Consider the following 56,149-nt stretch of genomic DNA (forward strand, 5'->3'; position numbering starts at 1 on the left):
GATACGGCTAAGGAGAAGCCGCAGCAGGGCGAAGTAGTGGCGGTCGGCCCCGGCGCTAGGGATGAATCCGGTAAGCTGGTCGAACTCGACGTGAAGGTTGGGAACCGCGTCCTGTTCGGCAAATGGTCAGGCACCGAGATCAAGATCGACGGCGAGGACCTCCTCATCATGAAGGAAAGCGACGTGCTGGGTGTGATCGAAATAGCTGGCGCCGTGAAGAAGGCCGCCTGACGGCTTCTTCATCCTCATCACAATTCAAAATAGCTGCCTATTGCAGGAGAGATTCAATGGCTGCCAAGGAAGTCAAATTCTCCACCGATGCGCGCGACAAGATGCTGCGCGGCGTGGACATTCTCGCCAATGCCGTCAAGGTCACGCTCGGCCCCAAGGGCCGCAACGTCGTGATCGAGAAGTCGTTCGGCGCTCCCCGCATCACCAAGGACGGCGTCACCGTCGCCAAGGAGATCGAACTCTCGGACAAGTTCGAGAACATGGGCGCCCAGATGGTGCGCGAGGTCGCCTCGAAGACCAACGACACCGCCGGTGACGGCACCACCACCGCCACGGTTCTTGCCCAGGCCATCGTGAAGGAGGGCGCCAAGGCTGTGGCATCTGGCATCAATCCCATGGATCTCAAGCGTGGCATTGACAAGGCGGTTGAAGCTGTCGTCGCCGAACTCAAGGCCAACGCCCAGAAGATCACCAGAAACGACGAAATCGCCCAGGTCGGCACGATTTCTGCCAATGGCGATACCGAGATCGGGCGTTTCCTGGCTGAGGCTATGCAGAAAGTCGGCAATGAAGGTGTTATCACTGTCGAGGAGGCGAAAACGGCCGAGACGGAGCTCGAAGTTGTCGAGGGCATGCAATTCGACCGCGGCTATCTTTCGCCCTACTTCGTCACCAACCAGGAGAAGATGCGGGTCGAACTGGACGACCCCTACATCCTGATACACGAAAAGAAGCTCGGCAATCTGCAGGCCATTCTTCCAATCCTCGAAGCGGTTGTGCAGTCGGGCAAGCCGCTGACGATCATTGCGGAAGATGTTGAAGGCGAGGCGTTGGCGACGCTGGTGGTGAACAAGTTGCGCGGTGGCCTGAAGGTGGCGGCGGTCAAGGCACCAGGCTTTGGTGACCGGCGCAAGGCGATGCTGGAGGATATCGCCATCCTGACCGGCGGCACGGTGATCAGCGAGGATCTCGGCATCAAGCTGGAGAACGTCACCCTCGAGATGCTCGGCCGCGCCAAGAAGGTGGTGATCGAAAAGGAAAACACCACCATCGTCGACGGCGCGGGCAGCAAGAACGACATTGACGGGCGCATCGTGCAAATCCGGGCTCAGATCGATGAGACGACCTCCGACTACGATCGCGAGAAGCTCCAAGAGCGACTTGCAAAGCTTGCGGGTGGAGTTGCGGTGATCCGCGTCGGTGGCGCCACGGAGGTGGAGGTCAAGGAACGCAAGGATCGTGTGGACGATGCCATGCATGCCACCCGGGCCGCAGTCGAAGAAGGCGTTCTGCCGGGTGGCGGTGTGGCCCTGCTGCGGGCCGCAAAGGTCCTTGAGGCCCTGACGTCCGACAATGCCGACCAAAAATACGGGATCGACATCGTCCGCCGTGCGATCGAGGCGCCTATACGCCAGATTGCCGAGAACGCCGGCTGGGAGGGCTCGCTCGTCGTCGGCAAGCTGCGGGAAACCGCCGAATACGCCCATGGCTGGAACGCCCAGACCGGCGAGTATGGCAACCTCTTCGAGCAAGGGGTGATCGATCCTGCCAAGGTCGTGCGCACTGCTCTCCAGGACGCGGCGTCTGTTGCCGGCCTCTTGGTGACCACTGAAGCAATGGTGGCCGAGAAGCCAAAGAAGGAGCCGGCACCTACCATGCCCGCAGGCGCCGGAATGGACTTTTAACCGAGAACAATGCAGGCCACTCCCCGAACGGGGAGTGGCGCCTAGGATCCAAGCAGCATTTTGTGCTGTTCGGAGGCTGAGATGAGACGAAAGGATTTTAAATCAGCTGAGCCAAGCAAAAGAGCCTTGGCCGTGACCTGCAGTCCCTACTATCGGCGCCGCGCCGACACTCAGCGCGCCCTGAAGGGCCATCCATCCAAAACTGGAGAGGCAACCGGAGACCAAACGAAAGGCAACGATGCCGCCATGGCAACGCTCGCGGACTGGCGCGAATTGGAAGGCCTGAGCGTGGAAGAACTGGCAGAAAAAGCGGATGTCGCGGTATCGCAGATTGAAGCCATTGAAGCCGGCAGTCTGGATGCGCCGCTCTCCGCCTATCTGAAACTGGCAAAGGCCCTCAGAATTAGTGCCGAGAAGATCATTGGACATACCAAATAAGGCGATCTTTGCGATGTCGTGTAAGCGCACGAACTCTGTGACCAAATTCTCGTTCTTATCGCGGTTTAGCTAGAATCTCGATCACCCAGGGCCACTATTGGACTTTGCTGGCTTATCGGCCCGCCTTACTGGCTGCTTTGAATCTCGGCTGCCAGTTTTGAGAGTTACCATCACGGTTCGCGAGAGCGGAAGCCGAACGGTCGAGGCAAGGGGCGTCGGCTACACAAAAAACCAACATGGATCTAACCTCGGCAGGAAAGAGGTCACGTGATGGCACTGTCACGTTGACAGGATCACGACGGGGCAATGGTGTGACTGACCACCGCAATCAGACGAAGGTGTAGGTGCCGGCAAGCTCCTCCCACACGGTCATCGCCTCGGTGCGAAGGGTCCGATAGTCGATGGCGGACAGGCTATGGCGCGGAAAGTGAAAGAGGTTGGCGATGGGATCGTGAATTGAGACGAAGCGCTGGAGATGGCGGACGGATTTGAATCTCTTCATACTTCGTTCTCGTCGCCGGGTCGGCTGGTGCAAATTCTTGGCCCGGTTGTTCAGGCCCTTATGCTGGCGATGCTCGAAGGTCATACCCATGTCGCAGCGGGCAGCGTTGTAGGATCTGAGCTTGTCGGTGACCATCACCCTGGGAGCGCGGGCTTGTTTGCGGATGAGCCTGCGCAGAAGGCGTTCTGCCGCCCGCCAGGCACGGCGGCTCTGGGCCAAGGCGTCGAGCACGAAGCCATCTTGGTCAACCGCGCGCCAAAGCCAATGCTTCTTGCCATTAATGGCGACGACGACTTCATCGAGATGCCATTTGTTGCCGAACTACGGCGTGCGCCGCCGAATGGCGTTGGCATAATCCCGGCCAAACTTCTCGGCCCACCGCCGAACGGTTTCGTGGCTCACCACAATTCCACGTGCCGCCAGCAGGTCCTCGACCATTCTCAAGCTCAACGGAAAACAGCGCGTCCGGATCGCTCGCGACCTTGGTCGTCAGATGCACTTCGCCGCGGTCGTCGACGACGCACACCGCCGTCTCCTCGATCGCAACGTCCAGTCCGCAAAAATACTCCATCAGCCGCCTCCTGCGTGGTTTCGAGGCTGACACTTTAACGGCCACCACAGGCGCTGCGCCCGCAGACGGGGCGTCTGGCCGATTACGGGCAGCATTTGCAGATAGATGGTTCAGAGGCCGCCCGGCTTTCTCGCCGGGCGACCCATGCCCTCGGTAGGATCACCACCTGTAGCGCAGGCCTGCCGTGCCCCTGAGGCTGTAGTTGGAGCCGGAGCCGGAGAGCGCGGTGGCGTAGTCCGCCTCGCCATAGACGCTCCAGTTGTCGTTCCAGGCATAGGTACCGCCGGCGCCGATCTCGCCCCACAGCCGCTTGTCCTGCTGCTCCAGGGACGTGCCGGCCACCACCACGCTGGTGTCCTTGAGGAAGCCGTAGCTCAGGTTGGCAATGCCGTAGATCTGCAGGCGGTCTGTCTTGCCCTCGCCGTTTTTCCAGCTCGCGTTGTTCTCCACCCGCAGGCCCAGCCGGCCCCGCAGGCTGTCACCGTCGCCCAGCGTCACGCGGGAGCTGTTGATGTCCGTGAAACTGTCGAAGTCGACATGGGTATAGGCAAGCTGGGCCTGCGGCACCACCGACCAGCCCGAGCCCAGCTCGAAGCGCTTGCCGATCTCCAGGCTGGCCGTACCCGACCAGCCCTGGTTGTCGCCGCCGGCCTTGTTGGACAGGCTGGACTCGTAGAAGGTGAGCTGGCCGACCGCGTCGGCATAGAGGCCATCGGCGCCAAGCCAGGTCAGGTTGCCGCCGAGGCCGTAGCCGGTGGTCGTGATCTTGCCGCTGCGGGCCGCTCCCGTGGCCGGATCGCGCGAAACGTCGATATCGGCGTGCGAGGTGCCCACCATGGCATAGGCGCCGACGGTCAGGTCGCCCGCGCCTGTCTCGTAGGCCGTGCCCTCGTAGCCGGCCTGCAGGAAGCCGAGCGAAAGGGTATAGGGCGTGCCCGACTTGGGATCGATCGACGTATATTGCCCGCCGATGCGCCCCCAGGCACCCTGGCCATAGATCACGGGGCCGGTAGCGGCATACTTCATGACCTGGCTGGAGGGCAGGTCCGCCGCGACCTGCGGCGTGCCGTTCGGCCAAATGCGGTTGCCGGTCCTCTGCTGCAGGGTGCCGAGCGTCGCATCGGCGAAGTTGACCAGGATGTCGGCATAGGGCAGCGCCGTCTGAGCGGAGGCGTTCGCCTGCCCGGTCGAGCGCAGGTACCAGTTCTGGTCGTCCTTGGTGAGGTCCTGGTAGTAGAGGGCGTAGTCGTAGGCGCCAACGGCGACGGCGCTGGCGAGATGGAAGGCGTCGGCGGTGGAGGTGCCGCCGTTGATTTCCACGACCTCGATGCCGTTGGTCGTCTGCGCGCCGGCGCCGCCGGCATTGCGGATGGCCAGCGCCGTCGAACCGGAGGCATCGCCGTTGATGATGAGGCGATCGGTGGGTGAACCGTCGCCGCCCAGCTGGGTGTCGAGCGAGACGGTGCCCCCGGTGCCGACGAAATTGCCGGCGATGGTCGTCGTGTCGCCGACCACCCCGTTCTGCATCTGGAGAAGGCCGCCATTGGTGAAGGTGCCCAGGCCGCTGAAACTGGTGGCGGTCGGGCCGCTCGCGCCGCTGGCAGCTGCGACGATGGTGCCGCCGGCCTCGTTCGTGATGCTGTTGTTGGTGGTGTCCGTGCCGAAGTCGTTGGTGCCCCCTGCCGTGTTCCACACCCCGCCTGACTGGTTGTTGAACTGATTGGCGCCGCTGCCGGCGAGATTGACAGTGCCGAGTACCAGTCCCGTATTCGTGACGGACGTGGAAACCTGGCTCGGCGCTCCGCCGCCGGTGTCCTGGTTTGAATCGATGGCAACGGCGTTCGACGCGCCGGACAGGTTCTGGATGGTGCCAGCGTTGTCGATGGTCACCGCCTGGGCGGTGTCCGCGTAGAGTACCACGCCCGCAACGCCGCCCTCCACCTTGCTGCCGGACATCACGTTAAGTGTGGTTTGAGTCGTTCCCGTATTCTCAATGTTTTGCGACAGAATACCCGCATTGGTGCCCGCTACAGTCCCGTGGGTCGTGACGTCGACGCGGCTCACTGTCAGTTCGGCGCGGACCAGAATACCGCTTCCCGAGGGGCCGGTGGCACTGACGTTGCCCTCGGCGTTTACCGTGATTGTGGCGCTGGTGCCACCGAAAGGCTTCCCCGCGAGGCCGCTGGCCTCAATGCCATAAAGGCCGCCAGTTACCTCTCCCTTGGTGTCAACGCGCACATCACCCAGGCCAATGGCGCCGACCCCAATGGACTGCGATCCCGTTGCCAGAACTGTGCCATAGGTCGTTACGGACGTGATCCCTGTCGTGGCGCCTATTATACCGATCCCGCCGTTCACCCCACTGACGGCGTCATGGGTCGTCACGACAATGTTCCCGGCACCAGGCGTCACAAGAGCGCCAAGAACAGCGTTGATACCGACACCTTGAAGCGAGGTGACCGTGTCATTGCTAGTTATGTTCAAGTCGCCCGCCAGCGAGGCGCTCTGTGCTTGAATTGCATTCGCGGTCGAGACGACTGGGCCGTTCGTGGTGATCGTGAGGTCGCCGCCGTCGGATCGTTTGTTGACGGCTTGAACGCCAAAGGGAACAACACCTGTCACGGGGCCGGTAGCAGTCACGGCTTGAACCGCTATCGTGGTATTTCCGGTGCCTTGGTTATAGACACCGACCCCCATGCCGGCGCTGGCGCTGACTGGACCGTTCGCTGTGATTTCTACCGGTCCCGCACCGTAATTGAAGGCCAGGATGCCGCTGGTGCCACCGTCCACCTCACCTTGGGTCGTGACCGTCAAGCTTCCGACCGCGGCATTGGTATTCTTGACGTGAATTCCGTATTTGCTCGTACCAGTCACCGTTCCGGTCGTGGTGATGTTCGTTGCACCCGTACCCTGATTGCTGGCATAAATGCCAGAGGTGCCGCCGGTCACATCAGCGGTGTTAATCGTCATATCGGTCGCCGTGGTGCCGTTGGAGGCAAGGATACCGTATCCAGAAGTTCCTGCTACTGCACCGGTGGTGGTGATGCTCGTTGCGCCGGTGCCGTAGTTTCCAGCAATGATACCGGCTTCGCCGCCAGTCACGTTGCCGGACGTGTTGATGGTCAAGCCACTCGCTGTACTCGAGTTGTTGGCGAATATGCCCACATAGTTGCGGCCCGTGACGTCGCCGGTCGTGGTGACACTCGTCGCCCCTGCACCATTGTTATAGATCAGGAGGGCACTTTGGTCGCTCGTAATACTGGACGAATTTGCATCGGTGAAGGTCAGCGACGTGCCTGCGCCGTAAATCTTAAGGGCTGGGGCGCCTGTAAGGATTCCAAAGCCAGGGGACGTCGTCACGGTGCCACTGCCCGTCACCGTTATGATCTGTTCGCTGTCGGTCCCAGAGTCAGCAGCGCCAGAACATAAGACGGCCGCACCAGTCGTTGGGGTGCAGCTTCCCGCATAGGCCCTGCGTCCATAGCTGGCGAACATGGCGACGACGGCTGTGGTCAGCGCAAGCTTGCTTTTCAACCCCTTGGTGAGCTTCATGCCAGGCTCCTTCTTCCTCGTCTTGTGGTGTGCTGCCCCGCGAGTGCAGGGTCGGCCGCCGCAGGGGGCGTGCCTGCGTGCGGCAATGTGGAATGGTCGTGTTGGCTGTCGACGGCCGGGTCCGACACCGGCGTTCCAGGTGCGGCGCGCCAGGGCGCCGTGTTCGGATCGAGTTCCTCATGTGTGATGAGGGTCTGGATCTCGTTTGAGGCGAAGCCGAGCGACATCGGGCATGCGACGCCGGGCAGTGCGGCGACGTCGTAGATCTCTGCGACGGCGCCATCGATGCGGAACCAGTCGATGCAGGTGCCGGTGTCGAGGTCGATGACCTGGAGGCCGCACCACGGCTCGGAGTCGGCGTCCTTCAGCTTGCGGTCGAGCGGGAGGCCCTCGAAGCGCTCGTAGCGCGGCTTGGAGAGGCCGACGAGGGCGTAGCGCCCGGCGAAGGCCAGGCCGCGCAGGAAGCCGGGGCAGAAGGCGACGGGATGGAAGGTCCGGCTGTCGCGGTCGACCCAGCCAAGCTCGCCGGCGCCGGAGTTCAGGATCCACAGCCGCCCCTGGTGGAGGCGGGGCGAATGGGGCATGGACAGCCCCTCGCAGACGATATCGCCGGTGGCGACGTCGATGACGACCCCGCCGCCGGTGCGCCGGTCGCGCCAGCCGTCGATGGTGTTGGAGCGGCTCACGGCGGTGACATAGGCCGGCCGGCCCTCCTGCATCGCCATGCCGTTGAGATGGCAGCGGTCTTCATCGACGATGTGCGAGATGAAGGGGGGCTTCCATATCGGCGTGAAGCTCCTGGCGCGCGCGAGGCTCGCCAGGCAGTTGAAGCGGGTGTTGACGAAGACGACCTCGCCCTCGGCCGTCAGCCCGACATCATGGGCATCGAGGACGCCGGTGGTGAAGCTGATGCGCGGCACGTAGCAGGCATCGAAGGTGTGGTTGATGAACTGGCCTTCCTCGAGCACGTTCTCGAAGCGGTGTATCTGGAAGAGCGTGGCCAGGATGAGCGCGTTGCCTTCCACGGCGATGCCCATGGCCTTGTGGAACAGGCGCTCGTCCACCATCAGGCCGCCCGCGGGATTGCGGCCCAGCAGGTAGAACTTGCCCGACTGGTAGGAGGAGATGGCGACCGAGAGATTCAGCCGCGCCAGGGTCGCAACGAACCCGGGCGAGACCGAGTAGGCGGTTTCGGCAGCTTCGCTCATGATGCCGCCATCCATGCCACATGCCCCACGGCTTCGCTGCTTCGGCCGGGTTGACGGGAGTGGAGACGTGAGAACGACATTGGACCCTGCGCAGATTCAGACAAAAATCGCTGATTGAAGATTTCTGCTCGGGTTGTAATGCCTTATTTAACGGCGTGGATACCTTAAAGTGATCACGGATTTCATATAATGATCATTCTCTATACATATCTTATACATAAATTGCTGTTTGTTTTACATTGTTGTAGGAATACAACAGTAGCTCTAAGTTGTAGAGTTGCGGAATTGACAACTTGAGAGTGTCTTCGACGTCTGAAGGTCAGGCACAGAACGCCTTCTTCCAAGTCAGGACACTGCAGGACATACCGAGCGCCATCTAAAAAGCCCATCACGAACGGAGCGAAGCTGAAATACCCCTGCGATCCTTATAGGCGAGCGTGGTCCTCGCCCAAAAAAGAGCCCGGCGCATGGCCGGGCTCGTCATTCGTTCGATGCCGGTTTCGGGCTCAGAACTTGTAGCTCAGGCCAAGCGTGCCGGTGACCTGATGCCAGCCGGCCTTCACGGGGCCGTCATAGGTCTGGTAGGTCTTCTTCTGGAAGTCCGTATAGCGGACCTCGGCGCGGCCGATCCAGTTCTGCGTGAAGGCGTATTCGGCACCCAGGCCGGCCGTCCAGCCGATATGCGTCTTGCTGGAATCGGTGGTCGGGATCACGAAGAAGTCGCCGACCGAGCCGGAATTGGTGAGTTTGCCCTCGGCGAAAGCAATGCCGCCGGTGGCATAGATCAGGAGATTGTCGATGGCATAGCCGGCGCGCAGCCGGGCCGAGCCCTGCCACTCGCTCTTCATCTCCAGTGTGCGCGGCTGAATGCCATTGGTGTAGGAGGCATGCGCGCTGCCCTTGAGGTCGGCATAGTCGATGTCGCCTTCCACGCCGAGCACGAAGCTGCTGGGGAACTGGTAGTTATAGCCGGCATGCGCGCCGCCTACGAAGCCGTCCATGTCAAACTTGTCGGCGTTGCCGCCGCCACCGCCACCGTTGTTGCAGCAACCATCGCCATTGCCACCACCACCACCACCGTTGTTGCCACCACCTTCGCCATTGCCACCACCACCGCCACCGTTGTTGCCACCACCGCCACCACCGGTGTTATTGGCAGGCTGAAACAATCGGCTCTGGTTATCGCTCTCGCGACCCCAGCCATAGCCGGCATGCAGACCGATGTAGGGGCCCGTCCAATCGTACGCAGCTGCTGCGGGAGCGACAGGCTCGGACGGCTTGTAGGCGAGGTCGGCCGCCGTGGCCGTGTCGAGGGACGAAAACGCCAGGCCCGCGAGCATTGCCGCGACGGCCGAGGTAGTCAGAAGATACTTGCTCATCAACATTTCCTTGAGAACTTCGTGGCGCCGTCTTTGGTTGACGCGAAGTTACGTTATATGACGACCAAATACGTTTAGCTTCACCCTCCGATCAAGTATGGCACGATGCCTTTATGGTCTGTTTGTGCAAAAGGCGATCTTTTAATACAAGTGTTCTACGCTATTCTTTTACCAATGTGGCGGCGATGCCACACTCTGAAAGCTGTGTTTGCACTCTACGGCTCCTTTGATGTTCAGGAGTGATGCCAGGGCTATGTAGCCCGAACAACAGCACTAGGCTCTGATATAAAAATCGCTCGCCAAGCCCGAGCTCGTCAGCTTGTTCGTTGTAATCACAATCATAAGTAGTATCGACACGATACGGCAACGAGACGGTTATAACTTGTGATCGCCTCTAAAATACGCTTGGTAAAAGCGCGAATCTTTTCACAAACGGCGCTTTTGTTTCATATAGTGAGCATATTCTTCGCAGAACTATTTAAATCGCCCCGAATCTCCCCTAATATTCGACTCGATAAACATCGCTAAACAAGCTCTTGCGTCTGGTAAGTGAGGGTTCTGGCGAAGCGAAATGCCTTTCTAGAAGACGCTAATTGAAAGAAACAGATGTTTAACTGTGAATGCGTAGGACGAAAATGCCGAAATCTTCGAACTATGTGAATGATGATACTTTATATAACCCTAATTCGAAGGGAGAGTTCCCTCACGCCCTGCCGCGGTTCATCTTGGAATATGGCAAATCTCTAAATGAGAGGACCCGTAATAAGATTGCTATTATCTTTGTTAGCTCGCGAAGGACCGTTCAGAGCCTGCGCTTCGCAGAGAGTTCCCGAAATCGCGCGGAAATCCCTCCTCCCATCTCAGTTGGGCAGGATACACCTGCCCAATTAATCGAACAGTTGCTGCGCCTAACACCAGCATCGACGGATCCAGCGAATGATCTGTACCTCAGGAGCTTGGCGAATATCTACTGGGTGCACACCATGGCCAGAAACTCCACAAGTTCGCCGCCTGAGTGGCAGCATCGTTACCCGGGGCTGTCGGATTCTATCAGCGGAAAAGTGCAGAAATTCATGCGCCTCCATTTGGCGAGCCGCATCGAAGTGTCGGACATGGCCGATGTAGCTCAGCTGTCACCAAGTCATTTCCGACGGGCCTTTCAAATTAGTCTTGGAATGCCGCCACATCAGTTTCTTCTTAAATTGCGGATCGAGGCGGCCGAGCGCCTGCTGCGTGGAACCGACCTGACGCTTGCCGCGATCGCTCGGCAATGCGGCTTCGCGAATGAAGGCCATGTCACGAAAGTGATGCGTCAGCATCGAGGCGCCACACCGAGCGCCATCCGAGAAGCTTATCGCGAGCAGAGCAAGGCTGAAGCGCCTCCCCTTCCTTCCGTGTAATGGCCGAGCATCCCGTTACGGACAGAGGCAGAGGATGAGCTGTCAAGCGCTGAATGATCCCCCTTGAAAAGCCGTCGCTCTATATTTGTTCTTCAAATTGGCCAAAATCGTAGCTTCGACGCCGACAGTGTCACAGATTTCTGGGGGCCTGCCAGACGATCGTGATGAATACCGGCTTTGCCAGGGATCGGGACAATGGCGAAAGCTTCCCCGCAGCAGCCCATAGGAATGCAGTTGGCGGAGCCATGCCGCATCGCTGACGTCTGTCTTCCGGCCTGGGACATTCTTTGCGTAGCGAGCATTGACGAGGATCACCTCAAATCCATGCTCTTCGAGGATCTCGAAAGCCGGAATCCAATAGACGCCGGTCGACTCCATCGCAACGCTGGTCACCCCACAGGATTTGAACCAATCGGCGAGATCATGAAGGTTGTGGGTAAAAGTGCCGAAGGCCCGTATCGGCTTGTCATCGCTGTCCGGGTTGACGGCAGCCATATGCATTGTGGAGCCGATGTCGATCGCTGCGGCGCCGGGGTTCATACGCGTGAGGCTCTGAGGGCTCGTTGACACTGTCTTGGGCATTGCTTCTCCTCTTATGGACTGGGAGGGGCTGGACCGCGCAAGTTCGTCATTTTCCTAACCGGGATCGCCACCAAGACGGCGTCACCACTCTCAAGTACGCAACAGCCCATGTGCCACGTTTTTTAACGGGGTCGAACGCCTCCAACAAGCAGTCGGCAACTCCCCTCCGGCCAGCAAGGTAACACAGCCCCTGTTTCTACCGCGCACAGGTGGGCCAAAGTCCGTGGTCGTTTTTTAGGATGTCGCGCTCCTCCGTCGCGCGCTGCAGCTCGCGTTTCAGCCGCCGGACCTCAGCGGCCTGTTCGTCATCGCGAGCTGCGGCGGCAGGCTTGCCATACCGTTTCCTCCACTCGTAGAACGAGTACTTGCGATAACGTACAGAATCTTTCGCACTTTCAGGATTGACGGCTTCTTGTAGAAAGCAAGGAGCCTGGAATGAACGATGGGAAAGCGATGGGTCAGGTGATCCAGATCGATGAGGCCCGGATCCGTGAACCACCAATCCGCTCGAGCGCATCATGAAGGAGATCCGCCGGCGGACCCGTGTGGTGGGCGCATTCCCGGACGGCCAGTCGTGCCTCAACCTCGCTGCCGCCCGGTTGCGCCACATTGCCGGAACCGCATGGTCGACCAAATGCTACATGAACATGCGCCCGCTCTATCAGCCACATGTCTTCCAAAATGAGGCCATCGCCTGACAAATGTGCGAAAGATTCTGGACACTACCGTACTTGCTGATCCCCAGCCGCGCGGCCAACTCCGCAACCGGATAGCCCCGCTCGGTGATCTGAAGGACCGCGTCGCGTTTGAAGTCTTCGGTGAAGTTCGCCTTGCCCATCGGGGCCTCCTTGCCTCTAAATTTTGGGAAAAAGGAGTCCAGGAATCTAGGGGCGGTTCAATGGGCCAAAGCGGTTCTACCAAAACCTCTCAATGCCGCGCTCATGCAGCAGATCCTCAACATTCCTCAATGACAAGGGGTAACGGACGTACATCATCACGGCGAGGCGGATGACCTCCGGCGACGAGTTGAAATAGCAAAACGGTTTGGGTTTGGGGCTTACCATTCTCATGTCGCCCGGAAACTCTACCCTCCGGCGGTGCAGCAAATGGTCTCGGATCAATCGAACTCAGGACTCTTCCTCAGACCGAAGGAGGAAAGGGTCTCACGTCAACATCAATGAATTTAATCATTCGGTAAAATTTTGAAGAGAAGAAAAATTCTTTAGATCGATGGGTTGGCACTTTCTTTAAAATCATCGTACATAACGAGGGGGTGGAGTACTGTAGTGTTGTTGATGTGAATCATTTCCTTCGTTGCAATTCGTGAATCTCGGGAAGTGAACAAGTACTGTCCCGTCGCGCCCGGCAGATCGCTCGTTTCGGCTGACACGAGGTTGCCGCCTAGGGGATCTGCGAAGGCTGCAGGCTTCGGTGAAGGGAATGACAGGTCCAGGATCTCTTTGATCCAGATCACAATCTGTGTGCTCGAAGCCCCTACAGAATGGTCGGCACAACATTTCGGCAAGCAACCATGCCACTACGATTTGTACCGGATAGCTGGGGGTCCAAGTTCAATTCGCACCTTGGCGCAGTCTCCCTCACCCAAACCGAGGCCGGGGCGATCACTCTCGCCCCGATCGACAACGTCTATGGCCTCATTCTCCTGACGCCGCAGCCGCAACGGATCATAGCCCTGGCAAGCAGCCGGAAGGCGGAGTTCGCCTCCCCGGTGGGAGCGTTCGAGATCATTCCCGCAAATACCGATTTTTCCGCACAATGGAATGTGGCGAAGACCAACATCATTCTCGGTGCGCCGAGAGGGGCTCTCCGGAGTCTGGCGGAGATGGACTTCGACAGATCGCTGCCGGATCTGCATCCGCCGCCCCCCGGTTCTCGCGACGACGAACTGCACCGGCTTGGCAGGCTACTGCAACCCGCCCTGCAGTCGACCGACGGCATGAACGAGCTGTATCTGGACAGCCTCATGAATATCTATTGGATTCACGTCGTAAGAAAATACTCCTCCATTTCAGAAATACCCGAAGGCCGTTTCTCGTCGGGGCTATCTCCCCATGTCCTGAAGCGGATAAAGGACTATATGCACAGCAATCTGTCCCGGCGAATTTCCCTCGAGGAACTTGCCGCGATATCGAACCTGTCCCAGAGCCACTTCAGACGCTCGTTCAACCATGCTCTTGGCATGCCGCCGCATCAATATCTTCTTAAGCTGAGAATCGAGACGGCGGAGAGGTTGCTGGTGGAGACCGATACGCCGCTCGCACAGATTGCACGAAATTGCGGCTTTGCGAGCCAGAGCCACATCACGCGCGTCATGAAGCAATGGCGGGGCGCCACACCAGGGCTCATACGCGCGATGCAAAACGGCCGGGCTTGACGCCGTCAATCCGACGAGCATCCGCGCCGCACCACCTGGCGCAGCCTTTCATGCATAGGGCCTAGCGGCACTTACAGGACGGCCTCCCACAGCACGTGGGGCTCAATGCGCTGGCTCGGCTGCGTCGGAAACAAGGCGGCGCCTGCGCATGAGGCGCCCTTCCCAGAAGCCGATAGCGAGCATGACGATCGTGGTTAGCCACCCCATGGTCAGAAGATCGACCACATAGGACAGCGATATGAGGGCGGCGAGCGCGACGATGCCTACGACATGCGACACGGGAACGACCCCATAGACGATCTTCTTATAGATCGCGCTGCCGAGCAGATAAACCGCCGGTCCTCCGGACAGGGCAAGCGCATAGACCAGCTTCAGTCCGTCGTGGGGATGGGCCAGCACCAGATCATTGCCCACCGCGGTCGCGATTATTCCCGCGATGAGGACGGCGTGAACATAATGGAAATAGGCGCCGATACGGCCGGGATCGTCGGAATGGGTTATCGCATCCGTCGCATCCTCGCTCGACGTGCCGAAATACAGCCACCACATGGCGAGCGTGCCGAAAAACGTCGCCAGCATCGCGGAGAGGATCACGCTGTCCCAGGACTGCGTGTCGGCCAGCGTCGCGCCCGTAGCCAGCAAAGTCTCACCCAGCGCGACGATGACGAAGAGCTGGCAGCGCTCCGCGAGATGCCCGCCCTCGATCGTCCAGTCGCGTGTGCTCGATCGCCCGAGGCCCGGCACCGGAAAACCGAACATCGGCGATACATATTCGCAGACCACAGCGATGAGCCACAGCGCCATCCGCCACTCGCGGTCGACGAAGGCTCCAGCAATCCAGAAGACGGCAGCGATCAAAAGCCACACCAGCATACGCCGGTAGTTCGCTGACAAGGCATGATCGGGGCCGAGTTCCCAGACGATATAGGTCGTGCGCCCGACTTGGATCGCCACATAGGCAAAGGCAAAGACGAGCCCGCGCTCCTCGAATGCACCGGGAATTGTCGCGGCCATAACCATCGCCGCCAGCATGACCGCGAACAATGCCCCGCGGATGCGAGGCGTGACGGGATCGAACCAGTTGGTGACCCAGCATGTGTATTGCCAGCCGAGCCAGACGGCGAACCACAGGATCAGGGTTTCGATCAGGCCGACCAGATTGAGGTTGGTCAGCAGTTCGTGGCTCAACTGCGTGACCGCGAAGGCATAGACGAGGTCGAAGAACAGTTCCTCGTTCGTCACGCGCGCATGGTGGCCGTCACGGCGGCGCAGGAGGGGATGATGATCGGTGGCCTCGGGGGACATCGGTTTACTCCTCAACGCGCCAGGCGCCAGATCGTCGCACCGGCGACCACCGCCGGGACAAGGAAAACCACGAACAGGACGGGTAATTCCTCGCGCAGGGAGTAGCCGGCCATCGCCACGCCGACCCACATATTGGCGAGCGAGAGGGCCAGCCAGATGGGAACGAACGCCTTCGCCGCCAGCGCAAGACCCGAAGCGTCCCCACCCCACAGCATGCCGAACAGAAGAAACAGACCGAGCAGGACGACGCCACCGCCGATCACCATCGCCATATGCACGCTCAGCCCTCCCCAGAGGAAAACACACTCAGATTCTTTTCGATGTCCTTGCCCGCATAGGGAGGAAAGACATCGAGTTCCATATCCGGATTGCCGACTAGCATCGCCTTGGTATTGCTCAGCGCATCGAAGCCGGCCTTGCCGTAGTATTTTCCCATGCCGCTGTTGCCGACGCCGCCGAAAGGCAGGCTGTCGATCCAGCAATGAAGATTGGTTTGATTGATACAGCCCCCGCCGAAGGAGAGGCTGCCGAGCACGTAGTCTATCGTCTGCTGGTTCTTGCTGAAGATATAGGCCGCCAGCGGCTTCGGCTTGCGCTTGATGATGTTCACCACCGAGTTGAGGTCGCCATAGGGCATGACGGGCAGCACGGGCCCGAAGATCTCCTGCTGCAAGGCGGGATCCTCCCATGCGGAGGGATAGAGAATGGTCGGCTCGACATAGCGTGCCTCGATGTCGAACCGCCCACCCTGCACGACCTTTTCCGGGATGATGTAGGAGGCGACGCGTTCGGTGTCGTGCGTGCTGATCATCCGGGCGAAATCCGGGCTCTTGCTCGGATCCTCGCCATACATCTTGATGATTGACGCCTTCAGCTTCGAGATGAAGACATCGGCGACGCTCTCATGCACGCAGACATAGCCTGGAGCGATGCACCATTGGCCGGAAATGGCGTTGTGCCCCCAGGCGATACGATCCACTGCAATGTCGAGATTGGCGGTTTCATCGACCAGGGTTGGATTCTGCCCGCCCAGTTCCAGCAGCACTGGCGTCAGATGCTCGGCAGCGGCGCGCATGACGACCTTGCCCACGGCCGAAGAGCCGGTGAAGAAGATGAAGTCGAAAGGAAGTTCGAGCAGCGCGCCGATCTCCTCGCGTCCGCCCGTGACGACGGCAACGTTCTCGGGCGCAAAATATCGCGGTATCAGCTTCTGGAAAAGTGCCGCGGTGGCCGGCGTAGTGTTCGCAGGTTTGAGAATGACCGGGTTACCGGCGGCGAGCGCGGCGATAGCCGGATCCAGCAGAAGCAGGATCGGAGCATTGAAGGGGCCGATGACGAGCGTGACGCCGTAGGGCTCCTTGTAAATGATGCCGCGATTGCCGGTCGCCTCCAGCCCCGGCGGGATCGGTACCGGCTGGGGGGCCATCAGGCCAGGCAGATTTTTGCGATAGTAGTCTATGACCCCGCTCGGCACGGTTATCTCGAACAGTTGCTCGAAAGGCGGCTTTCCGAAATCCTGGTAGAGCGCGGCACAGAGCGCGTCCTTGTTGTCGAGGAGCATGCGCTCCATGCGCTCGAGTTGGTCGATACGCCATGCGTAGCTCTTCGTGGCATCGGTCAGAAAATGCTCTTTCTGCGCATCGAAAAGAGGCTGAAAGCTGTTCGCCATCGTATTCTCCGTCATTGAGGGTTGCCGACCCGGACCGGTCAGCGGCCCGCCAGACGATCACCGATCGCCCGCCCGGAAGCGCGGAGCCGGCCGGCAAGGGCGATGTCGATCCCCTGCCGGCGTCCCTCCCGCCCTACTTGGTGGTGTATCCGCCGTTGACGAGGATGGTCTGGCCGGTCATCCACCAGCCGTCGGAGACGAGGAAGCGGATCCAGGGCACGATGTCCTGGATATGGGTGAGCCCTGTGGGGGTGAACTTGGAGAGGGCGGCGGCGGTCTTGTGGTAGGCCTGCGCCTCCGGGCTCTCGGCGGGATAGAAGAAGGGCGTGTCCATCGGGCCGGGGCCGATCGCCGTCACCGAGATGCCGCGGTCGCCCAGTTCCTTGGAGGCGGCGCGGGTGAAGTGCTCGACCGGCGCCTTGGTGCCGGCATAGCTCGCATAGAAGGGTGTGAAGGCACCCAGCAGCGAGGTCACCAGCGTGCAGATCTTGCCGCCGTCGTTGAGGGTCTTGCCGGCTTCCTTGATGAAGAAGAAGGCGGCCTTGGAATTGACGTCGGTCATCGCGTCATATTCGGCCTCCGAGATCTCGGCCATCGGCTTCTTGAGCACCTTGCCCACCGTGTTGATGGCGATGTCGGGACGGCCGATGGCGGCCACCGTGTCGGCGAACAGCTTCTCCACCGCCCCTGCTGCGGTCAGGTTGGCCTGGAAGGCCACCGCCTCGGCCCCCGCCGCCTTCACCGCCGCCACCGTCGCATCCGCCTCAGCCTTCGAGGCCGCGCTGTTGTAGTGCACCGCGATCGCCCGGGCTCCCTGCGCCGCCAGGTCGCGCGCAATCAGCCCGCCGAGATTCTTGCCGCCCCCGGCAATGATCGCCGTCTTCCCCTTGATGCTGTGATCCGTCACGCGTTAGGTCTCCTACTGAAGAATGCGGTCGAAATTTCAACTGCGAGAGTTACCTAACGTCATTTTGTTCGAATATAAACGCACATTCTAATAATGGGTTAACATGGTCGTTTTGTATAATCGGGGAGCATTTTGTGATAAACTTGATTACCGACCATGTTGTTTAATGAAATAGTTACCGACAAGCGACCCTAAGAATAGGCTCCCTGATGATGAGCCGCTCGGAATGCGCTCGGGCGCCTTCGGATTGATCGGGGTCCCGAAATGGAGGTTGCGGCCAATCAGTGAGTAGGCAAGTTCGTCCGTGATTGTCTTGCCGACAAATCGGGCTCCCAACGAGAGGAGCCGCGCCACCGCGGGAGCCGTTTCCGTCTTGATGCCGGATGCCGCGAGAACCCATGGGTTACCCGCTCCTGTCGGGTAACCCGCGACGTCAAAGACATCCTTTACCACCAGCCGGCAGCCCGCGAGAGCTCCGGAAGCGGCACTTTGAACGACGGCCTCTGGATAAGGGAGGAAGGCGTGCCACGGGTTTTCCATCTGCCGCCCCCTCAGATTTTGAGGTGCTGCATTACCCGGTCCCGGCTCCCCGGCCCGTTCACGTCCGTGTCGTCGATCGCTCCAAGTTTGAGCACAGCCCATCGATCAGCCATGGAGAGCGCGAAATCGAGATTCTGCTCGACGATCAGGATGGTCGTTCCGAACTGGTCGCGCTCTTGTCGGAGCACCGTCGCAATCTGCGTGATAACGGAGGGCTGAAGACCCTCCGAAATCTCGTCGATGAGAATGAGCTTCGGCGCCAGCATCAAAGCACGCGAGAGAATGAGCATCTTCTGCTCACCGCCTGAAAGAGTGCCGGCCTTTTGGGCCAGTCGCTTGCCCAGGAGCGGAAAGTAGCCGCTGACCCGTTCCAATCCTGCCTTCAGTTCGCGATCGGAATGCAAGGCAAGACGCAGATTGTCGCGGATAGACAGATCCTGAAAGAGCGGCTGCTCCTGTGGGGCATAGGCTATCCCAGACGCAATCAATTCCGCGGCGGTCCTGCCGCCGATGGAGATGCCGTCGACCTCAAGTGTCCCCGCCATCGGCCGCACCAGGCCGAGGATCGATTTCAGGAGGGTTGTCTTCCCCATGCCGTTCTTGCCCATAAGGGCAAAAATCTCATTCGTCCCAATCGACAGGGAGACATCCTTGATAACGCTGATGCCGCCATACCCACTTGTGAGGCCGGCAACCTTCAGCTTGACTGGATCAGCCATGGGCCCCTCCCGAATAAATGGTCCGAACGGTCTCTGAGTTGACGACCTCCTCGACTGTCCCATCGAGCACGAGCTTGCCCTGATGCAGAACGACGATGCGGCTGGAGATATCGCGCACGAAATCGAGATCGTGCTCGACCAGGATGGCCCCAAATCGCATCTGGGAGGTCAGCTTGCGGAGGATTTCCCCGATCGTGGTTCGTTCTGTCTTCGTCAGCCCGGCCGTTGGCTCGTCCAGGAGAATAAGGCTCGGTTCGAGGCACACGACCATCGCAAGTTCCAGGCCCTGGCGCTGGCCATGGGAAAGGAGGGAGACCGGCCGATCGAGCATCTCGCCAAGACCTGTAAGACGAAGAATCTCGAAGGCGGGTTCTGGCACCGAAAGATCGGACAGCGACCGCACCGCGCTTGCAGGCTGATGCCGCAATCGAGCCATGCGCAGGCATTCACCGACGGTCAGGCTGTCGAAGATGCTTGCAACCTGAAATTTCCGCCCTACGCCAAGCCCGACGATGCGCTGCGGCGGAAGCCCCGAAATATCGCGGCCTGTCACATCGATGCGGCCGCTCACAGGCTCGGTCCCGTCGGACAAGCAACGCATCAGCGTGGTCTTGCCGGCTCCATTGGGACCGACGAGGCTCACGAGTTCGCCAGGCGCAACCTTAAGGTCGATCCCAGTCAACACCGCCATGCTGCCATAGGATTTTCCGAGCCCCTGGATCGACAGGAGGGAGTGGGATGAATCGCCGTGCTGCACCGCTTGAGGAAAGGCGGTTAGGCGCATTGCGCGTTTCTCCTTGGGCAGAATGCTGGTGACCAGGGACGCCAGGCCCTTCGGCAGAACGATGATCATTCCGACAAAGAATGCGCCCACCACCAATTGCCACAGGAACGGCAGGTCGCCCGACAGGTTTGCACTGAGATAGTCGATCCCAAGCGTGCCAAGGACAGGACCCAAAATCGTGCTGCGTCCGCCAAGGGCGGTCCAGATCACCAATTGGGTACCGAACTCAAAGCCGGTATTCTCCGGAGCCACGACACCGGACGCATTTGCGTAGAGAAATCCGGCCAAACCGCACACGCCAGCGAGAACGGCCGTGAGCGCTATCTTGAGCCGAGCCGTGTTCACGCCGAGATAGGCAAGGCGGGTTTCATTGTCTCGAACCGCGACAAGCAGCTTACCCGCATCCGACCGGACAAAAATCAGCGCCAGGACCACGACCGCGACGAGGCACAGGCCCGTCAATCGAAAATAGCCGGCGAGACTCAAAGGAAGCGTGTCGTAACCGACAAGACCGCTCGAGGAGCCCGTCCAGGTTCCACCTGAAAAGACAATCTGCGTGACGACGATCGGAACAACCAGCGAGATCACCGTCGCATAGAGCGGCGTCGAGCCATGATAGAAGGAGAGCCAACCAACCGCGGCGCCCAGCACCAACGGCACCAGGATCGCCAGGACGAGGGCCAGAACGAAGAGGCCCGGAGTAGAGCCGATATGGGTGAGCACCATTGCCGTGGCATAGGCGCCAGCACCGAAGAATGCGGCCTGTCCAAAGGTGAGGACGCCAGCATACCCCCATAGAAGATCGACTGTCACCGCCAGCATGGCGTAGATCATCGAACGAGTCAGCACATTCAGGCTGAAGCGCCCGAGAAAGCTCGGACCGAGCAGGACCAAGAAAAGCGCCGCAATCGCGAGAGCGCACAGAAGGACAAGCCGGATATCGAATTTCTTAGGCACGGGCAAATCCTCTGGGGCGAATGCGCAGTGTCACGGCACAGAGGACGGCAATGGTGATGCCGCCGAGGATCGGGCTGAAATAAGTGCTGACCAGCACCTGCGTGGCACCAAAAACCAAACATGCGACCGCCAGGGCGCCAAAGGAGGAGCCGGCGACCATGACCAGCATGAAGGCGCCCGTCAGCCAGGCGACGCCCATATTTGGGTCGACGCTCGCGAGGGGAGCGAGCAACGCGCCCGCCAGAGCCGCCAGCCCCGTCCCTATCATGAAGGTGAGGAGCCGAACCTTCGCTGTGTCGATGCCGAGCGCGCGCGCAAGGGTCTCGTTCATGATGACCGCACGGGCCGACAGGCCGAGGCGCGTACCCTCGAGCAAAAGCGTAAAGCCGATCCCGATAACGAGAGCGGCGACGACCGCGAACAGCCGGTAGAGGGAATAGGTTGCGCCACCTAGACCGAGCGTGCCCGGAAGGAGGGCCGGTGTGAAATGCACGTCGCGGCCGAACCAGAGCGTGATGAGCTGGCCGATCACGATACCGAGGCCCCAGGTGGCAAGAATGGCATCAAGCGGCCGCCGGTAAAGGGGCCTGACGATGAAATTCTCCGTAATGCCGCCGAGTAGGGCGCCGGCGATAAAGGCAAGGGGCAATGCGAGCCAGGGATTCATCCCCGCTTCGTTGGCCACTACCGCACAATAAGCCCCGACAGTAAGCCATGCGCCGTGGGCGAAGTTGATGATCTTCAGCACGCCAAAAATGGCGAGAAGACCGCAGGCGACGATGAACAGGATCGCCGCCGTGCTGATGATATCCAAAAGCAGCGTCATGGGATTTTCCTGGCGGACCGAGAGGTGAGGGCAAACCTCACCTCCCATGCCTGTTAAGGTCAGAGGTTGGGACACTGATCGCCCGGATCGACGTCCTTGAAGCTGTCGATCACCTTGGCAGAGCCATCGGATTGCACCTGCCCGAGATACATGGTCAGAGGCGCGTGATGCTGCTTGCTCATCGAGATCACGCCGCGCGGACCAGTGAAGGAAACCTCCTTCAGGGCTTTGGTCACAGCGGCAGTATCCGTGCTGCCGGCCTTCTCCACCGCAGCCTTGTAGAGGTAGATACCCTCGTATTGGGGGACGGAGAGATCATTCGGCGTCCGAAGGTCCTTATCGAATTTCTTCGCCATCGCGGCTAGGAAAGCCTCGTTCTCGGGACTGTCGATGCTCGTGACGTAGGATGCCGAGAGATATATCCCCTCCGCATCGGTTCCCATGCTTTTCGCGGTCCCCTCGTCCACGGCCAGGTTGCCATAAGGCAGGGCTACACCTGCGGCGTGCAACTGCTTGGTGAGCGTGACGTTCGGCGCACCGCCGGCGGTGGACGTGATGATGGCATCCGCGCCCGAGGACTTGAGCTTGGAGATGATCGCTGTCCAGTCACTGCCGTCCATCGGCAGATATTCCTCGCCGACAACCGCGCCTCCGGATTTTCCGATATAGGTCTTCGCGAATTCGAGCATCCCGCGGCCAAACGCATAGTCCGAACCGATCAGAAAGAACTTCTTCGCATTCTGCTTCTTGATGAAGTTATCGACGATCGGCGGTACCTGTTGCTCAGGCACCCATCCATCCACGAACAGGTTGGGATTGCAGGATCTGCCTTCATAAAAGGAGGTGTAGATGTACGGGATATCACCCTTGGTGACGATGGGAAGGGCGGCGTTTCGTGCGGCACTGGTCTCCATTGCGACGACGACGTTGACTTCCTTCTGGAAGATCAGGGAGTCGAAGGCCTTCTGTGCCCCGGCTGCACCCGAAGCGTCATCCGCAATCACCAGTTCCAACGGGCGCCCAAGAACGCCTCCCTTGGCGTTGATCTCCTCGACGGCCAGTTCAGCAGCCTGAACGACGGAGGGCGCAACGACGCTGTTCGCTCCGGAGAGACCGGCCGCGACCCCCACCTTGATCGGGTCGGCAGCCAATGCCGGCGTTGCGATCGCCGCGCTCGTGAGAAGGATGGCGAGCAGTCTGGATTTCATGTTGTTCCCCTTATTTATGAGCAGTCTGGAAGTTGTGGCTAGCCGTAGACATCTCCCCTGCGGTCATCGAGAAGATGGTTGAAGTCATTGAGTTTGCGGCTCTCGGCAACGCCCGCCAGGTCAACGTCGGCGATGAGGATTTCCTCACGGTCGGCGCTCGCGGGGCCGGCGATCGGCCAGCCTTGAGGGCCAAGGATCAGGCTGCGACCGACAAACGGCTGGCCCCGCTCTGTCCCGATACGATCGGCGCAGGCGATATAAATGCCGTTGGAATGGGCTGCAGCCTTGTGGAGGATATTGGCCATGGTTTCGGTCTGCATCTCGGAACCGGGCATGGGGACCCAGTTCGTCGGGACGCAGACAAGTTCGGCACCGGCCAGTGCCAGTTGTCGGAAGGTCTCAGGAAACCAACCGTCGTAGCAAATGGCGAGTCCGATACGGCCCAGCGGGGTTTCGAAGACCGGCAAGCCCAGGTCACCCTTGACGAAGAACCGATTTTCATTGTTCCACAGATGCAGCTTGCGATATTTGCCGATATAACCGGACGGACCGCAGAAGACGGCGGTGTTGTAAAAGGCATCGCCCTCACGTTCGGCCACACCGCTCACAATGTGGATCTTCAATTCCGCAGCAAGTGCTCCCAGGCGCTGCACACTCACGCCCTCTGGAACCTCTTGCGCCAGAGAAGCCAATTCCTCGGAGCTCTCAAAAACATACCCGCTGTTGGCCAGTTCCGGGAGTACTACGATCTTGGCGCCACCCGCATGGGCGCGGCGAATGAGCCGCTCCGCGGACGCAAGATTTTCGGCAGGCTCGCCAATCCTCGGCTCGAATTGCAGGGCAGCAATCCGGATCCCACCCCGTGATGAAGTCTCGTAACTCAAACCAGGACTCTCCAAAACGCAAAAAGCCCCTGGCACGGAAATCAATCCGTAAGCCAAGGGCTGCGTAGCCTCATATTCGAAGACGGCAATCTTGCCGCCAAGCATTCCTGCTCTTGCTCATAGCCAATCACGACACCGCGTGGAGCGTCAAGCCCATAAAATAAGCGAGCTAACACTCCAATCGCATGTCTAAGAGGCAATTGCCGGCCTAGCCTCGGCTTTCGAGCTCGCCCCTTAGCTACGCAACGGCACGTTTAGGAGAATTGCTATCTCGGCCTATACATGCCATCGCTTGCACTTGACCGATGCTCACCGACTAAGGCAGTCAGCATCCCCGCAACCCTATTGAACGCCTGGCAGCCAACGGAGAGTGAGGATGACGAGAAATGGCCGGTATGAATGACTCTTGGCGGGTTGGCGTTCTCTTCTCCCGTACCGGCATCACGTCGGTAACGGAAACAGAGCACCTATGCGGGACGCTGCTTGCCATCGACGAAATCAATCGGGCCGGCGGCGTCCTTGGGCGGCCGATCGAGCCGATCATCCACGACCCGGGCGCGGACAACCAGACCTACAGGGCGCTCGCCCGCCAGTTGCTGACGGAAGAAGAGATCAACATCATATTTGGATGCTCGATGTCGGCAAGCCGGAAGGCGGTGTTGCCGATCATAGAACGGCACAACGGTCTGCTCTTTTACCCATCCATGTATGAGGGCTTCGAGTATTCCGAGAATGTCATCTACACCGGTGCTACGCTGAATCAAAATACCTTTGCGCTGGCGGAGTTCATCCTTCGGCGTTACGGCAAGCGTATCTTCCTTGTCGGGGCCGACTATATCTATCCCCGTGAATCAAACCGGGTAATGCGGGACATCATCGAATCCAAAGGCGGGGAGGTCGTCGCTGAGCTCTATATTCCGCTCGAAGCGGACAAGACGGCGCTGGAAGCGGTTGTTGGAGACATTCAACGACTAGTCCCAAATGCGGTGTTTTCGACGGTGATTGGTAAGTCGGCGCAACAATTTTACCGGATGTACGCCGATGCGGGGTTTGACCGAAACGTGTGCCCGATCGCCAGCCTGACCATGGCGGAAAGTGAAATCAGAACGATCGGTCCCGCGCGTTGCACGGGCCATATTCTTGGCGCCAACTATCTGCAGACCATCGAAAGCGATGCAAATCGGCAATTCGTCAGGGCTTACAAGACGCGATTTGGCGAAGACGCCACAACGAGCGTCTGGTCGCAGCCAGCCTATGTCCAGATGCATCTGTTCGCCCGCGCTCTGAAACGCGCGGGCACGCTCGATACCCATAAGCTTTCGAGCGCGATTCTGCTTGAGGATTTCCACGGCCCCGACGGCAAGACCAGTTTCGACAGTGAGACCCGACACCTTTGGCTGACACCGCGTATTGGCGTCGCGCGGGAGGACGGCCTGTTCGAGATAGAATGGGAAGCGCCAGGCCCGGTTCGCCCGGATCCCTATCTGGCTACTTCGCGCTTTGAAGAAACCTGGCTTCAGGCATGAGTTCACAGCGGGGCGCACAAAAAATCCTGGACGAATTACGGCGGGCACAGGTTCTCGTCATTCATCCGAGGGACGAGGATGGTGCCGGTCTTATCGGTCATCTGAAACGACTGGGATGTGAAGTGAAGGCCGCCTGGCCCCCTCCTCCTTCTCTTCCACCCGATATCGACACCGTCTTCGTCCACATCGACGAAACGGCTATTGATCGCTTGGGAGATCTATTTGAGGAGCAAAATCCAGCCGTCATTGCCATCGTCACCTATGAAAGCCCGACATCCCTGAAGGCAATTACCGATCTCAATGCGCACGGCGTCGTGAGCAAGCCCCTGCGGCCACTTGGCATTCTCACCCAATTCGCATTGGCTCGCTATCGCCATGGCTATGAAACACGGCTTGCAAACAAGGTCGAAAAACTGGAGGAGACGCTGAAGGGCCGTCGGCTGGTCGACCGAGGTGTCAAACTCCTCGCCAATCTCAACAAGATCGATGAGGACAGTGCCTATCGCATGCTGCGTGACCAGGCGACGGCAAAACGTTGTACCATGGCGTCCATTGCCGAGAGTGTCATTGCGGCGCACGAGGCCATTCGCAGCTTTGGACTGATGGTCACGCCGAGCGCTCAGAGAGACTAAGAACACGAGGCGACCTTGATTAATAAATAGGCTTGACGGAAAATCAATCTCATGGAAGCTTTTGAGTAAGAGCAGGTTTGCTCGGCGGCGGGACTGTCGCACTTAAAGTAAGGCTATGTAGCCCTTGGCTTACGGATTGATTTCCGTGCCAGAAGTTCGACCCAAACCGGACATCCCTAAAGGCTAAAGTCCCGGCCACATCCCTCCGTCAAGTCTCAGGTTCGCACCCGTTATGTAGCTGGCTCGCGGACTGACGAGGAATGCGATGGCATCGGCAATCTCCTCAAGCGTTCCGACCCGGCCGATGGGAACCTGAGCGAACATTGGTAGCACCGTTTGCTCGATTTCGCTCCACGGGGCATCAGCCGCGATACCCTGGTTCGAAGCCACCTTTCGGAAGGCCTCGTCGAGGCTGACGCTGTGGATCGTTCCAGGTGAAACGGTATTTGCCGTGATGCCATCGATCGCCACTGACTTTGCGAGGGAGGCCGTCATCGCGATCATGGCCACCTTGGCTGCCGCATAGTCCGGTCGTTTGGATGGTGGCATCAAAGCTGCGAGGCTGGAGATGTTGATAACCCTCCCCCATTTCGCTTCGCGCATTGCTGGCAGGATCCGCTATGCCCCGCCTTGCCGCTCTTCTAAACGACATAGAGCCCGGCTATGGCGCCGAGCTTTTTCATGTCTGGGTCACGCCCGCGCACGCAGGCAGGGGCCGCCAAGAGCGGCTCCCGAGCAACGCCGACCGGAATGGCCGTTCAGGACTTCGGGAGAGCCGGGAAACAGGCATTTCGGGTATTGCGCAGTCCTGTCCTGAAGCTACAAGGCGCCCCGGCGCTTTTTTGCATTGAAATGGCTAAGTGGGGTGCGCAACCGGTTGCGGATCATCTGGCTTGACTTTCCTCCGCTCAAGGGCGTCAAGCACAAATTCGAGAAGCCGGTCCACCCGATTTGTTCGACCAAAGGCATAGGGTGGAGTGCCCCAACTTTCGGGGTAACGCCCGGCATAAATAATCGTTGGCGGCATCTGATCGGCCAGCTTTTCATGCAGTTTATGCAGCAGTGCGCATCCTGATCCCTTGGGTTGCAAGACATTTGCGCCGTTAGGCAGAGGTAGGTCAAAACAGGTTGCGTCGTTGTCCTTTTCATTGCCGTTCGGCATGAGCTTGCCGTTCACGAGTGCCGGGGATTTGTCAGCATCCGATATAATCACATCGTAGGAGCCAAGCGCTAGCAGATCGAATGCTTCATCGTTTGTCCTCGCCATGTCGATACTTATGCCTATTGCGCCGAAGGCGTGTCGCTCGAAATAGTTTTGGGTAGGATGGTTGTCATCTACCCACAATATCTTCGCACCAGCGAGTTTCTCCCCCAGCGACTTGATATGCGCTTCGAACGGCTTGAACTCATCTGGCGTCTTGATCGCCCCCGCGCCGTTCGCCAATAGGATCTGAGCCTGAGCAAACTCTATCTGTATTTGGGCAATCGATATCTTTGTAACATCTCTGGAGGACGCCCTATCCGCTAGTGTCGTGATAGGGCCATAGAAGTGGTAAAGCGCCCAAATTGCAGCTCCGAACCATAGAAGTGAGGGTACTATTTTGACGATCTCCGCACGAATGCTAGTTTCGCTCATAGCGTTCCCCTCGACTTTCTTGAAGCTTCAGACCGATGGGTTGCGCACGCAAGGGGATAGAGGCATCAAAACCACTAAACCAGTGTGTGAATTCACGCTGAGGTCACGCCGGCAGGTCACGAAAGTCGGCAAACGATGGTTACTTGCGCACGGTAGAGCTGTTTCGGCCACCGCCTAAGCCAATTGACAGGATGCCTGACGTCCGCGCATCGAGCGCGCGGGTGCGAACTCGCCAGCAGCCAGGAGAGGGCAGGGAACAGGGGTTCGGCTGCTAGCACTACTTTGGCAGATTCAAGGAGACGCTCCGCTGAAGCGGCAGTTGTGACATCGATGGAAGGATTTGGTCGGGTATAGCGCTTTGATGACAGCGCGCCTGATGGCTGAGAGGGTTGGTTGGGGCGGTCCTTCCCTCGTTCGTTTTTTTCCCCGCGTCCTCTTGGTGTTGCAGACGCCGATGCTGCAGGAAGGCCTACCGTACTACAGGCGCCAGATTCCCCGTGCTCAAGGATATCGACACCTTTGTGTTTGCCGATACACCGGTCGATGAGGGACTGATCCGGGAACTTGCCGATGGCGCGTTCATCGAGGCCAAGCGTAACCTAATCCTGATCGGCGGCACGGGAACCGGCAAAACCCATCTGGCGATAGCCGTTGCTGCCGCGATCATCCGCTCGCGCGCCAGAGGCCGCTTCTTCAATCTCGTTGATCTCGTCAACCAACTCGAGCAGGAAAAGGCGGCCGGAAAGAGTGGACGATTGGCCGAGACGTTGTTGCGATATGACCTCGTCGTCATCGATGAACTGGGCTATCTGCCCTTCAGCCAGGCAGGCGCCCAGCTCCTGTTCTACCTGATCAGCAAGCTTTACGAAAATACTTCTATCATCATCACGACCAACCTGGCCTTCGTCGATTGGCCCCAGGTATTTGGCGACGCCAAAATGACCACCGCCATGCTCGATCGGCTCACGCATCACTGCGACATCGTCGAAACCGGCAATGAGAGCTGGCGCTTCAAAAATCGCGGGTGAGCGCTACGAAGGCGTCATCTGGACGCTGGAGCTGCCCCGGCTGCGCAACCCCGACCAGCTACGCCGGGGCAGCTCAAGCACCGCGGCGCCTTGGCCCAAAGGAGCTAACATTCAACGCGAAAATGGGGACACCTTTGAACGCGATTTGACACCTCGAACTCCTCGATCATGGCGCGCGAACCGTCGGTCCACCCGAGCAGCCCCCAGGTCGTGTCGTGTGGGCTGAGCCACCTCACCGGCGGAAGAGGACATTCGGTCTCAGCATCGAGCTCTCATGAATGAACCATTAGTCTGGCAAACTGGTTTTGTAAGAGCTGGACACCCGCATTAACCCTTGCGGAATGAGCCGACGGTTAGGTTTGGGGCCGGATTGCGGCATCTCGGTCGATTGAGGATGCGGCCTTTGAGCGTCGGAGCGCGTCGCCGAGAGCGATGTCGGGGCGATTTGCCGACGCCAGACAGATTCAGCCCATGGCTCTGGCTCGTTCATGGAAAATGAGCCGGTCGAAGTTGTAGGCGATGTTGGCCAGGATGAGTTTCGCTTCGGCCCGCGCCAGCCCGATGGTACGGATGAACAGCCCGAACCTGTTCTTCTGATGCGCGAAGACGTGTTCGATATGGGCACGGATAGACGATTTGGCGGCATTGGCCCGGGCGATAGTCTGCGGCATCGCCTTGCCCGCCGGCTTGCGGCGATGGATGCGGCTGACCAGCATCCTTGAAGCCAGCCATTTCTCGTTCTTCTGTGATCGATAGGCGCTGTCGGCCCAGACCTCGGAGGAGGTATTGTGCGTTGTCACCAGTCGCGACAGCATCCGTCCGTCCGCCTGCGCGGCCGACGTCACCGCACCCTCCCGGATGAAGCCGAAGCGCCGGTCGATGGCGATGTGGGATTTGTAGCCGAAGACTGGCAACGCGATTTGAGGCAATGGCGTGCCGTCCGGCCGATACCGGATCTTGCCACCGATCTTGAGCGTCCAACGCGCATCGGTGTCCTTCTGTGCTGCCTTGTTTGGCTCGTTCGGCCAGATCTCGTTCGCCGTCTTGCCGGCCTTGATCGCCTCTTTCTCCGCGTCCGTATTGCGCTGCTTCGGCGCCGGCACGAGGGATGCGTCGACAATCTGGCCCGACATCGGGATGTAGCCCTTCTTCTGTAATTGCCAGTCGAACGCCTTCATCACCCGCTTCAGCGTGCCGGTCTCGGTCAGTTTGTTGCGGAACAGCCGGATCGTGTTCTCGTCCGGCGTCGGGCCGCCAAGATCAAACCCAAGGAACCGCATCCAGGACAGCCGATCCCGGATCATGAACTCCATCCTGGCATCGCTCAGATTGTGCTGCGCCTGAAGGATGAGCGCTTTGAACATCGAGACCGGATCGAATGCAGGACGACCGCCCTTAGCTCCGTCGCCATAGCCCAACCCTTCGACCAACCAGCCGCGGAAATACTCAAAGTCGACGGTCGCCTCCAGAACCTCCAGCGGGTCGCCGATTTTGCTCAGCCTTTCAAGATGCTCCGACTGCCCGAATAGCGACCGCTGCTCCATTGTCCCCCCTCCAGATCATGACGGGAGCATAGAATCACCAAATCACCGGCCGCGCGAGGTTAATGCGGGTCTCCAGCTAGCATTGCGACGGAGCCGCCTTCGCGCACGATACGAAGCAGGCGCCGCCCTGCGGCGGCACTCTTGGCGAAGAGACCACGCGGATAGCGATCCCGACGGGCGAGAGCAATATAGTCATCGACCATGGGGTTCTTCATTTGCTGGTATACGCCGGCTGCCTTGATGCCCCTTGACACAGCAGGAATAATTGCGAGCTCCCAGTTACCGATGTGCAGTGAAACGAAAACAATGGCGACGCCGGCCTTCTTTAGTGGCTCCAGAACAGGCCCTGTCTGGTCGTCGATGCGCCCGGCCCGAATGAGGCGCTCGATCAGCAAGCTCTCAGCGAAGGTCCTGCCCAGTTGCATCCACATTTCCCGCGCGATGGCCTCGATCTCACCGAGGTTCTTGTCTGGATAGGCAGCTGCCAGCTGTCGAAGCGCGCGACGATGGCGCTTCAGCCTGGGAGCGATCAGGCGCCATAGCACTCCCATGGACCACGAGGCCATATCGAGAGGAAGCATGTGCAAGAAGCCAACCAGGGCGCGCAGGGCGACATATTCCACCGCATATTTAAAACGGAGCTGACGGCGCCTTGAGAAGCTTTTGTCGGAAGTGGGTCTTACACTCACGCGGTAGTCCACGGTTCAGCAAAGCCCCCGCTTCGCTTTTTTGCGCTTTGCCGTTACGATTTTCAACGGTCGCACGATGGCTTTTTATGATTGCTCCTGCTGCCGCCAGCACGAAAGGCCTCCTGCATTCGTGGGGTGGGACCTCGCGCAGTACCCTCGTTGGCGTGGCGGGGATAACTTACTGCGGCCGCGAAAGTCGGGCGCGTTTGAACATTCAAGGAGGCGGCACTTGGCAATTGGTTGGAGCAGTTGGAAGAAAAGAGCGAACAAAGTACCGAGGACGCTCTGAACCGCGCCGGGTTTGCCGGAGGCTCCAACTTCCAAATAGGATGGAGCCGTCATGAGCAATACGACCAATAAATTTTCGCCTGAAGTTCGCGCCCGCGCGGTCCGGATGGTTTTGGATCACGAGGGTGATCACGCCTCACGGTGGGCTGCGCTGTCGTCGATCGCCGCCAAGATCGGCTGCTCACCGCACACGCTGCGTGAATGGGTGAGCAAGGCGGAAGTCGACAGCGGCAAGCGCGCCGGCGTTCCGACCGAAGTCGCCGAGAAGCTGAAGGCGTTGGAGCGCGAGAACCGCGAACTCAAGCAGGCCAACGAGATTTTGCGTAAGGCGTCGGCTTATTTTGCGCTGGAGCCCTTTCGCTGAATGCAAGCGTTCAGCTGTCGGGTGAGAGAGTTCGGCCGCCGCTCGAAGTCATGATTGCGTTCATCGACGATCATCGACGGGCCTATGGGGTCGAGCCGATCTGCAAGCTGCTGCCGATCGCCCCTTCAACCTATCACGCCCATGTCGCCAAACGCGCCGATCCCATGAAGCTTTCCGGACGCGCCAGGCGCGATTTGGCGTTGAAGGTGGCGATCCGGCGGGTGTTCGCCGCAAACTTCGAGGTCTACGGCGTGCGCAAGGTCTGGCTGCAATTGAATCGGGAAGGCATTGAAGTCGCGCGCTGCACTGTCGCGCGGTTGATGCGGCAAATGGGCCTGCATGGCGTCATTCGCGGCAAGCCGGTCCGCACCACTATCAGCGACAAGGCCGCGCCTTGCCCGCTGGACCGCGTCAACCGGCAGTTCAAGGCGCCGGCGCCCAATCGCCTCTGGGTGTCCGATTTCACCTATGTCTCGACGTGGGGCGGCATGGTTTATGTCGCCTTCGTCATCGACACCTATGCACGGCGGATTGTCGGCTGGCGGGTCAGCCGGACAGCCCACGCTACCTTCGTCCTCGACGCGCTTGAGCAGGCTCTGCACGAACGGCGGCCTGTCCAGGGCGGCGGCCTCGTTCATCACAGCGATCGCGGCAGCCAATATGTGTCTATCAAGTACACGGAACGGCTGGCGGAGGCCGGCATCGAGCCGTCAGTCGGAAGCGTTGGCGATTCCTACGACAACGCGCTCGCCGAAACGATCAATGGGCTTTACAAGGCCGAGGTCATTCATCGGCGTGGACCGTGGCGCAGTTTCGAGGCCGTCGAGTTCGCCACCCTTGAATGGGTTGACTGGTTCAATCATCGCAGGCTGCTGGAGCCGATCGGCAACATCCCGCCAGCCGAGGCAGAGGCGCGCTATTACGCCTCACTCAATCAGACCGCCATTGCGGCCTGATTTAAACAAAAACGCCTCCGGCAAACCCGGCGCGGTTCATTAGTACTATAGCTGCACATATAAAGTCCGCCTTTGATAGTGGCATCGTTTGGCGATGGCTTGGTGCTTCCGACGCCAGATTGACCAGGCGCCTACCCGGGCGCGCCTGCCAGCCTGCACCGCCCCCAACAGCCGGACTTAGTGATATGGGGCGCTCGACCGGCGAATGCCCCTCCCACTCAAAGAACGCTAATCCGCACGTGACGAGACCTCTTCGTCCGGGGGCCACTTTACAGGATCGGTAAGCACGGCCGCGGAGAAGCCACCATCCACGGCGATATCGACGCCATGGACCCAGGCTGAAGCATCGTCGAGCAGATAGACGATGGTTGGGGCGATATCCTCGGCCACGGCTGCGCGACGGGTGCGACCGATGTCGAAGTCGATGAACTGGTCGCCAAGAGCGGAACGGAATTCATGTAGCATCGGCGTTGCGACCGGGCCGGGACTGACCGTATTGAGGCGCCGTTCGGTGGGGATCCACTCGACGGCCTTCAACTGGCTCCAGGCGATCAGGGCTTGTTTGCTGCGCGAATAGGAATGCAGACCGTCCTGCGGATGCGCCTCCAGCCAGGCGAGGCCCGCCTCGAAATCGGGCGTTAGCGCCAGTTCCTTGAAATAGGGGAACCATTCGAGCCAGCGGATCGCCGTGCCCGAAGCGACGTTCACCACCGAGGCGGTCGGGCTCAGCATAGGTTCGATATGGGTGAGGAGGTGACGAGTACCGAGGAAGTTCACGCGGAACTGGACTTCTGTCGGCGCGGCGGACGAGGCGCCAGCGACATTGGCGACACCGTCGAAGGTCCCGCCCAGTTTCGCCAGTACGCCGTCGATGCTGGAGGGATCGGCGAGATCGATGGTCGAGAATGCCGCGAGCCCCATGTCGACGGGAGCGGCGTTGCGGTCGACGCCGGTAACCAGTGCGCCCCGCTCGACGAGCAGACGGGCGGTTGCCGCGCCGATGCCCGAGGCCACGCCGGTGACGAGGATGCGCTTGTTGCGAAGTGACACGATTGAATTCCTCCCAATGTGATTTTCAAGAGTTGAAGACGTGATCCGGTGCGCCATCCGTCACCCCCCTGTGGTCGATCGAATGCGACACCGGGATGAGGGGCGTGGGCACGAAACGGCGGATCAGGCCGAGAAGCCCGCCGGGCTCGACGACGATTATGGCGATGGAGACCGCCCCCAGGATCAGGAAGTGCCAGACGCCGAGATCGCCGAAGGTGCCACGAATGGCGAAGAAGACGATGGTGCCGAGGATCGGACCCTCGATGCGCCCGATGCCGCCGATCACCGCCGCGAAGAGAGGATAGATCGTCCAGTCGACCAGGCTGAAAGACGCGTTTGGAGAAATGTGAAGCTTCTGCAGGGCGTTGAGAGCCCCGGCCATGCCGAGCACGGGTGCCACGCCGATCAGGCAGGCAGCACGGGCGCGGGTGATGTTGACGCCCACGCTCGCCGCGCCCGCCTCATTGTCCCGCATCGCAGTAAGGCCGAGGCCGGTCGGGCGCCGAAGGAGGGCCCAGGTTCCAGCGAGCGTGGCGAAAGCCAAGGCAAGGGCAATCCAGTAGATCGTCTCGATCCGATCCGCCGGCCGGCTGCCGAAAGCCTTGGCGAGCCAGACGGGCGTGCTCACGCCGGTCCCCCCATTGAAAGCGGGCAGCTTGCCGGCGATGAGCATCACGGTTTCCGCCACCACCCAGGTTCCGACCGCCAGATAGGCCGCCCGCAGCCGCAGGACGAAGATCAGGAACGGGCCGGCAAGCAGGCTCGCCAGCACACCGGCTGCGAGGATCGAAAGCCAGGGATTGGCGCCCAGCAGGACAGCCGCGGCATAGAAACCGTAGGAGCCGACGCCGACGAAGGCATGCTGGCCCAGCGTGACGATATCGGCATAGCCCGCCATCACGTTCCAGGTCATCGCCAGCGTCAGGGTGATCAGGAAGCTCGTGCCGAGCGCCAGCATGCCATTGCCCGAACCGAACGGCAGTGCGAGGAGCCCGAGGGCGAGCGCGATGAGGATCGCGCGGCCGGCCCATGCTAGGGACGCGTGCGTGCGCATCAGGAAGATCCTCCGGAAAACAAGCCCTGGGGGCGCAGCAGGAAGATGACCAGGAAGACCAGATGGCCGGCCAGAGCCTGCCAGGCCGCATCAAACTGGGCGCCGGCGCTCTGAGCGACACCCAGGATGATGCCGCCGGCCAGGGTACCCCAAAGCCGGCCGAGGCCACCGAGAACGACCGCCTCGAAGGCGATAAGCATGCGGGTCTGGCCGCTGCCAGCATCGAAATTGGTCCAGATCGACAGGAAGGCGGCGGTGATGCCGATGGTGGCGCCAACGAGCGCCATGGAGGCAGCATAGAGCTTGCCGGTCGGCAGGCCCATCAGCGCTGCAGTCCCCGGATTCTCGGCGACGGCGCGGATGCGCGTGCCGAGGCGGGTACGGAAGAGCAGGAGATGGAGTGCCGTTATCAGCGCAATCACCGCTCCGAAGATTAGCAGCGGCAGGATGCCGACGCTGATGCTGTCGCTCAGCCTGAACGAGGCGATGTCGAGATCGCCAGCCGGGACCTTGCGGCTGTCGGCGCCGAACACGCCGAGCAACCCGTTCTGGATGCAGATCGACAGGCCGAAGGTCACGAGCACAAGTGGCATCAACCCCTGGCTCATCACGCGCTCCAGCAGCGCGCGCTGCAGCAGCCACGCCGCCGCTGCCGCGAACGGCACCAGCATGAAGGCCGCCGCGAGGGGATTGAGGCCGAGCCCCGCCACGAGCGCCCATTGGGCGAAGCAGGCCAGCACGATCAGGTCACCATGTGCGATATTGACGAAGCGCATGATGCCGACCGAGAGGGAGAGCCCCACGGCGTAGAGGGCATAGAGCCCGCCGACGAGAACGCCCTGAAGCAACAGATTGAGCCAGATGGAAGTCATGGCGCCGCCGCCCTCGACGTTTGCTGCGTTCCGAAATAGTGCATCATCACGGTGTCGCGGCTGACCCGGCCGGGCTGGCCTTCGAGCGTGACCCGCCCTTCCAGCATACAGTAGAACCGGTCGGCGACGGCCAGCGAGCGGGTGATGTCCTGCTCGACCAGCACGATGCCGAGGCCTTCGTCGCGAAGCCGGGGAAGCAGGCGATAGAGATCGTTGATCACTACCGGCGCGAGCCCGAGGCTGATCTCGTCGCAGAGTAGCAGACGCGGATTAGTGAGCAGGGCCCGTCCGAGCGCGATCATCTGCTGCTGGCCGCCGGAGAGTTCGCCGGCTTTCTGCCTGCGGCGTTCCCGGAGTATGGGAAACCAGTCTAAGACCTTGTTCAGGTCGATGGCGCCCGACATCCCAGCCTGACGGCCGATGTCGAGATTTTCCTCCACCGTGAGGGAGGCAAAAAGGCGGCGCCCCTCCGGCACCAGCGCGATGCCGGAGCGGATGATCTCGGAGGTAGGCCTGCCCCGCAGTTCCCGGCCCTGCCAGCGCAGCGAACCGCCGTCGACCTGCGCCACGCCCATCACTGCGTTTAGGAGGGATGACTTGCCCGCGCCGTTGGCGCCGACGATCGAGACGATCTCGCCAGCACCGACTTCCAGGCTGACGCCGTGCACCGCCTTGAACTGACCGTAGCGCACCGACAGATCATGGACGCTGAGGTGGGAAGCTTCAGGCGCCAAGATAAACCTCCTGTACCTTCGGGTCGAGGAGCACTTCCGCAGGGTTACCGCTGGTGAGGATCCGGCCGCCATGAAGCACTGCGAGCCGCGAGGCGACCTGCCGGAGCGCATGGAGGACGTGCTCGATCCACACTATGGTCGTGCCACGGACGTGGATCGCGCGGATGATGGCGAGCAGCGCCTCGCATTCGAAATCGGTCAGTCCGCCGGCGATCTCATCGAGGAGCAGCAGGTCGGGCTTCTGGACAAGCGCCTTGGCAAGCTCGAGGCGCTTGAGATCGAGCAGGGTCAGCGACCCAGCCGGCAGGGAGGCCCTGGCGATGAGCCCGGTCTCGGCGAGGATGTCCGCCGAGCGCTTGCGCGCCTCGCTCAAAGGCAGGCGGCCGCCATGCACGGCGGCGACCAGCACGTTCTCGAACACGCTCATATGGGTAAAGGGCTTGGGAACCTGGAACGATCGCGCGATTCCCAACCGGCAACGGTCCCAGACCGCCATGCGCGTGACATCCCGCCCCTTGTAGATCACCTTGCCGGCGCTTGGTCGCAGGTTGCCGGTGACCAGGTTGAACAGCGTCGTCTTACCGGCGCCGTTCGGACCGAGGATGCCGAGTAGTTCGCCTTGGCCAACCTCGAGATCGAGATTATCGATGATCTTCAGCCCGCTGAACCCGCGGGTCACGCCCGTCAGCGCCAGCATAGGAACCTCCTCTTCTACCCGCCAATCAGGATCGGCTTGGCCGTGACGGGAATGGAGGGGGCAAAGCTGTTGTCGACGATCTCGCGCTCATAGGGGAACCGCTGGCCCTTGAACCATTGCACGAAAGTGAGATCGGTCTTCGAGGTGTTGGGCAGAGGACCGGTGCGGAAATCAATGGTGCCGGCAACGGATTCGTAATGCGAACTCGCAATTGCGTCGCGGATGGATTCCGGCTTGTCGATATCCTCGGTGCGCTTGAGCACGTCGAGGACCAGCTCGAGTTGGGCGTGGACATGGCCGAGCGTCTGTTCCCACTGCCGGCCGGTGGCTGAGGCATAGGCATCGGCGAGGTCGTGCGCCGTCTGCCCGGTCAAGCCGGAGCGGAAGGGATGGAACTGCGTCCACAAGATCGGATTGGCAATGCCGGCGGCCCGGTCGCCGAGTGAATATTGCACGTCGGCGAATTCGCACGACTTGCTCGCCACCACGGCCTTGGGCAGGAAGCCCTGCTGCTGGCACTGCGACCAGAACAGCACGAATTCAGGGCCGGGTGCCAGCGAACTGACGGCCTGTGCGCCTCCGGAACGAAGGGCGGCGATCTGGGCGGCATAATTGCTGACCGGCAGGTCGAAGCGGCCGGGATCGACGAGCTTGTAGCCCTTCGTCTGGAACAGTGCCGTCCACAGATCACCAAGGATGTGGCCGTCTGCGTCGTTCGGCCAGAGCGCCCCAGCCACCTTCTCGATTGGCAGCCGATCCCAGAAGGCGACGATCGACTTGCCGTAATCGTCGCCTGAAAAGGAAAAGTTGTAGGTCCACTCGAAGCCGGTCTTCGGATCGCCGCCGCGTCCCATGAACCAGGCCTCCAGCGGGCAGACGCAGCCGATGGCCGGGACGCCGTTGAGTTCGCACTGGTCGGAGACAGGGTTGACGGTTTCGGGCGAGGAGAAGGCGGCCACGATGTCGACCTTGTCGCCGAGAATCAGCTCCTGCGCCACCTCGGCCGCACGGTTGGGATTGCTCTGCTGGTCCTTGACGATGATCTCGATCGGATGCTGGCTGCCGTTGATAGTGATGAAGCCGCCGGTAGCCTTCCTGACCTGGTCGAGGATAAAGGGAACAGGCTGGTGAAAGGTCGCCATCTGTCCGGTGGCAGGCGTCGTCAGGCCGATCCTGATGGTCCGCGGCTCGGCAATCGCTGGCGCAGATAGAAGTGGAGCCAGACCCGCAGCTCCCGCGGCCTTCAGGAAGCCGCGTCGCGTCATGCCCTTGCGCATGGCATCCCTCCCTCCATTGCGACGATTGGTGTCGCTTACGGAAGAACGCTACCGCGACGTTCGGACAACGAACAAATATATAATATGCCTATGAACTATAAGGATTTGGCTATGATAGCTGCCGACGATACGATTCGATTGCGGCCTCGCACAATCGGAGAGCTTCCAGGTTGGCTTTCGCCGTTAACCAACAAAAGGGCCGCGTCCACCGAGGGGCGTCAGGTCTGCCTCTAGGAGACGGAATGACAGAATACTAGGGCCGAGACGGCGAAGGGTTTCGGGTGCCGTGAGGCGTCCGAAAGCCTCTCATGCAGGAACCCGCGGGCCACGGGTCGTCGGGCTATGGAGATTTCGGATTTCGGCTTGTGTCGGCGATGGCGTGGCCGCATTGAGGAGCGAGTTTGACACCACAACGCCAAGCGCCTGCGCTATCCGGATGATGACGAGCGGCGACGACCAGCTTTCATATTGAGCTGCCAGCACCAGGAAAACGAACAACACCGAAAGGGCGAAGATGAAGATTGCCGTATTGCCGGTGGCACGCTCCTGATAGGCGAGATCCGGTCTAGCCACGACTTTGCTATATGGTAGCAACAGCGTCCCCCCCAGATGAGAACTCCGTGATTCCCTGGCACCGCCTTGATAGTTCGACGATCCCAGGGGGCACCGATGAGCTGCGCCTGATGCAGCGCGGGATGGAGTTTTCGATCATGCTCGGTGCGACCGAGTTGATGAACAGCCGTCTCTCGGGCTCCGAGGAAGCGTTGGCGACTATGGCGCGCGAGCGGATCGGCACCCGCGAACGGCCACGCCTTTTGATCGGCGGGCTTGGCATGGGCTTTACCCTGCGCGCGGCGCTGAATTGCTTTCCCACCGATGCCGTGATCGTCGTTGTGGAACTTGTCCCGGCCGTGGTGACTTGGGCCCGCGGGCCTATGGCGTCGGTCTTTGGCTCCTGCCTTGATGACCCCCGCGTGAGTATCGAGATCGGGAATGTCGGTAGAGCGATCCACTCCGGGCGCCGGTTCGACGCGATACTGCTTGACGTCGACAATGGCCCCGAAGCGCTGACAATTCGATCGAATGAGCGCCTATATCAGAGTGACGGCCTGGTGGCGGCCTCACGAGCATTGACACCTAAAGGTCTGCTTGCTGTCTGGTCGCAAGGTCCCAATCCGAGTTTCAGCCAGCGACTGATGAAGTGTGGCTTTACGGTCGAAGAAGTGAAGGTGCGCGCCAACAAGGGCCGTCGCGGCGCACGGCATGTGATTTGGTTCGCCAGTAATTCCACGAGCTGAGAAGAGAACTCCCCGGCCATCGGCTGGCGATGTTCAATCCCGGCAAGCAGTTGGCAAGGCCGCCGTTCCTCAACTTCTACCAGCAACTAGGGTTGGTTCGGCCAAGCTACGCGAGGCTATGGCGCGCGAGACCACCGGGGCGATCCCTGCTGGCGAGGTCGAGATCGATGGCGCCTATTTTGGTGGCCATGTCCGCCCTACAAACGCCAGGAAGGATCGCGTCGATCGCCGGCTTCCGAAGACCGCAGCGGCAAGCGCCGGGTCGTGATTGTGCTGCGTCAGCGCGGTGGCTGTACCCTCACGCGGAGCCTCCTGTGCGAGGCCGAGGGTGTTGATTCTGCGAATGAGCGGGTGGAGCCGGATTCGATCCTATCGGCAGATGAAGTCGCTCATTGGGATTTGTTTCCGTAATGTTTGTGGGTTGGGTGGGAGGCTTTCGACATCCCGGCGCGACGGCTGCTCGCGCCGGGACGAATGGTCGCTCAGGTGCGATAGGGCGAGTCCATCGGAACAGTGGAGCGTACGTCGGTCGCGATGCGGCGGGCCGCAAGTTCCGAAACCAGGAGGGCAACCGCGAGAAGGCCTGCTCCCACGAAGCCGAGGTCATGGCCGTCGAGTGCGCGGAGCCCAACCGCGCCGGCGATGCCCGCGATCGTCACGCCGAAGTAGGTGCAGGAAGTGTTGAGGCCGACTACGATGGGGGCGATTGAGGGCGCGAGCGTGACCAGGCGATGCTGCTGCGGCACCAGGATGCCCCAGCCGCAGGCGCCCCACACGGCGATGGCGAGAATGGCTGTCCAGGCGGTGGCACCCGACCAAGGCGTGAGCGCAATGTCGATGACGAGCGCCGTCACCATCGCGATGACGACTTTCCTCGAGCCGATCTGGTCTATCAGGCGACCCGCGAGCAGGTTGGAGATCGTTCCCGCGACACCCCACATCACCAGCAGACCACCGATCATCGCGGGGTTGCCGCCAATGGCCCGGTCGAAGACGACTGCGAAGTAGGTGTACGGAATGAAGATCCCGCTCATGGCGAGCAGCGTCGTTGCGAGCGTTAGTCCAATGCGGGCGTCGGCAAGCGGGGCGAGGCGTTGGCGAAGGGTAACGACCGGGGGCAGCGGCATCTCCGGCAGGAACACCCAGACGCCGAGGCAAGATGCGGCCCCGAGTGCAGCGACGAACACCATTGTCCACCGCCAGTCGCCGAGGCCGCCTATCACGGCTCCAGTGGGCGAACCCAGTGCGGTGGCAGTCGTCAGGCCGGCCACGATGACGGCGAGCGCGAAGCCGCGGCGTTCTGGCGGCACGAGCATGGAACCCGCCCCCATCGCGGTGGGCGAGAACATCGCGGCGCCCAGGCCCGCGATCGCCCGCGTCAGCAGCGCGATGCCGAAGGTGGGGGAAACGGCCGTCGCCAGATTGGCAACGACGAACAGCGACAGGCCGGCCAGAAGAAGGCGCTTGCGGCCGACGGATGCGGCGAGTGCCGCGATCGTCGGCGCCAGGACGGCGTAGGTGATCGCGTAGACCGTCGTCATCTGGCCGGCAGCGCCGATGCCAACGCCGAACGCGCGCACGATTTCCGGCAGGACGCCGGCGATGACGAAGCTGTCGGTTCCCAGCGCGAACGTGCCGAGAGCCAGCGTGAGCAAGCGTTTGTCCATGACGCGAGATCCTGAAAGCGGGAGGGCTTGAGAGGGGGATCAGCGGTTGCTGCGCTTCGCGGCAAACACCACCTTGATCTCGGCGGCGACCTGAGCGGCGTTCTCGTCGAGCACGAAGTGGCCGCTATCGAGCCAGACAAGCTTCGCGTCGGGTAGATCGTTGAGAAAGGCGCGGGCGCCGGGCGGAATGAAAAACGGGTCGTGCTGGCCCCAGACGATCAACGTTTTCGGCTGGTGCTTGCGGAAAGCCGCCTGCCACTCCGGATAGAGGGCAATGTTGCTCTTGTAGTTTTCAAGCAGATCGACCTGGTAGTCCTGTGTGCCAGGCCGATCGAGCAGGGCCTGGTCGAGCACCCAGTTGTCCGGATTGATCGCTTCCGATTCCTTCGCGCCCACCAACCAGTGAAATTTGGTGCTCTCCAGACTGACGAACGCGCGTGCCGCCTTCTCGGTCTCCGGCGTGCGGTTCTCCCACAGCGGCAGCAACGCCTTCTTCGGCCCCTCGCCCACGCCCTCGATATAGGCGTTGGCGTTCTGGATAATGAAACCGTTCACCTGCTCCGGGCGGTGCGTGAACAGGCGAAAGCCGACCGGGCCGCCGTAATCCTGCATGTAGAGTATATACGAGGTCAGCCCCAAGACATCGGCCAGGCCTTCGACGTGGGTCGCCAGGTTGTCGAAGGTGTAGCTGAACCTGTCGCGCGGCGGAGCATCCGAGTGACCGAAACCGATGTAATCGGGAGCGACGAGGTGGAACGCATCTGCCAGGGCGGGCATCAGATCCCGGAACATCTGGCTGCTCGTCGGGAGGCCGTGAAGGAGCAGGATGGTTGGCGCGGCGGGATCACCGGCCTCGCGGTAGAAGACCTCTAGCCCGTTCACGACGGCGGTCCGGTGGTAGGTTCGGCTGTTCATTGTTTTAACCCCTTATCGATCCACGTTCGGGCGGCAGCGCAGGCGCTGCCCTGGTGGCCTCTTTTATGGGGCTTTCCAGAACTGGTCGGCAGAGGCTAAAGTTGGGAGAGTCCCTCCCACAATCTGGAAGGCCCATGGATCGCCTGGAAGCCATGTCGGTGTTGCTCTCGGCGGTGGAGAGCGGGAGCTTGTCGAAAGCGAGCCGGAAGCTCGGGCTGCCGCTGGCCACGGTCAGCCGCAAGGTCTCCGAGTTGGAAAATCATCTGAAGGCCACACTGCTCGTGCGGTCGGCCAAGGGCCTGGAACTGACCCCGACAGGGCGATCCTATGTAACAGCCGCGAAAGCTATCCTGGAGCAATTGACCGAAGCGGAACGTGCCGCTGCGGGGGAATATGCCGAGCCGAAGGGCGACCTGGTCGTAACCGCGCCCATCATGTTCGGCCGGCTCCACGTGTTGCCGGTGGTGACGCGCTTCCTGGACGCGTATCCCGAGGTGGCGGTGGGGCTTGTCCTCACGGATCGGGTCACGCATTTCTTGGATGATCAGGTCGACGTCGCGCTCCGCATCGGTGCCCTGGCGGACAGCGGCCTGATTGCCACCCGGCTGGGAACGGTGCGGCATGTGGTGTGCGCGAGCCCCGGCTATCTGGCGGCGCATGGGAGTCCCGCAACGCTCAATGACCTTGCGCGGCATCGTGTGATCTCGTTCCAGAGCGTATCCGCCTTGAGCACTTGGGATTTTCATGCCGATGGCGTCGACGTTGCCGCGTCGTTCCGTTCTCGTCTCAGCGTCAACACCATCGATGCGGCGATCGAAGCCGCTCTTTCAGGCGCGGGCCTGGTCAGAGCGGTTTCTTACCAGGTGGTCGATCACGTCCAGAACGGCAGGCTGGGCGTCGTACTCGACGCGTTTGCGCCTCCGCCACGGCCTGTGCATCTCGTCTACGACAAGCAAAACCGGCTGCCGTTGAAGCTTCGTGCGTTTGTCGATTTCGTCGTTCCTCGATTGCGGGAGCGCATAGCGCGTGCGGTCTTGTGAGCTTTCAACGAGACCTTGAAGGGTTGGGGGCGACATCATTGCGATGATATTTTTCCGCGAAACGGTCCCGAGAGCCGCCCCTCGGCTTCCTGCCCCAAGCCCGCGCTTGCAGTCCCTTTCCGTTCAGTTGGCGCATTCTCCGTAAGCGGAAATTTTTGACTTCCGAGAAGGGGCAGCTTGTGACGCTTCGATCGCGCCGGGAGTGCGAGGTCGCCAGCTGGCGAGAGCCTGGCGACTAACAAGCTGGTGCCGTTCCCCGCCGCCGCCGATCCCGTCAGCGGCCCGTTCACCGGTACGGTACAGCTCCCAGACGGTAAGTTCGCCATCGTCGAGAAGTTCCACGAGTTGACCCTTGTTCCGTGGCGACCGGTCATCGACCGCGAGCTTGGCCGTGAGGTCTCCGGCATCGTTCAGGGCCGCTCGGTGTCGTGGCACTTGGGGCGGCAGAGGGGAATGGGTGTCCAGGTTGCTCGTCTAATCCGAAGGAGAATATGTCTTGGCAGTGACTCGCAAGGTTATCGCCCATCGTATTTTGATTGTTCTTTTCTGACCTTCTCCCAATTCTCTTTGGCCCAATCAACTAACCCTTGCGTCGGAAGCAGAAGGCCCCTGCCGAGTTGAGTTATCTCATATTCGACGCGGGGCGGCACTTCGGGAAATAGCTCTCGGATAACCAGTCCGTCTCGCTCGAGATTCTTCAAGGTCGTGGACAACATCCGTTGCGAGATTCCGGGAACGGAACGCTCAAGTTCGGAGAACCGCGCCCGACCACCGAGGAGATCGAGCGATAGAATCACAAAGATTGTCCATTTATCCCCGATCTTGGTTAGCAGCTCTCGCACCGCCATTGGATCCGAGCTTCTACAGATTGCTGCGGGGTCTAGGACGCCGGGCCTGCTCGCTTTCTTCATAACTTACCTCGGTGTTAGCGGCTGAAGTGAAAGTGCCTTCTTTTTCGGAATTAGCTTCTCATGTATATGTTGCTCTCAAACAGTAAGCAACCCTGCAACCGTAAGGAGGCCAAGATGCTGAACCAGAGAGACACTGCCTATGAACCCGACACCAAGCCCGCGACGGCACGGACGGCACTCGTGCTCGGTGGCACCGGACGAACCGGCGCGCTCGTGGCGCGCGAACTCGTCAAGCGCGGTCTGAACGCGCGTACAGCCTCGCGCCGCGCTGCGGACGTGATGTTCGATTGGGATGACCCGGCAACGTATGCTCCAGCATTGGATGGCGTCGACCGCATCTACCTCGTCACGCCTGTCATGCGGATCAAGTTTGCCTGTCAGGTCGCGGATTTCCTCGACCTTGCCGCTGCCGCTGGTGTCCGCCATGTGACCTATCTCAGCACCTATGGCAGCGACCGGTCTCCCCCTGAGGTCGATATCCGGGCCGTCGAACTCGACCTGGCGCGCCGAGACGGCTTCACCCATTCCGTCTTGCGCCCGGCATGGGTCATGCAGAATTTCAGCGATGAACACTTGCCTCTCATCGGCGGCACGATCACGGTTCCGACAGGCGGCGGAAAGGAAGCCTTTGTCGATGCCGCAGATATCGCGGCGGTGGCAGTTGAGACGCTGATCGACCCTGACGCCCACGCTGGCGCGCAATACGCGCCGACCGGCCCTCAATCGCTCACGGTCAACGAGGTCGCCGAAATCATCGCCAGCGTTAGCGGTCGTCCTGTCAGCTATACCGATATCGACCCGGACGTGTGGATCAATGGCGCGGTCGCAGCCGGCTTCGTGCCCGCCGACTATGCGGTCATGCTTCGCTGGCTGACTGGGACGATCATTGCCGGCAACGGTTCTCGGCCCAACAGCGACATCGAAAAGGTGACAGGGCGGCCTGCGACCAGCTTTGCGGACTTCGCCCGGCAAAACGCAGCCGCTTGGGCTCTGCAAGCAGTCGGCTGAACCAGCGAGCCCCAGCCGGGGCCGACAGCCAAGACGCCTCAAAAGCAATCCGCAAACGCATGGAGATACCGTATGCCTGATAAGAAATATGCCGCCTACGCTGGGGCCGAGCCCTATTTTGCGCTGGTCAGAAAGGCGCTGGGCGATCTCGTCGATGGCGAACACTTCTTCGATATTGTCGCCGACGATATCGCCTATGAGGTCCGCTACGATCTGGGCTGGCCTCGCGTGGTCCGGGGGCGCGCCACCCTCATGGATCAATTCGGCGGATATGTCGGCAGCATTAAGCTCCAGTCCGCAGACAATTTGATCGTCAACAGGGCCGATAACGGCCGAGTTGTCACCATTGAATACGATATCCACGGGACGATTCTTGCAACGGGTGCAAAATACGAGAATCGGTTCTGCTCGATTATCGAGATTGAAAACAGGAAGATCGCGCGGTGGAGAGACTACATGGATTCTCACGCCGCATGGAATGCATTGACGAACTACAACTAGATAATCATGCGGCCCTTTAATGGGTTCGCCGAGGCTAGGTAATCGTTCTCGCGACTCAGCACGCTCGTTCTAATAACCGCACTACTACAAGCGCTGATGGTGCCGAGAATTTTAACTTCCCACATACGGCCAATGTCTTAGGCACTACGCAATCGAGCGTGAGCACGCGGATCAAGGCGCTGGAGGAAATGCTCGGCGTCCTTCCGTTCGAGCGGCGCCATAGAGGGGTTCGCCTGACACATGCCGGTCGCAACCTCGTCGCCGAGGTATCGACCGACATCGCCCAGTTCGACCATGCCCTGCGTACGGCAGGCGCGGTGTGCAACGGCGCGGCCGGAAGCATAGCCATCGGCTTGCGCAGCCCTATCGTCGGCGGCTTTCTCGGCGATTTGCGCCGAAGACACCGCGCCGCCCTTCCCCGGATGAGGCGCCTCAAGGTTTTGCCGCCAATGCACCTTTTCTTGGACAAAGTAAGAACAGGGTTGCCTGTTGACGGCAAGCAGACCTTAGGCAGTCCAGCAAATGGTCTCGGATCAAACCAATAGTGCACACATTCAAACTGGACCAGTTATTGAGCCCCGTCCATTCGCTGTAACTCTCATTCTGCTCCAGCCTGGAGTCCAACTTTGTGGATGCGGCGAGAGACCGGCGGCCCGTCGATGGCGGAATTGAGAGCGCCACAATAAGACCTTGGCCGCGCCCGAAACGCGTAAGGGAGGCGTAAGCCGGCTCCCCCACCTTCCACCGCGTTGTGTTGCACTTGGAAGGATGGCGGATGGCGAAGACGATCTTTGTTCATCGCGACGACGTGAATCGTCAGGAAATCGAGCATTTCATAAAGGATGTCTACCGGCTTCGTTACAGCGCTGAAATCGACGGCTTTCCCGACCTCTTGACCGCGTGCGTGAATTCCTCCGGTCGCGTCGAATGCGCCGCCGGGCTGAGAATGGCGGGCGACGGATTCTTCTCCGAAGTCTATCTCGATGCGCCGATCGAACAGGTTCTCGGCGGATTATGCGGATCGGCAATATCACGAGGAGCCATCTTCGAGGTAGCGACCCTGGCAAGCCGCAGCCCGGTCATGCTGAGTTCCTTCATCCACGCCATCGTGGACTTCGGAAAGAGCTGCGGATTCCACTCTTCCTTCTTCACCCTGACCCGCTTCATGGCTCGCCTCGTCGAGGGGCTGAAACTTGCGCCCCTGGCTCTCGGTGATGCCGACTTCAGGCGGGTCCCGGATTACGAGCGTTGGGGGCGTTATTACGCACACGCACCACGCGTGTTCGCGGTCATGAATGATCGACCGGACGGTGTGTTCGACGGTCCTCGGAGGCGGGCCCGCCATGCGACAGCTGTTTGATGCCCTGTCCCGTCACGCGATCGCGCAGCCGGACGCCATTGCTTTTTCCGACGCGGGATTGGTCCTGCCCCGCGCCACGCTGCGCCGCCGCATCGCGGGACTCGTCGTCAAGCTGCTTCATTGCCGCGGGCATGTCGGCATTCTCGCGCCAAACGGCGCCGAATGGGCCGTGGCGCAACTGGCCTGCGCGATGGCCGGAAAGGTCACCGTCCCCCTGCCGACCTTCTTCAGCCGGGACCAACTCGGGCACATCGTTCGCGACGCCGAGGTTCGAATGCTCTTGGCCACCCAGGAGACGTGGCCGATCGCGCTCCGATCCTGCTTGCCGGCTCTGATTATCGGAACCGAGGAGGCGGCCTTCGAACAACCCGCGGATGGTTTCGGACAGATCATCTATACGTCCGGTAGCACCGGCCATCCCAAGGGTGTCCGGCATGAAAGCGGCCAATTGGCGTGGTCGATGTCGGCCTTGGCTGCCGCTACGGGCGCACAGGCTCCGGACCGCTATCTATCGGTACTACCCCTTCCGCTCCTGCTGGAAACGCTCTGCGCGGTGTTCATACCTGCCCTGGTGGGGGCGAGTACCCGGTTCGACCGGGTCCTGGCCGATGCCGTCGGGCGCGGTCAAGTCGACGGTATCGCGCGGGCCTTCGAGAGCGCCGCACCGACCATGAGCGTCCTTGTACCCCAGTTGCTCAAGCTCTGGGTGAGCGAACTCACGGCGATGAATCAACCGGCCCCGGCATCGTTGCGTTTCGTGGCGGCCGGCGGGGCGGCGGTCCCAAGTGATACGGCGCAGGCGGCCTGGGAGCGGGGCATTCCGTTGCACGAGGGCTATGGCCTGTCCGAGTGTTGCTCCGTCGTTGCCGTGAACCGCCCCGGCGACAGGAGACCGGGAACCGTCGGCCGGGCCATCCAGGGGCTCGATGTTTCAATCGTGGAAGGGGAGATCGTCGTCGACGGTCCCTCCATCATGGATGGCTACAGCGGGCAGGCTGCGCCCCGGCATCCGTTCAGGACCGGCGACCTAGGCAGTCTCGATGCCGATGGCTATCTCACCGTCTTCGGCCGCAAGGACAATCTGATCATCACGTCCTACGGGCGGAATATCAGCCCGGAATGGATCGAAACCATGATCCTCGGCGATCCTCGCGTCTTTCAATGCGCCGTGGTGGGCAACAATGCCGAATACCTTTCGGCCCTGATCATCCCCTCCAGCTTGGGCGCCGACTGGCTTGGTGCGAGTGCCTCGAATGCAGCCACCCTGGTTCGAGCTTGCTGTGCGGGCGCTCCTGCCTACGCCGTTCCCCAAAGCACTGTCGTTTTGTCTTTCGCCGAGGCCGCCCAACATCGGCTTTTGACGGGCAATGGCAGGATCAAGCGCGCGGAGGTGGCAGCCTATCTGAAGCATTTCAATTTCACCATCCTCCAACAGGATCAATCCGAGAGCCAGGATCATGTCGTTTTATGAAAAGCTGATGGACGAAACAAGCGCGGAGCGCGAAGCATTCCCTTCAATTCCTCTTATTCAGATTGCAACGACCCAAGGTGCCTCCAAGGAGATATACTTGTCGTTCCTTGGAGAGGCTTATCATCACGTCAAGCACACTTTCCCATTGCTTGCCCTGGCTGCCTCGCGCACCATCGACGAGCGCTATCAGGATGCACTGGTCGAATATATGGAGGAAGAGCGCGGTCACGAGAAATGGATACTCGACGACATCGCAGCCCTCGGGGGCAATCCGCAGCAGGTGCGCGAGGGTGAACCCCGCCAGCCCTGCCGCATCATGGTCGGCTATGCCTACTACGCCATCGAGCACCTGAGCCCCTATGCTATGCTCGGCAGCGTCCATGTCCTGGAAGGCATGTCGGTACTGCTCGCCGACAGGGTCGCCGACTCGATGAAGCGAACGCTTGGGGTGGAGACCGACAAGGGTTTTTCCTATCTGCGCTCGCATGGTTCGCTCGACCAGGAGCACGTCGCCTTTTTCCGCTCGCTCGTGAACGGTCTTCAGGACCAGGCCACGCAAAAGATCGTTATCGACAACGCCCGGATCTTCTATCGGCTCTATGGGGCGATCTTCCATGATCTTCCGTCTTCGTCCGGGCTTCGTCATGCGGCCTGAGGCGAAAAGGGTACTGATCACCGGTGCCGGAACCGGTATCGGCCGTGCACTGGCGATCGAGGCCGCGAGGCGGGGCTTCGCGATCGCCATCTGCGGACGGCGGATGGAAGCGCTGCAGCAGACCGCCCATCTTGCCGTAGGTGGGGTGCCGGCGCTCGTTGTTCAGGCGGATGTCACCCATGCCCCGGACCGGGATGCTCTGGTTCGGCGTATCGCGGATGCCTGGGGCGAATTGGACATCCTGATCAACAATGCCGGTGTCGTCGAGGGCGGTGCTTTCGAGAAGGCAAGTGATGAGACGCTGGAACGTATATTCCAGACTAATGCTTTGGCGCCGATGGCACTGGCCCGGGCGTTTGCGCCGCTTCTCGCAACCGGCAGCCGCGTCGTCAATATCGGCTCAATCTTCGGCGACATCCCCTATCCGGGATTTGCGGCTTACTCGGCCTCGAAGTTCGCTCTGCGTGGCTTCTCCACGGCGCTGCGACGGGAATGGAAACGCCAGGGCATCGAGGTGACTTATGTCGCACCACGGGCTACCCGGACGGATGCGGCGGCGGCCTTCACGAAGCTGATCGCAGCAACCGGCATGCGCCTCGATCGCCCGGAGGATGTCGGACGACAGATCTGGGACGGTATCGCCCGCGGTCGCAACTCTATCTATGCGCGCGGGCCCGAACGCCTCTTCGTATTGATGCAGCGTCTTTTCCCCGCCCTGATCGACCATTCCCTAAGCCGGAATTTTCTCTCTTCCTAGAAAGAAGGTATAGCTATGAAGACCACTTCAAATATTGCATTTTGTCTGCTTTTCGTCGGAGCAGCCCTTACCATGCCAGCTGCCAAGGCAGCCGATGATCCGGCGAAGGCGGCGGTTCGCCAGATCGCGCAGCAATGGGAGACCATCAAGTTTTCGGTCCCCGAAGGCGAAACGCAAACGGCGCAAATGAATGCGCTGGGAGAGAAGGCGGACGCATTGGCAGCGCAATATCCAAGCAGTGTGAACGCCCTGATCTGGGATGGAATCCTAACGAGCGAGCGCGCTTCCATGGCGAGCGCCTTTTCCGCGCTTGGCCTGGCCAAGCGCGCGCGAGCGATCCTCGAGCAGGCCGACAAGATGGACCCCGCCGCCGCAGAAGCGGGGGCTCCCACGACGCTGGGTGTTCTGTATTATCGCGTTCCTGGCTTTCCAATTGGCTTTGGAGACAAGGCCCGCGCGAGAAAATTGCTGGAACAGGCCGTGCAGCTTGCGCCGCAGGGGCTTGATGCCTGGTATTTCTACGGCGACTTTCTCTACACGCAGGGTGACTATGCCAAGGCAAGCGAAGTGCTGAACCATGCATTGACCTTCCCCCAACATCCAGATCGCCCGCTGTGGGACAAGAATCGCCGGTTGGTGATCCAGGAACTGCTTCAGAAGATCAAAGCCAGGACATAGTGTGGCCGGATGGCGGATCATCGCTTGTGGCACGCCATGGCCGAGCAATTGAGGCATCCGCGCGGGGCATGGGGCGTCGTCACGGGCTGGTGCATGCTACTCGCCAATGCCGCACCCTACAGGCTCGCCATCGATGCCTTGCGCGTGGAGGCCGGCAATCAGGTGCTTGAGCTCGGCTCGGGCCCGGGAAGCGGGCTTTCCCGACTTCTGCGCCAGCGGAGGGCGACGTGCGTGGTTGGCGTCGATGCCTCGCGGACCATGATCAGGCAGGCAGCCCGGCGCAACCGTCGGGCCGTCGCCAGCGGGCGCCTTCTGCTTCACTGCGGGCGCTTCAGCCCGCTGCCATGGGCTGATGAGAGTTTCGACAGGATCCTGCTCGTCAACGCGGCCTATTTCTTCGACCAGGAAGGGAGGGACATGGCCGAGCTTCACAGGGTCCTTCGCTCCGGTGGTGTTCTGGCGGCATACGTTACCAGTCAAACCACGATGCGAAGATGGCCATTCGCCTCCCCGAAGACACACCGGCTGTTCGACGGAGAGCGGATCAGGGAGGAGTTATCAAGGGCAGGATTCGAGGCGCGGGAAATAATCCTCGAGGATGCAAGCCTTGCATTTGGGGTCAAAGGCATCATTGCAACAGCCAGGAGGTAGCGCACAGGCAAATACCCTGACCTAAAGGCGTCTTTCCAACACGCGTGGCCTACTTCAAGGCACACCTTCTGTCAGGCGACGGTTCCGAAGAGGGCCCCAATTCCCGCAGTGACCGCCATTGCCAGAGCGCCCCAGAACGTCACCCGGATAGTGGGTTTCACGATGCCGGCTCCCCCCGCTCTCGCGCCGACCATGCCGAGAAGGGCGAGAAAAACCAGGGAACCGGCGGCGACCATGGGAACCAACCACTGTGTGGGCGACGCCAGCACAAGGAGGAGAGGGGCCGACGCTCCGAGCGAGAAGGTCGCCGCCGAAGCAAGCGCAGCCTGGACGGGACGCGCCGTGGTGATCTCGGAAATGCCAAGTTCATCTCGGGCGTGGGCACCCAGTGCGTCCTTCGCCATGAGTTGTGCGGCCACCTTTTTCGCCAGTTGGGGTTCGACACCCCGTGAAACATAGATGGCGGCGAGTTCATCCTTCTCGAACTCCTCGTCGGTGGCGAGTTCCAGCCGCTCGCGCGCGAGATCGGCGTTCTCGGTGTCGGACTGGGAGCTGACGGAAACATACTCCCCCGCTGCCATGGACATGGCTCCCGCGACGAGGCCGGCGATGCCTGCCAAGAGGACGTTGCCCTGTTGGGCCTCCGCCGAGGCCACGCCGAGAATCAGGCTTGCCGTCGATATGATACCGTCGTTGGCTCCCAGCACCGCCGCGCGAAGCCATCCTATGCGATGAACAAGATGCATTTCCTTATGTAGGCGGCTCACCAATTGCACTCCCCTCGAACGCGCTCAGCGGTGTTTAGTGCACGATTGGTTTGGGCTCAACAAGGTCATGCGGCGTGACGCAACCGAGCCGGAGTCTGAGCGGCCGGAAACCTTCACGCATCTAGTGCTCTACATCTCAGGAAGCGATCTCACCATCGAAGTTGGCGTTCCGTTGCTGCGCCGTGACTTCTTAACCTTGTGAATGGCTGTCTCAGGACACAAACGGGTGGTCGATGATAGAGTGGACGGACGCGGGGAGTATTTTCAGCTCAACTGAGTGCGGCGCTTTCTTCCAGCCTTAGGCAGCATAACCGCCGCGGCTGTCGGCACTCCATAATGTCCGATAAGATTGCATTATCGGTCGTTTCACTCATTATGGAGAAAGCGCGCGATTTGGCCGTCTCGAGCTCTGCCAAACGGGCCCTTTTAGGCCCCAGAAGCCTGAATATTCGCACGAGCAGATGTCGTGCAAACGCACGCTGAGGGTGCTATATAGGTAGAATACTGAAAAGTAGGAACCAAGGAAGCCCTGAAATGGCGCTCAGTATCAAGGATCCCGAAACCGAAAAACTCGCGCGCATGCTTGCCGAGCGCACCGGCGAGACCATCACCGTCGCGACCCGCCGGGCACTCCAGGAGCGCCTACGGCGGACAGGGGCCAATGCGCGCAAAGCGGCTCTGCTGGAAGACATGGAGGCGATGCAGCGCCGTTTGGAGGCTCTTCCCGTCCTCGATCAGCGCCGCGCGGACGAAATCATCGGCTACGACGAAAATGGCGTTCCAAACTGATGGTGATTGATACGTCCGCGATTGCCGCGATCTTCTTCAATGAGCCGGACGCTGCGAGTTTTCGCGAGCGCATCGCCGAAGATCCGGTGCGTCTCATTTCGGCGGCGACCGTTGTTGAGGCTGGGTTGGTCATCGAGGCTCGTTTCGGCGAAGCTGGAGGAGCAGAACTCGATCTTTGGCTGCATAAAGCAGACGTCGAGATTGTTTCCGTAACTCAAGAGCATGCCGATCAAGCTCGCCGATCCTGGCGTCGTTACGGAAAAGGTCGTCATCCCGCCGGGTTGAATTTCGGCGATTGCTTTTCCTACGCTCTAGCCTCCCTCAGCGGGGAACCCCTGCTGTTCAAGGGTAATGACTTTTCTCAGACCGATGTCACGGCGGCCTGACAATGACTGTCTTGCCACCCAATAGTAAAAAAATTCCCGTCGCCTCGCCGATGGTTCAAGTGTCGGACGAAGGCCCCTCACCCACCTTGCCGGCTCATCTGGAACAGCTTACCGATCGCGCCCGCGAATACGTCGAAGCTGCAAGCTCGGCCAATACCCGCCGCGCCTATGCGTCCGATTGGAAGCACTTTGCGACATGGTGCCGGCGCCATGGCTTTGAGGTGCTGCCGCCCTCCCCGCAGACCGCCGGGCTCTATATCACGGCCTGCGCTTCCGGCGCCGCGACGGTCGATCGCAAGCCGAGTTCGGTTGCATGCGGGCGTGCTCGCCCTACTCTGGATGCCAGTCCTCTACGACCAGACCTTCTACCCGCCTGAACTCTCCAAGATTTCCGGTGACGACGGCCAGCCCCCGACTTCGGGCGTGGCCGGCGATCTGCAAGTCATAGCCGCCGATTGTCATGCCCTTGCGTTCCAGGGTCGCGCGAATATTGGCGGCGTGTGCTGCCGCGGTCTCTTCGAAAGCAAGCACCGCGAGGCGGCCCGCGAAACTCTCGACCTCCTGGCGGTTCTTATCGGGATTCGCGGACTTCTCAGCGCCGTAGAAGAGTTCATACAGAACGATCGAGGAGATGCAGAGAGCGTCTGCGTTGGCGTTGAAGCGTTCTCGTAAGCCCTTCGGCCGGTCACGCAACAGTCGAATACAAAAATTCGTGTCGAGCATGTAGCGCAGCACGTTAGAACGCCTCGCGAATTTGAGCCGCTGGTTGATCGCGGTCACCCAGGTCGACAGAAGCTCCCTCGAAAAAATCATCCCAAATCGCATTCGCCGGCACGATGACGCGGCGTGCACCTTCTCGAATGATCTCGACCTCGCGAACATTCACCGGGAAGGCGACATTCTTTGGGAGGCGCACGGCTTGTGACCTGTTTGATTGGAATACAGTTGTTCTTGCCATTGGCATGGTTCCGTGGGGATATACCGGGCGTATATACAAAGAATCGAGGGATATGTCAATGGTATATCCCCACCTTCGTTTTTGCCCAGCTTGTCTCGAATTTTGGTGAAGTGAATGCCAAGAATCTGCCGAATGAGCTAGAATCCGCCCATGAAACTGAACGTCGATTCGTCAGCAACCATTGACATAGGCTCCGCTGGTGCAGCGCGTGTGATACCGCAAAACAGCGTCCGGCACCCCGAAAATCACGCCCCAGAGGGCTCGGCTTCGCCTGAGTGCTTGGCAACGGCTGTCGATCTTTCAGCCGCGGGGTCGTCGGCCGAGAGCCCGGGCCAGCCCTCCCCTCCCCTGGTCGAGCCTGCCGGGGTATCGGGTCATCTTGGGCTCCTTACCGATCGCGCCCGCGAATACGTCGAAGCTGCAAGCTCGGCCAATACCCGCCGCGCCTATGCGTCCGATTGGAAGCACTTTGCGACATGGTGCCGGCGCCATGGCTTTGAGGTGCTGCCGCCCTCCCCGCAGACCGCCGGGCTCTATATCACGGCCTGCGCTTCCGGCGCCGCGACGGTCGATCGCAAGCCGAGTTCGGTTGCGACGATCGAGCGCCGCCTGTCTGCCCTGAGCTGGAACTATGCCCAGCGTGGCATGCCGCTGGATCGGAAAGACCGACATATCGCCACCGTTCTCGCCGGCATCCGCAACATGCACGCCTCCCCTCCCCGTCAGAAGGAGGCAGTGCTGCCGGGAGACGTGCTGGCCATGCTCGAGACGCTCGACCGCGGCACGCTGCGGGGGTTGCGTGACCGCGCGATGCTGCTACTGGGCTTCGCCGGCGGCCTGCGGCGATCCGAGATTGTCGGCCTGGATGTTCGTCGCGACGAAACCGCGGACGGCCGCGGCTGGGTCGAGATCCTCGACAAGGGAATGCTCGTTACTTTGCGTGGCAAGACCGGCTGGCGCGAGGTTGAGATCGGTCGTGGCTCGTCGGACTCGACCTGCCCCGTCGTGGCGGTTGAGATCTGGCTCAATTTGGCGAAGATCAGTCATGGGCCGCTGTTCCGCCGGGTCACCGGCCGGGGCAAGGACGTCGGCCCGAACCGCCTCACCGACCAGGAGGTGGCGCGCCTGGTGAAACGCACGGCGCTCGCCGCTGGCGTGCGGCCGGACCTCAGCGAGGGAGAACGGCAGATGAAGTTCTCCGGGCATTCGTTGCGCGCCGGTCTTGCTTCCTCGGCCGAGGTCGACGAGCGCTATGTCCAGAAGCAACTTGGTCACGCGTCCGCCGAGATGACGCGGCGCTATCAGCGCCGACGCGATCGCTTCCGGGTCAATCTTACCAAGGCCGTCGGATTGTAGGCCGGGGATGCTGAAAGTGCCCAATGCCAAGGAGTTGGTGGTTAGTGGCCGATCTGATGGGGCCCGCAACCTCCACGTTTGCATGGGTGGCCAGACCGTGCCGCTCGTGCGTCACTCGAAATGCCGATAAAGTGCGATTTCAGCGACAGGACTTAACGATCTGTCGATGCCGACGAGATATCCGGACAACGTGTCGATCGTACGAGGATTGAGCGTCATATCGTCTCGCTTAGATCGCCCGCACAATGACATCTTCCCTTCCCTGCCTCAGCGGTAGGGCGTGGAGACCAAAACGGCGATGAAGGCCCGTATTGCAGATCGAGACACCAACACGGCGTTTCCTGCGGCCCACGACAAAAAAGATCCGACGTCATTGCCGCTATCTGCGGGGGCATGTAGCGGCCTTCGAGTGCCTAATCTTGGATTGCAGCGGGGCCAGCGTCATCCCTCGTGAATTCTCTCGGGACGAACTAGGCTTGAACTCCGAAATCGCATTTCATAGCGCGAGATCTTGTTCGTGATCGAGCGCCTGAGCCCTTGGACACTCCCGTTAAGCCAAAGGTGCGACCGTCACTCATGCCCCGACTTTCTGGGATACCTCGCCTGGCGGATGGCTGAGGTCGGTTCACGGATTTCGCGAACAACTATCCAAACTCATGCCGCCACGAGGGTCTTCACCTCGTCCAGTGACACCGCCTCTTTAGCTGTCAGGAGGTCATAGCGAGACTGCAGGTTCATCCAGAAATCAGGCGTCGTCTGAAATACCTTGCCCAGGCGCAGAGCAGTGTCGGCCGTAATACCGATCTCCTCCTTGACGATGCGTTCGATCCTGGTCCGCGGAACGCCAGCGGCAGTCGCCACCTTTCCGGCCGACAGGCCAAGCGGCCCGATA

At 60.6% G+C, this 56,149-nt stretch carries 50 protein-coding genes, 14 pseudogenes and 1 other annotated feature (2 of these 65 only partly in view); of the genes and pseudogenes, 27 read left to right on the forward strand and 37 right to left on the reverse strand.

From position 1 onward, the window contains the following. The 3 genes from groES to AC6H34_RS33765 form a co-directional block, all read left to right on the forward strand. A protein-coding gene (gene groES / locus AC6H34_RS33755) for a co-chaperone GroES (RefSeq protein ID WP_497542020.1) crosses the window boundary here: on the forward strand, positions 1-231 show its 3' portion. The gene continues 84 nt to the left of window position 1, outside the view; only the last 231 of its 315 coding nucleotides appear in the window; the start codon falls outside the window, past its left edge; its stop codon occupies positions 229-231. A 56-nt stretch (positions 232-287) separates the two neighbouring features. Continuing rightward, positions 288-1,916 (forward strand): chaperonin GroEL, encoded by a 1,629-nt coding sequence (groL, locus tag AC6H34_RS33760; protein ID WP_497542021.1) that lies wholly within the window; start codon positions 288-290, stop codon positions 1,914-1,916. An 81-nt stretch (positions 1,917-1,997) separates the two neighbouring features. After that, positions 1,998-2,354 carry a helix-turn-helix domain-containing protein gene (locus AC6H34_RS33765; RefSeq protein ID WP_497542022.1) on the forward strand — a complete coding sequence of 119 codons (357 nt, stop codon included), beginning with the start codon at positions 1,998-2,000 and terminating at the stop codon, positions 2,352-2,354. Between the two features lie 328 nt (positions 2,355-2,682). On the opposite strand, the pseudogene AC6H34_RS33770 reads toward AC6H34_RS33765, so the two are convergent. From AC6H34_RS33770 to AC6H34_RS33790, 5 genes and pseudogenes are all read right to left on the reverse strand, one after another. After that, positions 2,683-3,312, reverse strand: a pseudogene (locus AC6H34_RS33770) (IS6 family transposase); the annotation flags it as partial. A 1-nt stretch (position 3,313) separates the two neighbouring features. Next, positions 3,314-3,427, reverse strand: a pseudogene (locus AC6H34_RS33775) (IS110 family transposase); the annotation flags it as partial. A 159-nt stretch (positions 3,428-3,586) separates the two neighbouring features. Next, a complete protein-coding gene (locus AC6H34_RS33780) occupies positions 3,587-6,979 on the reverse strand; it encodes an autotransporter outer membrane beta-barrel domain-containing protein (RefSeq protein ID WP_497542023.1) in 3,393 nt (1,130 codons plus the stop codon). Beyond that, positions 6,976-8,187: a TIGR03032 family protein gene (locus tag AC6H34_RS33785; protein ID WP_497542024.1), complete on the reverse strand. Its 1,212-nt coding sequence runs from the start codon at positions 8,185-8,187 to the stop codon at positions 6,976-6,978. The genes AC6H34_RS33780 and AC6H34_RS33785 overlap by 4 nt, the downstream gene beginning before the upstream one ends. Positions 8,188-8,693: 506 nt before the next feature. Then, positions 8,694-9,566: an outer membrane protein gene (locus AC6H34_RS33790; protein WP_497542025.1), complete on the reverse strand. Its 873-nt coding sequence runs from the start codon at positions 9,564-9,566 to the stop codon at positions 8,694-8,696. Positions 9,567-10,201: 635 nt separating this feature from the next. On the opposite strand from AC6H34_RS33790, the gene AC6H34_RS33795 reads away from it, so the two are divergent. After that, positions 10,202-10,966: a helix-turn-helix domain-containing protein gene (locus AC6H34_RS33795; RefSeq protein ID WP_497542026.1), complete on the forward strand. Its 765-nt coding sequence runs from the start codon at positions 10,202-10,204 to the stop codon at positions 10,964-10,966. A gap of 198 nt (positions 10,967-11,164) precedes the next feature. Here AC6H34_RS33795 and AC6H34_RS33800 read toward each other — a convergent pair. Then, positions 11,165-11,548 (reverse strand): annotated as a pseudogene (locus tag AC6H34_RS33800) (IS110 family transposase); the annotation flags it as partial. Positions 11,549-11,780: 232 nt separating this feature from the next. Further along, positions 11,781-11,915 (reverse strand): annotated as a pseudogene (locus AC6H34_RS33805) (IS3 family transposase); the annotation flags it as partial. A gap of 127 nt (positions 11,916-12,042) precedes the next feature. Here AC6H34_RS33805 and AC6H34_RS33810 point away from each other — a divergent pair. Then, positions 12,043-12,246 (forward strand): annotated as a pseudogene (locus AC6H34_RS33810) (transposase); the annotation flags it as partial. A 29-nt stretch (positions 12,247-12,275) separates the two neighbouring features. Here the strand turns inward: AC6H34_RS33810 and AC6H34_RS33815 are convergent. Both AC6H34_RS33815 and AC6H34_RS33820 read right to left on the reverse strand, forming a co-directional pair. Further along, positions 12,276-12,386, reverse strand: a pseudogene (locus tag AC6H34_RS33815) (transposase); the annotation flags it as partial. A 79-nt stretch (positions 12,387-12,465) separates the two neighbouring features. Beyond that, positions 12,466-12,612, reverse strand: a pseudogene (locus AC6H34_RS33820) (IS6 family transposase); the annotation flags it as partial. Positions 12,613-13,049: 437 nt separating this feature from the next. On the opposite strand from AC6H34_RS33820, the gene AC6H34_RS33825 reads away from it, so the two are divergent. Next, positions 13,050-13,943 carry a helix-turn-helix domain-containing protein gene (locus AC6H34_RS33825; RefSeq protein ID WP_497542027.1) on the forward strand — a complete coding sequence of 298 codons (894 nt, stop codon included), beginning with the start codon at positions 13,050-13,052 and terminating at the stop codon, positions 13,941-13,943. Between the two features lie 102 nt (positions 13,944-14,045). On the opposite strand, the gene AC6H34_RS33830 is transcribed toward AC6H34_RS33825, so the two are convergent. From AC6H34_RS33830 to AC6H34_RS33875, 10 genes and pseudogenes are all read right to left on the reverse strand, one after another. After that, complete coding sequence (locus AC6H34_RS33830) at positions 14,046-15,248, reverse strand: low temperature requirement protein A (protein ID WP_497542028.1); 1,203 nt, start codon at positions 15,246-15,248, stop codon at positions 14,046-14,048. Between the two features lie 11 nt (positions 15,249-15,259). Further along, a complete protein-coding gene (locus tag AC6H34_RS33835; protein ID WP_497542029.1) occupies positions 15,260-15,526 on the reverse strand; it encodes a hypothetical protein in 267 nt (88 codons plus the stop codon). A 2-nt stretch (positions 15,527-15,528) separates the two neighbouring features. Next, a complete protein-coding gene (locus AC6H34_RS33840) occupies positions 15,529-16,917 on the reverse strand; it encodes an aldehyde dehydrogenase family protein (protein WP_497542030.1) in 1,389 nt (462 codons plus the stop codon). Positions 16,918-17,050: 133 nt separating this feature from the next. Continuing rightward, positions 17,051-17,824, reverse strand: a complete 774-nt coding sequence (locus AC6H34_RS33845) for an SDR family oxidoreductase (protein ID WP_448150434.1) — start codon at positions 17,822-17,824, stop codon at positions 17,051-17,053. A 201-nt stretch (positions 17,825-18,025) separates the two neighbouring features. Beyond that, positions 18,026-18,364, reverse strand: a pseudogene (locus tag AC6H34_RS33850) (amidase family protein); the annotation flags it as partial. Between the two features lie 11 nt (positions 18,365-18,375). Next, on the reverse strand, positions 18,376-19,083 hold the full coding sequence (locus tag AC6H34_RS33855; RefSeq protein ID WP_497542031.1) for an ABC transporter ATP-binding protein: 708 nt from the start codon (positions 19,081-19,083) through the stop codon (positions 18,376-18,378). Further along, positions 19,076-20,701: a branched-chain amino acid ABC transporter ATP-binding protein/permease gene (locus tag AC6H34_RS33860; protein WP_497542197.1), complete on the reverse strand. Its 1,626-nt coding sequence runs from the start codon at positions 20,699-20,701 to the stop codon at positions 19,076-19,078. The genes AC6H34_RS33855 and AC6H34_RS33860 overlap by 8 nt, the downstream gene beginning before the upstream one ends. Before the next feature lie 115 nt (positions 20,702-20,816). Further along, positions 20,817-21,650, reverse strand: coding sequence for a branched-chain amino acid ABC transporter permease (locus AC6H34_RS33865; protein WP_497542032.1), 834 nt, complete (start codon positions 21,648-21,650; stop codon positions 20,817-20,819). 59 nt (positions 21,651-21,709) lie between these two features. Further along, entirely contained in the window at positions 21,710-22,858 is a 1,149-nt protein-coding gene (locus tag AC6H34_RS33870; protein WP_497542033.1) for a substrate-binding protein, read from the reverse strand. A gap of 38 nt (positions 22,859-22,896) precedes the next feature. Further along, complete coding sequence (locus tag AC6H34_RS33875) at positions 22,897-23,742, reverse strand: nitrilase family protein (RefSeq protein WP_497542198.1); 846 nt, start codon at positions 23,740-23,742, stop codon at positions 22,897-22,899. Positions 23,743-24,128: 386 nt separating this feature from the next. On the opposite strand from AC6H34_RS33875, the gene AC6H34_RS33880 reads away from it, so the two are divergent. Both AC6H34_RS33880 and AC6H34_RS33885 read left to right on the forward strand, forming a co-directional pair. Next, the gene (locus AC6H34_RS33880; RefSeq protein ID WP_497542034.1) at positions 24,129-25,268 is read left to right on the forward strand and encodes a transporter substrate-binding domain-containing protein; all 1,140 of its coding nucleotides are present in this window, start codon (positions 24,129-24,131) and stop codon (positions 25,266-25,268) included. Beyond that, positions 25,265-25,900 (forward strand): ANTAR domain-containing response regulator, encoded by a 636-nt coding sequence (locus AC6H34_RS33885; RefSeq protein WP_497542035.1) that lies wholly within the window; start codon positions 25,265-25,267, stop codon positions 25,898-25,900. The genes AC6H34_RS33880 and AC6H34_RS33885 overlap by 4 nt, the downstream gene beginning before the upstream one ends. A 183-nt stretch (positions 25,901-26,083) precedes the next feature. Here AC6H34_RS33885 and AC6H34_RS33890 read toward each other — a convergent pair. Then, positions 26,084-26,515: pseudogene (locus tag AC6H34_RS33890) on the reverse strand (SDR family NAD(P)-dependent oxidoreductase); the annotation flags it as partial. 241 nt (positions 26,516-26,756) lie between these two features. After that, complete coding sequence (locus AC6H34_RS33895; RefSeq protein ID WP_497542036.1) at positions 26,757-27,536, reverse strand: hypothetical protein; 780 nt, start codon at positions 27,534-27,536, stop codon at positions 26,757-26,759. Between the two features lie 449 nt (positions 27,537-27,985). Between AC6H34_RS33895 and istB the strand changes: the two are divergent. Beyond that, positions 27,986-28,564, forward strand: a pseudogene (gene istB / locus AC6H34_RS33900) (IS21-like element helper ATPase IstB); the annotation flags it as partial. Between the two features lie 464 nt (positions 28,565-29,028). Here the strand turns inward: istB and AC6H34_RS33905 are convergent. Together AC6H34_RS33905 and AC6H34_RS33910 are read right to left on the reverse strand one after the other, a co-directional pair. Further along, entirely contained in the window at positions 29,029-30,108 is a 1,080-nt protein-coding gene (locus AC6H34_RS33905) for an IS5 family transposase (protein WP_497542037.1), read from the reverse strand. Positions 30,109-30,167: 59 nt separating this feature from the next. Then, positions 30,168-30,809 carry an LpxL/LpxP family acyltransferase gene (locus AC6H34_RS33910; RefSeq protein WP_497542038.1) on the reverse strand — a complete coding sequence of 214 codons (642 nt, stop codon included), beginning with the start codon at positions 30,807-30,809 and terminating at the stop codon, positions 30,168-30,170. 328 nt (positions 30,810-31,137) lie between these two features. Here AC6H34_RS33910 and AC6H34_RS33915 point away from each other — a divergent pair. Continuing rightward, positions 31,138-32,405 (forward strand): IS3 family transposase gene (locus AC6H34_RS33915; RefSeq protein ID WP_497542039.1). Its coding sequence is split into 2 segments (ribosomal slippage): positions 31,138-31,423 and positions 31,423-32,405, totalling 1,269 coding nucleotides; the frame shifts between segments, so codons are not numbered across the junction. Further along, positions 31,419-31,574 (forward strand) — a sequence feature (AL1L pseudoknot). (Overlaps the previous gene by 156 nt.) Positions 32,406-32,633: 228 nt before the next feature. Here the strand turns inward: AC6H34_RS33915 and AC6H34_RS33920 are convergent. The 7 genes and pseudogenes from AC6H34_RS33920 to AC6H34_RS33950 all read right to left on the reverse strand — a co-directional run. After that, positions 32,634-33,455, reverse strand: a complete 822-nt coding sequence (locus tag AC6H34_RS33920) for a coniferyl-alcohol dehydrogenase (protein WP_497542040.1) — start codon at positions 33,453-33,455, stop codon at positions 32,634-32,636. 25 nt (positions 33,456-33,480) lie between these two features. After that, positions 33,481-34,509, reverse strand: a complete 1,029-nt coding sequence (locus AC6H34_RS33925; protein WP_497542041.1) for a branched-chain amino acid ABC transporter permease — start codon at positions 34,507-34,509, stop codon at positions 33,481-33,483. Continuing rightward, a complete protein-coding gene (locus AC6H34_RS33930; protein ID WP_497542042.1) occupies positions 34,509-35,381 on the reverse strand; it encodes a branched-chain amino acid ABC transporter permease in 873 nt (290 codons plus the stop codon). The genes AC6H34_RS33925 and AC6H34_RS33930 overlap by 1 nt, the downstream gene beginning before the upstream one ends. Continuing rightward, on the reverse strand, positions 35,378-36,115 hold the full coding sequence (locus tag AC6H34_RS33935; protein ID WP_497542043.1) for an ABC transporter ATP-binding protein: 738 nt from the start codon (positions 36,113-36,115) through the stop codon (positions 35,378-35,380). Before AC6H34_RS33935 ends, AC6H34_RS33930 begins: the two co-directional genes overlap by 4 nt. Then, positions 36,105-36,812, reverse strand: coding sequence for an ABC transporter ATP-binding protein (locus AC6H34_RS33940; RefSeq protein ID WP_497542044.1), 708 nt, complete (start codon positions 36,810-36,812; stop codon positions 36,105-36,107). The genes AC6H34_RS33935 and AC6H34_RS33940 overlap by 11 nt, the downstream gene beginning before the upstream one ends. Before the next feature lie 14 nt (positions 36,813-36,826). Further along, positions 36,827-38,089, reverse strand: a complete 1,263-nt coding sequence (locus AC6H34_RS33945; RefSeq protein WP_497542045.1) for an ABC transporter substrate-binding protein — start codon at positions 38,087-38,089, stop codon at positions 36,827-36,829. Between the two features lie 429 nt (positions 38,090-38,518). Beyond that, positions 38,519-38,749: pseudogene (locus tag AC6H34_RS33950) on the reverse strand (efflux RND transporter permease subunit); the annotation flags it as partial. Here AC6H34_RS33950 and AC6H34_RS33955 point away from each other — a divergent pair. Beyond that, positions 38,710-39,387 (forward strand): hypothetical protein, encoded by a 678-nt coding sequence (locus AC6H34_RS33955; protein ID WP_497542046.1) that lies wholly within the window; start codon positions 38,710-38,712, stop codon positions 39,385-39,387. The pseudogene AC6H34_RS33950 and the gene AC6H34_RS33955 overlap by 40 nt on opposite strands. Before the next feature lie 97 nt (positions 39,388-39,484). After that, positions 39,485-39,786 (forward strand): annotated as a pseudogene (locus tag AC6H34_RS33960) (transposase); the annotation flags it as partial. Positions 39,787-39,869: 83 nt separating this feature from the next. Here AC6H34_RS33960 and AC6H34_RS33965 read toward each other — a convergent pair. Together AC6H34_RS33965 and AC6H34_RS33970 are read right to left on the reverse strand one after the other, a co-directional pair. Next, positions 39,870-41,054 carry an MFS transporter gene (locus AC6H34_RS33965; RefSeq protein ID WP_497542047.1) on the reverse strand — a complete coding sequence of 395 codons (1,185 nt, stop codon included), beginning with the start codon at positions 41,052-41,054 and terminating at the stop codon, positions 39,870-39,872. A 39-nt stretch (positions 41,055-41,093) separates the two neighbouring features. Continuing rightward, positions 41,094-41,969 (reverse strand): alpha/beta fold hydrolase, encoded by an 876-nt coding sequence (locus tag AC6H34_RS33970; protein WP_497542048.1) that lies wholly within the window; start codon positions 41,967-41,969, stop codon positions 41,094-41,096. Positions 41,970-42,103: 134 nt separating this feature from the next. Here AC6H34_RS33970 and AC6H34_RS33975 point away from each other — a divergent pair, with 134 nt between their 5' ends. Then, entirely contained in the window at positions 42,104-43,009 is a 906-nt protein-coding gene (locus tag AC6H34_RS33975) for a LysR family transcriptional regulator (RefSeq protein WP_497542049.1), read from the forward strand. Between the two features lie 240 nt (positions 43,010-43,249). After that, positions 43,250-43,465 (forward strand): annotated as a pseudogene (locus AC6H34_RS33980) (DUF3363 domain-containing protein); the annotation flags it as partial. A gap of 59 nt (positions 43,466-43,524) precedes the next feature. Here the strand turns inward: AC6H34_RS33980 and AC6H34_RS33985 are convergent. Then, positions 43,525-43,920, reverse strand: a complete 396-nt coding sequence (locus AC6H34_RS33985; protein ID WP_497542050.1) for a winged helix-turn-helix transcriptional regulator — start codon at positions 43,918-43,920, stop codon at positions 43,525-43,527. Between the two features lie 114 nt (positions 43,921-44,034). On the opposite strand from AC6H34_RS33985, the gene AC6H34_RS33990 reads away from it, so the two are divergent. From AC6H34_RS33990 to AC6H34_RS34030, 9 genes are all read left to right on the forward strand, one after another. Continuing rightward, positions 44,035-44,928: an NmrA family NAD(P)-binding protein gene (locus tag AC6H34_RS33990; protein WP_497542051.1), complete on the forward strand. Its 894-nt coding sequence runs from the start codon at positions 44,035-44,037 to the stop codon at positions 44,926-44,928. Between the two features lie 72 nt (positions 44,929-45,000). Beyond that, a complete protein-coding gene (locus AC6H34_RS33995; protein WP_497542052.1) occupies positions 45,001-45,429 on the forward strand; it encodes a nuclear transport factor 2 family protein in 429 nt (142 codons plus the stop codon). A 158-nt stretch (positions 45,430-45,587) separates the two neighbouring features. Then, the gene (locus tag AC6H34_RS34000) at positions 45,588-45,974 is read left to right on the forward strand and encodes a LysR family transcriptional regulator (RefSeq protein ID WP_497542053.1); all 387 of its coding nucleotides are present in this window, start codon (positions 45,588-45,590) and stop codon (positions 45,972-45,974) included. A gap of 230 nt (positions 45,975-46,204) precedes the next feature. Further along, positions 46,205-46,789: a thermostable hemolysin gene (locus AC6H34_RS34005; protein ID WP_497542054.1), complete on the forward strand. Its 585-nt coding sequence runs from the start codon at positions 46,205-46,207 to the stop codon at positions 46,787-46,789. Next, positions 46,773-48,260, forward strand: a complete 1,488-nt coding sequence (locus AC6H34_RS34010; protein WP_497542055.1) for a class I adenylate-forming enzyme family protein — start codon at positions 46,773-46,775, stop codon at positions 48,258-48,260. The genes AC6H34_RS34005 and AC6H34_RS34010 overlap by 17 nt, the downstream gene beginning before the upstream one ends. Positions 48,261-48,357: 97 nt before the next feature. Next, a complete protein-coding gene (locus AC6H34_RS34015; RefSeq protein ID WP_497542056.1) occupies positions 48,358-48,915 on the forward strand; it encodes an iron-containing redox enzyme family protein in 558 nt (185 codons plus the stop codon). After that, positions 48,875-49,672, forward strand: coding sequence for an SDR family NAD(P)-dependent oxidoreductase (locus tag AC6H34_RS34020; RefSeq protein ID WP_497542057.1), 798 nt, complete (start codon positions 48,875-48,877; stop codon positions 49,670-49,672). The genes AC6H34_RS34015 and AC6H34_RS34020 overlap by 41 nt, the downstream gene beginning before the upstream one ends. Before the next feature lie 15 nt (positions 49,673-49,687). Then, entirely contained in the window at positions 49,688-50,350 is a 663-nt protein-coding gene (locus AC6H34_RS34025; protein ID WP_497542058.1) for a tetratricopeptide repeat protein, read from the forward strand. Between the two features lie 9 nt (positions 50,351-50,359). Further along, entirely contained in the window at positions 50,360-51,001 is a 642-nt protein-coding gene (locus AC6H34_RS34030) for a class I SAM-dependent methyltransferase (protein ID WP_497542059.1), read from the forward strand. Between the two features lie 71 nt (positions 51,002-51,072). Here AC6H34_RS34030 and AC6H34_RS34035 read toward each other — a convergent pair whose 3' ends face one another. Beyond that, complete coding sequence (locus tag AC6H34_RS34035; protein ID WP_497542060.1) at positions 51,073-51,768, reverse strand: VIT1/CCC1 transporter family protein; 696 nt, start codon at positions 51,766-51,768, stop codon at positions 51,073-51,075. 534 nt (positions 51,769-52,302) lie between these two features. Here AC6H34_RS34035 and AC6H34_RS34040 point away from each other — a divergent pair. The 3 genes and pseudogenes from AC6H34_RS34040 to AC6H34_RS34050 form a co-directional block, all read left to right on the forward strand. Continuing rightward, a complete protein-coding gene (locus AC6H34_RS34040; protein ID WP_497542061.1) occupies positions 52,303-52,557 on the forward strand; it encodes a type II toxin-antitoxin system VapB family antitoxin in 255 nt (84 codons plus the stop codon). Next, positions 52,557-52,943, forward strand: a complete 387-nt coding sequence (locus AC6H34_RS34045; RefSeq protein WP_497542062.1) for a type II toxin-antitoxin system VapC family toxin — start codon at positions 52,557-52,559, stop codon at positions 52,941-52,943. Before AC6H34_RS34040 ends, AC6H34_RS34045 begins: the two co-directional genes overlap by 1 nt. Before the next feature lie 50 nt (positions 52,944-52,993). Then, positions 52,994-53,257 (forward strand): annotated as a pseudogene (locus AC6H34_RS34050) (integrase); the annotation flags it as partial. A 16-nt stretch (positions 53,258-53,273) separates the two neighbouring features. Here AC6H34_RS34050 and vapC read toward each other — a convergent pair. Together vapC and vapB are read right to left on the reverse strand one after the other, a co-directional pair. Further along, positions 53,274-53,678 carry a type II toxin-antitoxin system tRNA(fMet)-specific endonuclease VapC gene (vapC, locus tag AC6H34_RS34055; protein ID WP_497542063.1) on the reverse strand — a complete coding sequence of 135 codons (405 nt, stop codon included), beginning with the start codon at positions 53,676-53,678 and terminating at the stop codon, positions 53,274-53,276. Between the two features lies 1 nt (position 53,679). Continuing rightward, positions 53,680-53,901 (reverse strand): type II toxin-antitoxin system VapB family antitoxin, encoded by a 222-nt coding sequence (gene vapB, locus AC6H34_RS34060; protein ID WP_497542064.1) that lies wholly within the window; start codon positions 53,899-53,901, stop codon positions 53,680-53,682. Positions 53,902-54,051: 150 nt separating this feature from the next. Between vapB and AC6H34_RS34065 the strand changes: the two genes are divergently transcribed. Then, the gene (locus AC6H34_RS34065; protein WP_497542065.1) at positions 54,052-55,257 is read left to right on the forward strand and encodes a site-specific integrase; all 1,206 of its coding nucleotides are present in this window, start codon (positions 54,052-54,054) and stop codon (positions 55,255-55,257) included. A gap of 654 nt (positions 55,258-55,911) precedes the next feature. Here the strand turns inward: AC6H34_RS34065 and AC6H34_RS34070 are convergent. Beyond that, a protein-coding gene (locus AC6H34_RS34070) for a HigA family addiction module antitoxin (protein WP_497542066.1) crosses the window boundary here: on the reverse strand, positions 55,912-56,149 show its 3' portion. 62 nt of this gene lie beyond the right edge of the window; the window shows 238 of its 300 coding nt (coding positions 63-300); the start codon falls outside the window, past its right edge — the gene reads right to left on this strand; its stop codon occupies positions 55,912-55,914.

This window comes from Labrys sp. ALF-8 (genome assembly GCF_059699065.1).

What these genes read in the sequence shown, in the direction of transcription:
- groL (WP_497542021.1), top strand. Translation starts at nt 288, where the DNA reads ATGGCTGCCAAGGAAGTCAAATTCTCCACCGATGCGCGCGACAAGATG.
- AC6H34_RS33765 (WP_497542022.1), top strand. Translation starts at nt 1,998, where the DNA reads ATGAGACGAAAGGATTTTAAATCAGCTGAGCCAAGCAAAAGAGCCTTG.
- AC6H34_RS33780 (WP_497542023.1), bottom strand. Translation starts at nt 6,979, where the DNA reads ATGAAGCTCACCAAGGGGTTGAAAAGCAAGCTTGCGCTGACCACAGCC.
- AC6H34_RS33785 (WP_497542024.1), bottom strand. Translation starts at nt 8,187, where the DNA reads ATGAGCGAAGCTGCCGAAACCGCCTACTCGGTCTCGCCCGGGTTCGTT.
- AC6H34_RS33790 (WP_497542025.1), bottom strand. Translation starts at nt 9,566, where the DNA reads ATGAGCAAGTATCTTCTGACTACCTCGGCCGTCGCGGCAATGCTCGCG.
- AC6H34_RS33795 (WP_497542026.1), top strand. Translation starts at nt 10,202, where the DNA reads ATGCCGAAATCTTCGAACTATGTGAATGATGATACTTTATATAACCCT.
- AC6H34_RS33825 (WP_497542027.1), top strand. Translation starts at nt 13,050, where the DNA reads ATGGTCGGCACAACATTTCGGCAAGCAACCATGCCACTACGATTTGTA.
- AC6H34_RS33830 (WP_497542028.1), bottom strand. Translation starts at nt 15,248, where the DNA reads ATGTCCCCCGAGGCCACCGATCATCATCCCCTCCTGCGCCGCCGTGAC.
- AC6H34_RS33840 (WP_497542030.1), bottom strand. Translation starts at nt 16,917, where the DNA reads ATGGCGAACAGCTTTCAGCCTCTTTTCGATGCGCAGAAAGAGCATTTT.
- AC6H34_RS33855 (WP_497542031.1), bottom strand. Translation starts at nt 19,083, where the DNA reads ATGGCTGATCCAGTCAAGCTGAAGGTTGCCGGCCTCACAAGTGGGTAT.
- AC6H34_RS33860 (WP_497542197.1), bottom strand. Translation starts at nt 20,701, where the DNA reads ATGATCTACGCCATGCTGGCGGTGACAGTCGATCTTCTATGGGGGTAT.
- AC6H34_RS33865 (WP_497542032.1), bottom strand. Translation starts at nt 21,650, where the DNA reads ATGACGCTGCTTTTGGATATCATCAGCACGGCGGCGATCCTGTTCATC.
- AC6H34_RS33870 (WP_497542033.1), bottom strand. Translation starts at nt 22,858, where the DNA reads ATGAAATCCAGACTGCTCGCCATCCTTCTCACGAGCGCGGCGATCGCA.
- AC6H34_RS33880 (WP_497542034.1), top strand. Translation starts at nt 24,129, where the DNA reads ATGGCCGGTATGAATGACTCTTGGCGGGTTGGCGTTCTCTTCTCCCGT.
- AC6H34_RS33885 (WP_497542035.1), top strand. Translation starts at nt 25,265, where the DNA reads ATGAGTTCACAGCGGGGCGCACAAAAAATCCTGGACGAATTACGGCGG.
- AC6H34_RS33895 (WP_497542036.1), bottom strand. Translation starts at nt 27,536, where the DNA reads ATGAGCGAAACTAGCATTCGTGCGGAGATCGTCAAAATAGTACCCTCA.
- AC6H34_RS33905 (WP_497542037.1), bottom strand. Translation starts at nt 30,108, where the DNA reads ATGGAGCAGCGGTCGCTATTCGGGCAGTCGGAGCATCTTGAAAGGCTG.
- AC6H34_RS33925 (WP_497542041.1), bottom strand. Translation starts at nt 34,509, where the DNA reads ATGCGCACGCACGCGTCCCTAGCATGGGCCGGCCGCGCGATCCTCATC.
- AC6H34_RS33930 (WP_497542042.1), bottom strand. Translation starts at nt 35,381, where the DNA reads ATGACTTCCATCTGGCTCAATCTGTTGCTTCAGGGCGTTCTCGTCGGC.
- AC6H34_RS33940 (WP_497542044.1), bottom strand. Translation starts at nt 36,812, where the DNA reads ATGCTGGCGCTGACGGGCGTGACCCGCGGGTTCAGCGGGCTGAAGATC.
- AC6H34_RS33945 (WP_497542045.1), bottom strand. Translation starts at nt 38,089, where the DNA reads ATGCGCAAGGGCATGACGCGACGCGGCTTCCTGAAGGCCGCGGGAGCT.
- AC6H34_RS33965 (WP_497542047.1), bottom strand. Translation starts at nt 41,054, where the DNA reads ATGGACAAACGCTTGCTCACGCTGGCTCTCGGCACGTTCGCGCTGGGA.
- AC6H34_RS33970 (WP_497542048.1), bottom strand. Translation starts at nt 41,969, where the DNA reads ATGAACAGCCGAACCTACCACCGGACCGCCGTCGTGAACGGGCTAGAG.
- AC6H34_RS33975 (WP_497542049.1), top strand. Translation starts at nt 42,104, where the DNA reads ATGGATCGCCTGGAAGCCATGTCGGTGTTGCTCTCGGCGGTGGAGAGC.
- AC6H34_RS33985 (WP_497542050.1), bottom strand. Translation starts at nt 43,920, where the DNA reads ATGAAGAAAGCGAGCAGGCCCGGCGTCCTAGACCCCGCAGCAATCTGT.
- AC6H34_RS33990 (WP_497542051.1), top strand. Translation starts at nt 44,035, where the DNA reads ATGCTGAACCAGAGAGACACTGCCTATGAACCCGACACCAAGCCCGCG.
- AC6H34_RS33995 (WP_497542052.1), top strand. Translation starts at nt 45,001, where the DNA reads ATGCCTGATAAGAAATATGCCGCCTACGCTGGGGCCGAGCCCTATTTT.
- AC6H34_RS34005 (WP_497542054.1), top strand. Translation starts at nt 46,205, where the DNA reads ATGGCGAAGACGATCTTTGTTCATCGCGACGACGTGAATCGTCAGGAA.
- AC6H34_RS34010 (WP_497542055.1), top strand. Translation starts at nt 46,773, where the DNA reads ATGCGACAGCTGTTTGATGCCCTGTCCCGTCACGCGATCGCGCAGCCG.
- AC6H34_RS34020 (WP_497542057.1), top strand. Translation starts at nt 48,875, where the DNA reads ATGATCTTCCGTCTTCGTCCGGGCTTCGTCATGCGGCCTGAGGCGAAA.
- AC6H34_RS34025 (WP_497542058.1), top strand. Translation starts at nt 49,688, where the DNA reads ATGAAGACCACTTCAAATATTGCATTTTGTCTGCTTTTCGTCGGAGCA.
- AC6H34_RS34030 (WP_497542059.1), top strand. Translation starts at nt 50,360, where the DNA reads ATGGCGGATCATCGCTTGTGGCACGCCATGGCCGAGCAATTGAGGCAT.
- AC6H34_RS34040 (WP_497542061.1), top strand. Translation starts at nt 52,303, where the DNA reads ATGGCGCTCAGTATCAAGGATCCCGAAACCGAAAAACTCGCGCGCATG.
- AC6H34_RS34045 (WP_497542062.1), top strand. Translation starts at nt 52,557, where the DNA reads ATGGTGATTGATACGTCCGCGATTGCCGCGATCTTCTTCAATGAGCCG.
- vapB (WP_497542064.1), bottom strand. Translation starts at nt 53,901, where the DNA reads ATGGCAAGAACAACTGTATTCCAATCAAACAGGTCACAAGCCGTGCGC.
- AC6H34_RS34065 (WP_497542065.1), top strand. Translation starts at nt 54,052, where the DNA reads ATGAAACTGAACGTCGATTCGTCAGCAACCATTGACATAGGCTCCGCT.